We start from the raw sequence: 57,671 nt of genomic DNA on the forward strand, positions 1-57,671 counted from the left end.
GCACCCGGATGTTTTCCAGTTCCGATCACGACATTCACTGCCTGCACGATATTCTGGGCGATATTCCCACGGCAGGCTTTTTTGCCCAGGGAGAAATTGGGCCCGTCGGCCAGCAGAACTTTTTGCATGGCTTCACCGCCAGCGTGGCCCTGTTTGACGGCTAGGATAGAATGCAGAGTTGACTCTCTTTGCGGCGCGAGTCTGACTATGCCGGCCACCAGCCAAATTCTGGAACAAAATTTCTTCGCTCGGCCGGCACTGGTCGTGGCTCGGGAAATGCTGGGCAAGCACCTCGTTCGCCGTTGGCGAAACCGCGAGCAAGCGGTGATGATTCACGAAGTGGAAGCTTACGTTGGCCCGCACGATTTAGCCTGCCACGGCCGTTTTGGCCGCACGCCGCGCACGGAGGTGATGTTTGGTCCGGCCGGGCATTGGTACGTTTACTTGTGCTACGGCATGCACTGGATGCTGAACGTAGTGACCGACGGAGAAGATTGGCCCGCGGCCGTGTTGTTTCGCGGCGCGGGAGATTTCACCGGCCCGGGAAAATTGACGAAAGCGCTGCGCATCGATCGGCGGTTGAACGCACTGGCGGCCCAAGAAGAAGCCGGGCTATGGCTGGAAAATCGCGGCCCCAAGGTGCGGCGTTCGCAAATTGCCCTCACGCCCCGCATCGGCGTCGATTACGCGGGCATTTGGATGCACAAGCCATACCGATTTGTGCTAAAGCCGTAGCCAGCGGGCGCATCACAACAAGCGCGGCCCATCAGCGCAAAGTTTTTCTTTGCCATCCCTGCGCTGCAACTAATTTGCCGCGACAACACCCTGTTCCTGTGAAGGTGCGGTCAGAGATTTGAGAAACTCCACTAATTGGGCCCGCTCTTCCGGTTTGAGCATGAAGAACTGCTTGGCCGAGTTGCTGGCTTCGCCCCCGTGGAAGGCAATGGCCTGCTCCAGGGTCTCCGCCCGGCCGTCGTGCAGGTAGGGGCCGGAATCGCGCACGCCCCATAGCGGCGGAGTGCGCCACTCCTGGCGCAGTGCGCCGAAAGTTTTTTCACGGTCCGCTTTCGTCAGATGCTGCGGGCCGCCATTGGGCATATTGAATTGGGCCTGCAAGCTGGGAATGGGTTCTTCCTGTTGTTCTTCCTCCGGCGTATCGGGCACAAACACGCCGTAATTGCCGGAATCGCCCAATTCGGACCCCATGTCATGCAACAGCAAGTCGCTGTAAATGCCGACGACGTTGCCCAATTTTTCCGCGTGGCAGTTGGCACATCCGACGGCGGCAAATTGTTTTTCGCCGACGGAGAGTATTTTGGCCTCCGCGGCGCTGGCAGGTTGATGCCGTACCGGCGCCGGCAAGTTGCCTAAGTAACTGACTAGTGCCACGCACTCCGCCTCGTCCATGTCGTGCCCCTGAGGCTTGTATTTGGGATCCGACGGCAGGCCGGCCTGGGGATGATCGGGCACATCCAACCCCAACTCGACGGCGCAGGCGGTCATGGCAAATTCGTACAGCGATGCTTTTTGGTCTTTCCAACCGAAGCGGCCAATTTTGCCATCCTTCATTTTGGCCACGCGGCCCTGAATTTCGGGGAAGCCCTTGAATTCCTTTTTCGCCTGGTCGATCAGCACTTGATCGGGAATTTGGTCGATGAGCCCCACGCCAAACAGGGCCGTGGGATTGCGCCGCGAGCGAATGAAGGAGAAATCGCCCACCTGCCCCTGCAAGCCTTGGGCCTGGGTCATTTGCGCCTGCATTTTGAGTTGCTGCATTTTTTGTTCGGCATCCACGCTGCTGACCACTTTGATTTGAACGACGGGGGCAGGTGTGGTCGCTTGGTTGGCAGGCGCTAAAGCCGCGGTGTCCTGTGGGTCGGTGAAGGACGAATCATCAATTGCCATCACATTCGCATTGATACCGAACTGTCCCAGCCCCAGCATTTGCACGCGCCAGGCATCGTATTTTTCGTCCGTGGAAAAGCGATGTAACACCACGCTGCGGGCCGACAAAAAGCCGGGATGAATTTTGGCGAGTTCTGCTTTTTGGCGTTTGATTTCCGCGAGTTTTTCCTCGGGGCCAGGTTGGGCGGCAGGCTGCGCCGCGGGCGCCGCCGCTCCAGTTGGTTGGGCGGCAGGCGTGGGTACAGCGGCGGTTTGCTCGGTGGCAGGTGCAATTGCGGGAGTACTTGGAGCAGCCGGCGTGGCCGGGGAAGCAGCGACAGGCGGTGTTGCGTTGACCGCGGCCGGCTGAGCGGCATCGCTCGGCGCTGGCTGGCCGTCGCCGACGACCGTTACCTGGATATTGCCGGACGGTGGATTCGCCGTGGCGGCAGGTAGTGTATTGCTGTTTTGCGGCGCTTGATTGCGGGTGGTAAGCGTCAATGTTCCGCTACTTACTGTCACCGTGCCTGGAGTTGCCGGTTGACGGTTTTCGCCTTGGCTCAGGCTGTCGACAAAGACATTCAAAATCATGCCGGGCAACGTTTGCACGGCGGGCTGTTCCATTTGAGCGGCCTGCTGTTGCCGCACAGGATTGCTGAAGGCAGTGATGATGTCGACGTTTTTGCTCGCCGGTCCACCGCCGCCGGAGCCGCCTTGGTTATGGCAGGCCACGCAGGAGCTATCGTTAAAGACTGGTCCCAAGCCATCGCCGCCGTGAGAGCGCGGATCGTTGGGAAGCCATTCGCGCTGGAACAACTCTTTGCCATCGGGTTTTGAAGCGCTAACCGCAACGTTATCCGGCGCCGCACCTGGCTCAGCCTGTGCGATCAATGCCAGGCCGATAACCGCCAAACCGCTCGCCGCCACCACGCAATAGAATTTAGATGTCGTGGCCATAATTCGCTTCTCCAGAAGAGCTTGGAAGCCGCGCAGAATAAAGCCTCACGATAGCACCCGCATTATAGGAAGTACCCAGCCTCCAGAGCAACAGTTTCGTTTGTAACAACCTTGTCAAATGTTCCGACGGCTGTATTCCCTCTGTAAACTTATCGGGCGTCGGCGGGTGGCAACCCGGCGATGAAACGCTGTAAATCGGGTATGATTGCAGATTGGAAGCCCCGCATTGCTATCGCCGTCCTCCATGTCAATAAAATCTCAAACCGGACGCACCGAAAATCTGCCCGTCAATGGCGAAGTTCTGGCTCGGTTTGTCGGCAAAACGGCCGTCATTACCGGAGCTAGCGATCAGGGAATTGGCGGGGCCGTAGCCGAACGGCTGGCGCGGGAAGGGGCATCGGTTGTGTTGCTATCGCGCAGCGAGCCCAAGCGGCTGGTTAAGCGATTGCATCGCATGGAACGCGGCGTGCTATTCGTGGAGTGCGATGTAACTCGCTCCCGCGACGTGCAGCGGTCGGTGGAAAAAGCCGTGGCTCAATTCGGCCAGCTCGATGTGCTGGTGAACAACGCCGGCGTGGAATGCGCACGGCCGTTTGAAAGCTTTACCGACGATCAGTGGCAGGGACTGCTGGAAGTGAATTTGCACGGGGCGATCCGGCTTTGTCGGGCCGTGCTGCCGCACATTCCTGCCAGTGGCGGCGCGATTGTCAATGTGGCTTCTGCACTGGCTTTGGGCGGCTGCCCGAGCTTCTCGATTTACAGCGCCGGCAAGGCGGGCTTGATTGGGCTAACTCAATCGCTGGCCTGGGAATTGGCGCCCCGAAAAATTCGTGTGCTGGCGATTGCCCCGGCGCTGGTCGCCACGCCCATGACCATGAAGCACATGCAGCACTTAACGCCGGAAGTGCGAAAGCAATTGGAAGCCATACATCCGCTGGGAGTAGGCATGCCGCATGATGTGGCCGGCGCCGTGGCGTTTTTGGCTTCCGAGGACGCCGCCTGGATTACCGGCGCAACGCTGCCGCTGGGCTGGGCCCCGCATTATGCTTTGCCCGTCGCGCATTTTATGACGCCGGTGGAGGAGGCCGTACCACCCGCTTCAGCTTCCGCAAAACCGCGGTGATGGGAAGATCCATCTCTAGCGGCCCGTAACCAGCGTTTTCGCAAAGAATTGGTCCGTGGGCATTTGCTGGGTAATTCGCTGACTGCGTCATTCGATTCGAAAAGTGCGCGGCAGAATTTGCCATTGCTCTGTGTGGCTGCCGTAGGCCAGCGTGCGCTCGGCGTACATTTGCACGACGGTCGACTTGCTCTCGCCGATTTGTGGACTGCGAATTCGAAGTCGGACGAGCACTTCGTCGCGGAGATCATCGCCGCCAATGTAAGTCGTGGAAAGGGGCTCAATTTTTGATTCTGCGCCGGCCGCCAGCAGTTGTTTGACGGGCTCCAGCTTTAAAAATTCGTCGTATGGCTTCTTGGCGTCGGCTGATTTATCTTTCGGCTCCGTCTGTCCGCCTTGGACGACTGTGCGTTTGGCCGCCGGCAGAGTGAATTGAAAAGCGGCCAGGGGTTCGTTTTGCACAAGCAGTTCCATAAATTTTTCGGTGAAGTGCGTTGCGCGGGCTTCCAGCATATATTGCCTGCTGAGGGTGCGCACCGGGCCGGCCGCGCCAAAAAATACCGCCAAGAGCAAACCCAACAGCGCCAAGTGCCAGCCCGAAAGTTGCCGATCGGACGCGGTGATGCGCTGCATGGCGACAATGGAAATTACGCCGGCCAGGATGGGAATGAACCACAAAATGGGTCCAATAATGGCCGCGGCCGACAGCAAGCCGAATAAAACGGCGGCCAAAGCCCAACCGCTGATGCGGCCATACTCTATGATGTCGCGGTCCGCGGAACTTAACGGGGCGCTGGGCTGAGACATAACCAAAAGTTACGATCCGACGTAAATGCTCGTTGTCTTTTCAAACTCTTTCCGCCGCTGACCATATCTTAGAATGAAATCGCCGTTGGGATCAAACACGTGGGCATTGGGATCGCCCGGCGGTGGAGTGCGAGACAAAGCGCCGCCATTGCTCAACTGGTGCATGAAGGCCAGCCAATTTCGATCGGGCGCCAGCCCAAAAAACATGCGAGTTTCCGGCCGTTCTTGAAAACCAAGGAAATTCCGCTCCAGCGGCGCCAGGTGCATGGTAAACAACATAAATTGCACCATGAGCCACCCCAGAGCGACGGCAAATACCACGCCCCCGATGATATCGACCATCTTTTTGAAGCGCATTCGGTGGCGCGATAGCAAATCGGTGGCCACGCGGAAAATGGTAAAGAACACGCAGAAGCAAATCCAGACGGCGATAAAATCGCAGAAGTAACCAATGCTATGCCACATTCCTTCCAGCCAATTGGCCACCGGCTCGAACAAGTTTGTGGCCAATACCGCCGCCATCAGCGCATTGCAAAACAGCAGGCCAGCGCCCCACAGGCCTTCGTTGAATACGAAAGCGACACACACGGCGAACACAACCGCAATGATTAAATTCAGCATGGCAAGCTATTCATTGAGCATCAAATTCTCAAATTATCCTTTGAGCACTCGTTGCAATTCCAAAAGCGACGTGACCCCTTTGACCACTAATACCAGGCCCTCTTCCTGAAACGTCTTCATGCCGCCGCGGCGAGCAGCCGCACGCACTAAATCGAGCTTGGGGCTTTTCATCAACACTTCGCGCACACCGTCCTCAATCACCAACAGCTCGAACAGTCCGGTGCGTCCTTTATAACCAATGCCCTGACATTCCGGGCAAGGCTTCTTGGGATCGGCCTGCGACGGGGTGCGATATAACTGCTGCACCTTGCCGGGCGGGATGCCAAACTGCTGCAGAATTTCGGCTGGAGCGGGATAGGCTTCCTTGCAGGCATCGCACAGCTTGCGGATTAATCGCTCGCAAATGACGCCGCTGACCGCGTTCACAAAATCCTTGGGCGGCACCTTCAATAGCAACACGCGCAACAATGTCTCCGGCGCATCTTTGGAGCGCAGGCCAGTCAAAATCAGCCGATCTTCCGCGACCTGCTCGCACAGCAGCTTAGCGGTGGCGGCATCGGTTAAGGTGCGCACAACCAAAGCATTCGGGTAGGTGCGGATGATTTTTTCCAAGGCTGGCACCGGCGTTTCGCCGGCTGCGGCATTGTAGGTGGTAACCTGCAAGTTTTCGATTTCGTGCTCGCGGTTGTTGACATCTTCCACCGCGGCAAAATCGCGCACATACCGATCACAAGCCTTCAGCGCCGCATCGAACAAATTGCTCAAGCCGCCGTTGGGCATCGAGCTAAAAATCACAAACCCCGCACTTCGGCCTAGCAATTCCTTCAACTGCTCCTGCGTTTTGGCGCGGAGGCCCAATTCTTCCAGCGAATGAACCGGGGCCTTCGTAGGATGGAATTGGGCAACCACCCGCTCGCCGTTTTCCACGCCCACACTTTGCACTTTGCAGCCATAATGAGTTTGCTTGTAATTCGCCGACAAGGTTCCCGATTGGCGCTTCGCGCGTTCGTTGGCATCCAATCCGGCCATGGTTTTCAATACGGCGACAACCATGTTGCCGGATTCACGATCGCGGGGATCGACGTTGTGCCAGACGCCGTCAATTTGAAAGCGCACCGCGACGTTGGCAGCGGTGCATTCCAGCATGATGGCGTCGCCGCGTCGGTCGAGCATGTCTGCGACCATGTCTTTGGTCAGCACGTAGCCGGGCGAGCGCCGGGCGAGCATTAAATTGGCTTCGCCATCTCGGCCGCCACCGGAAGTGGCTTTAAATTTGACCGGCGCTCCTTTTTCATGATCTTGCTGCCGTTCCGTGGCAACCTTCACGCCAAATTTTCCGGCGACTTCGGCAAATACCTGCCGCAAGTGATCGATGGTCATTACCCGTTGGTGCGATTCTACCGCCTTGTTGCGAACAACAATGTAAACGCCCACGGGAACCAAATACGTCACGGCCATCAACGGGTAAGCTACCTCGAACCACGGCAATAGCCACAGGAGCAAAAAGGTAGCGATAAACGGACCGAACATGACGCCGTTCCAAATCATGTAGCTCATGTTCAGCCGCAAGCAATCCTGGCTAACCCAGTCGGCGGTTTTCACCCACAGCAAAAACAAAATCCACACCAAGAAGAATCGCGACAAGCTGAGGTAATACCCGTGGCCGCGCCCGATATCCGGTTCTTTGCCAAATTGTGTGACCGGTGGCAGCGGATAGGTCGGCCAGCCATTGGTTTCCTCCGACTGGGCAACTCCCGGAGTACTCGGCGGCTGAGCGGGCGCGCGCGAGGGCTGCCACAACAGAATGGCCCCGGCCAGGCATACAAAAATCAGCGCTGCCCAGCGTGACATCAAATCATTCCCGAGGACTTGACTTCGATGCCCTTGAGGGCCATTTTCAACGCCTCCACATTGGGCGCCACTTCCAACGCCACGGTGCGGTCGATCAATTCGCGATCGACCAATTCTTTCAGACTCATGGTGAAGTCTTGCATGCCGTCCTTGGCAGAAATTCGAATGAGGTCCGCCAATTTTTCGTCGCGCTCTTCCAAAATTAGTTTGCGCGCCATGGCGTTGAACGTCATAATTTCGACCGTCGGCACGCGGCCCACGCCTTCCTTGATGGAAGGCAACAATTTTTGAGCCACGATGCCGCGCATGTTGAAGGCAATGGCGCTGCGCAAAGCGGTGTGCATTTCGCGGGGGAATAAGTCCAAAATACGGCTGATGGTGCTGGGGGCACTGGAGGCGTGAATGGTGCCGAACACCAAGTGCCCCGTTTCGGCTGCGTGAATAGCCGTCATAAACGTTTCCTGATCGCGCATTTCGCCCACCAGCATGACGTCGGGATCCTCACGCACGGCGTGCTTCATGCCGATCGAAAAATCCTTTACGTCGGTGCCGACTTCGCGCTGGTTGATCAGGCACTTGTCTTCCGTGAACGTGAATTCAATGGGGTCTTCCAGCGTGAGAATATGCTTGCGGTAATGATGATTGATGTAGTTCAGCATCGACGCAATTGTCGTGCTTTTGCCAGAGCCTGTGACTCCGGCCAGCAGAACCATGCCCTGGTCGAATTTGCACAAATCTTCCATGACGGGGGGCAAGTTGAGTCCCTCGAAATCGGGAATCCAGTTGTTCACGCGGCGGGCCACCATGCCGACGTGCCCGAGCTGCTGCAGCACGTTTACGCGGAACCGCCACTTGGTGCCATCCACATCGACCACGTGGGCAAAGTCCGAGCCGCCGGTTTCCTCAAAAATCTTTTGCCGCCGCTCATCGAACATGCCGAAGATGAGGCGGACCATTTCTTCATCTTCAATGGGGCCGCGGCTCAAAGGGCGCAGCGAACCCTTGACGCGCACATACGGGGGGCGCCCCACCTTTAAATGCAAATCGCTCCCCTCGAGTTTGACCAGGGCGCGAAACAGCTTGTCGATTTCCAACTCCTCGTGCTTGACCAAAAACCGATCGACGGGGCTCTTCGCTTTGAAGTGATGATTGTTATTGTTTTCGCCGTGAGACATGGCTGTGTGAATGTCGAAGGACTATTTGATGATTGTCTAAATTGCAAATTCCGGACGTTTTAATTCGTTATAACCGCACTGGTATTCCGCGCTGCCGCATGGCTTCTTTGGCCTGCCGGATGGTGTACTGGCCGAAGTGGAAAATGCCGGCCGCCAAAGCGGCGTCGGCGTGACCCACGAGAATTGCTTCCGCCAGATGTTCCGGATGCCCCGCTCCGCCGCTGGCCACCACGGGAATGGCAACGGCCTGGCTGACGGCAGCGGTCATTTCTAAATCATAACCATTTTGCGTGCCGTCCGCATCCATGCAGGTGAGCACAATTTCGCCAGCCCCCAGCCGCTCCACCTCCTCCGCCCAGGGGACCGCTTGTTTACCCGTCGGCACTCGGCCGCCGTTGATGTGCACTTCCCACGATTCTGACCCGTTTTTCTGGGTCCGCTTGGGGTCAATATTCACCACAATGCATTGGCTGCCAAATTTACGGGCCGCCTCACGCACAAACTCCGGATTCTTGCAGGCTGCTGAATTAATCGAGACCTTATCGCATCCGGCGTTCAACAAAGCACGAATATCATCCAACGTGCGGATTCCACCCCCCACAGTCAGCGGCATGAACACCACTTCGGCGGTGCGCTTCACCACGTCGATCATCGTGGCCCGACCCTCGTGGCTGGCCGTGATGTCGAGAAACACCAATTCATCGGCCCCCTCGGCCTCGTATCGGGCAGCCACTTCCACTGGATCGCCGGCATCGCGCAAGTGGAGGAACTTGGTGCCTTTTACCACTCGCCCGCGGTCGACATCTAAACACGGTATGACGCGCTTGGCAAGCATGGATGCCGCACACAGGAGGTTAAAGACTACTGGGACTGTGCTGGAGTCAGCACCCAGGCCCGGCTTCTACTGGCAGACCGAACTCGTCACTGTAAATACAGGCCACTCGTCGGTCAATTGCCCTATCGGTCAGGAAATCGTAAGGGAAACTATGGCACGGGTTTTCCGTCGTAGACCGGGGCGGGCTTATTCGACTGCGGCGGTAGCAACGGCAGGGGAGCCGGTATGTCCAATGTCGCCTTTGTGGTCGACGGTCCGTTCGACGAACTTCCAGGAACTGTCGGCAAAGGCGCCGGCGGAACTGCCAAATTCTCGGACGTTGTGCCAGTGCCGTATTTCTTGAACAGCTCGGCCGCTAAGCGATCGTTGGGAGCAAGTTTCACCGCCTCGCCGAGCTCCTTGGTCGCCTGGGGGTTGAAGCCCGTCATCAAGTATTGATACGCCAACAAGAAATGCCCTTCCGGAGCGGAGGGGTTCTCTTTCACAAACTTTTCCAACGCGCGGAGATGTTCGGTGTAGCGATCTTTGTCGTTGTAGTAACTAAAGACTTCGGCCCAATCGCCAGGCGGGCCCAATGCCAATGCCACGTGCGCTTGGGCCGCGGCATCACGATACTGCCCGATTGCAAACAGAGCCAACGACATTAATTCCGGTGCTTTTGGATTCTGGGGCGATTCAACGGCCGCATGATTTGCCAACCGCAAAGCATCGCGGTACTTGCCAGCCTGAAAGGCGTCGCCCGCCTGGCCGTAAAATTCCGCGCCGGCTTGCGATGTGGTTCCGGAATCGGCATTATTCTGCGGCAACGGCGTTTCCGGCGGCAACTGATTGGCATCAACAGCATTGGGATTGCTGCCGGCATAGGCCACCGTCTCGTCGATCGGCACACCATATCCCACGGGTTGATAGTACGCGGTGTCGTAACAATAAGGCGCGCCGTAGCCATAGTAACCAAAGCCATAAAAGCAATCGCCAAATCCGCCAAACCACCACGGGAACCAAAATGGCGCCACCACGAAGCAGTTATGGAAATGATTGAAGTTACTGAAGTGATCGAAATGGTTGAAGTTGTCGAAGTGGTTGAAGTTATTGAAGTGGTTGAAATTGCCGTCGTGGGCAAATTGACCGTTATGAAATTGATTGCCATTTAGCTGGCTAAAATGTTCGCCTTGACTCCAGTTGTGGTTGAAGGCACCGTTCAATGACGAGCTATGGGAGAAGTTGGAGAGATTGCTGTGCGAAAGGTTCGACATCGAGGAAAAGTTTCTCGCTGCTGCGCTGCCGCTGAAATTCGCCGAACCGGGGAAGCCGCTGTGCGACATGCCGGAAAACTCGTGCCCGGAGACTTGGTTACCGAAGTTGCTGAAGTTTCGTGCGCTGCCAGAGAAGTTTGAACCCGCGCCCATGCCGCCAAAACTTGATCCGCCTCCGAAGCTGTGCATACTCATGCCGCTACCCATACTTGTGCCGCCGCCGAACCCACCACCAAACCCGCCGCCCCCCATGTGTCCGCCTCCCATGCCTCCACCGATTGCTCCGCCTCCACCTCCGCCACCGCCTCCGCCGCCACCATGGGCAAACGCCGGATTGGAATCGGCCGGCAGCATGAGGATCGCGAATGCCGACACCAAGACTGCGAAAAAGGTTTGTTTGGTCTTCGACATAAGTCACCGTCCCGTAATTTAAGAGTTCGCCGCTGACGGATACACCTTCCACAACGCCGATCGACTTTTGCCGCTTTGACGTCGGTTGCATCCGGCTCTAAGCAGCAATCCGCGTGGCCCAGTAATCGCGGAGTTGGGCTCCCACTTAAAAATTATACCCGTTAAATCGCCGACAGCACGCAAAAAGTAGAAACTGCCCTGCAAACCCTGTAAACGACACCTCTTGGCCGGCTATCCACTTTCCTGCTTTGCACAATTGGATTGGAAATGATTAAAGTCCAGTGGCTTGCTTCAGGCTTCGCGGCGGCAGGATACGATGCTCGGCATGCTGCTGATGGAGGGGTTCTCCGAGGAATCCGTTGCGCGAGTCAGGCTTGAGTCTCGTTCTTCTGCGGGGCTCATGCCGGCCAGAAAATCGGCTTCACGATGAAGCACAACGCAATAAACATGAGCGCACTGCCGCCGGCGAGCAGCAGCGAAATCTTTTCCGAGCTGGAGGGCGTGCGGCCTTCTTCAAAAATGATGCACCGATCGAAGTTAATCGTCGGATAAGAATGAGACAGAATGTCTTTCTCTTTGGAATTCAACGATTGAATTTGGTTGGTAACCATGCCGGGCAGTTGCGGCACGGCCAACTTCGCAATCAATTCTTGTTGGTTTGGAGTGTGCGTCGAATAAATGAGTGCCTGCACATTCGTGGCCTGATTGGCGATGCCTGGGGCGCCCGCGGCCGGATCGGCCGCGACAATCGGCACCCAGACTGCAGTCCAATCTCCTTTGGGCGCTCCTGCGTCCATTTTAGCCTGGTACGCAAAGTTGCTGCACAATTGAAAATTAGAGAGAATCAAGTTCGGATTTCCCTCGGGTCCGCGCTGAATGAGTTGCGCGAGCGATATTTTTTCCGGCTGTTGGCTGGCAGCGTCGGCCAGCTTTTTTTCTCGCAAGCCGTAGGCTAGCAGCGCCACGCCGCCTACCGCACACGCAATCACAATGCGCAGTGTATTGCGGCTGAAGCGCGGCCGAGACAATCCGCGGCCGGACGGTTTCGAACCTGCTTTCGCAGTTGCTGGATCGCCGCCGGGGGCTCCGGTTAGCCCAGCAACGGTGGCACCGGTTTTGCGGTTATATCCGCAAGCAACGCATAACACTGCTTGAGCGGGCATCGGCTTGCCGCATTTGGGACAAGGTTGCTCCGGCTCGGATTTCAGTCCATATGCGTCGGCTTCGGTTTCGTTCCAAATGGTTTTATTGCCCGCGGACGGGGGCAGCGGCTTTGCTGTTTTCGCAGCCGGAGCGGGTTTACTTTTGCCTTTCAGAACCGGCGTATTGGCGCCTTTGACCACCATGGAAGAACTTTCGTTGGCCGCGAGGGACATGTCGTCCAATGGCGCCATGGATAAATCGTCTTCCAAGTCAGGTATTTTGGTCTGCGCCGCTTGTGGCGCTGGTTGAGGCGCCGACTTTGGTTCCGGCGACACAAACTTGGGTGATTGCTCCGGCGGCGAGGGAACTTGCACTACTTGTCCGCAGTTGGGGCATTTCGCCTTCTTGCCTGCCGCCGCGGAATCAGCCAACAGAATTTTGCCGCAGGGGCATTTGAATTTGATCTTCATATTTAAGGGGGCAATCTCAGATGACTGGCGCAAAACAACTCGCCAAAGTAATCGACGGACTCAAACTTGACGGTCGTAATCTAGTTCATTATGAGCCGGCATCGAGCAGTTGGCCAGAGCGGAGTCTGGGAAACGCCCAAGCTCGATGCGAAAACGCGCAACGCCCCTTGCTGGCACTGCGGGTTAAGCTAAACGAACTCCGGAAAATTTTTCGACCACCACGCGGCAATCGGGAAGCGAGCCCAGAAACGTTTTTCCATACGGCTTGGTGCGCAGCCGCGGATCGAGGATCACCACCATTCCCGTGTCGGTTTTCGTCCGAATGAGCCGGCCGAAGCCTTGCTTCAATTTGAGCACGGCCTCCGGCAGTTGATAATCGACAAACGGATTGCCCCCGGCCGAGCGGATGGCCTCCAGCCGCGCTTCCAACAGCGGACGGTCGGGCACGCTGAAGGGGAGCTTGGTGATGATGACGTTTTGCAGCGCGTCTCCGGGCACGTCCACCCCTTGCCAGAAACTATCGGTGCCCAACAGCACGCTGCGGGGATTTTTTTTGAACTGTGCCAGCAATTGGCTGCGTGGCGCGCCGTCGGCTTGTGATAACAGCGACAAATTATGCTCGGCTAGCCAGGGCGTGAGGGCGGCGGCCGTGCGACGAAGCATTTCATAGCTGGTGAACAGCACAAACGCATGGCCATCGGTGCGGGACACGTAGCGGCGAATCATTTCCTCGCACGCCTGCTGATACGCCTGCGCATCGCTGGGATCGGGCAGGCCCTCGGGCAGAATCAATTGCACCTGTCGTTGGTAATCGAAGGGACTGCCCAAGCGAAGGCAGGCCGATTGGGTGAGGCCAATGCGGGTTTTGAAGTAATCGAAAGCGGGATCGGGACCGCCGACATTCTTTCCAGGCTTAGTGCTCCGCGCCGCAGACTCCGCGTCGCGGCTAAACGGCTTTGATCCACTGACCGTAAGCGTGGCGCTGGTCATAATGACGCTGGGCACCACGTCGAATAGTTGTTCCCGCAGGGCGGGGCCAACATCGATGGGTGCTGCGCACAGCGCGAACCGTTTGTGGCCGCGGCGCGATTTGGTCCGCTCGATCCAATAGACGGCCTCGGGCAAATCTTGCTTGATCCAGGTTTCGATTTCGGCGGCGATGCCCCGCAAACGCTCGGCGACGGAATTGAAATCGAAGCGCTCTTTGTCATCCTTGAATTTTTCGCCGTGCTGGCGGACCAGACGCGAAAGTTTATCGAGCGCCGGGCTGAGCAAGTTGGGCACGATGTCGGGCTTGGTTACGCGGCCGTTGGCGCCGTCGTCGAGCCACTGGTCAACGTCGTGGAAGAAATCGTCGGCCCGTACTCGGCAGCGTTCTACTTCCTGCTGGGCGTCGCCCAATTTGTAATGCACCAGCAGGCCGCGATTACTGCGGTCGTTGTAAAGCTTGTTGAGCGTGTACTCAATGGCTCTGGAGGAAATGCCCAGGCCTAAATGATCGCCGGCCACGCCTTCGACGGTGTGGGCTTCGTCGAGAATGGCGACATCGTAATTGGGCAAAATACTGGCGCCCGCGCGGCGAAGAGCCAGATCGCTGAAAAATAGGGCGTGATTGACGACCAAAATTTGTGCGTGGCTGGCGCGGCGACGGGCTTGGTAATAAAAGCAATCGGCATAGGTCGGGCAGTTGCGGCCCATGCAGTTGCCGCTGTCGCTGGTAATTTCGTCCCAGACACTGTCGATGGGGCGGAAGGAAAGATCGGCCAGCGAGCCATCGGGAGATTGTTGCGACCAGCGGCCGAGTTCGCCCAGTTGCTCCAGTTCTTCATCGACCAGGAACAAATTCCGGGCCCGATCTTGCGCCGCGTTCAGTCGCCGCCGACTGAGATAATTGTGCCGGCCTTTCACCAGCACCGCCGTGAATTCCTGCGGCATGACGGAGCGGAGCAGAGGAATATCTTTTTGGACAAGCTGCTCCTGTAGCGCAATGGTATGCGTGGAAACCACAATGCGGCGGATGGGACGCGGTTGGCTGCCGTCCGGTGCGCTCGCTCCGCTGCGCGGACTCCGCGTCGCGGCTAAACGAGGAGAACCGGCGGTTGAATCGGCATGACGGGCATCGGGTTCTTCGTCTTCGTCATTCGTGGGCGGCGGTTCAGCGGTGACAGCGAGAATGGCCGGTACCAAATACGCAAAGCTTTTGCCGACGCCAGTGCCGGCTTCGACCATGAGATGCCGGCGACCTTCGATCGCCGCGGCCACAGCCTGCGCCATTTCCAATTGTTGGGGCCGCTGTTCGTAACCGGTTAGCCGCGCCGCAATGCGCCCCTGCGGACCGAGAATTTCAACAGGATCGATCATGTTGAATGACCAATGACCAAACCTCAATGACCAAAATGCCTTGCTTCCACATTGGTCATTGGTGCTTGGTTATTGGTGATTTTGATTTAGCGCGGTTTGGGTGCGATGGTGCCGGTTTCGGGACTGCTGGCCGTGGCGTACAGCTTTTTGGGAATACGCCCCGCCAGGTATGCTAAACGGCCGGCGGTGCAGGCCGCTTGCATGGCCTGGGCCATGGCCAGTGGATTTTTTGCGTGGGCGATGCCCGTGTTTAGCAGCACGCCATCCACGCCCAGCTCCATGGCAATGGCCACGTCGCTGGCGGTACCCACACCGGCATCGACAATGACCGGATAGTTAGGATTGCCATCCTTCAAATATTCCAAGCAGATGCGAATGTTGTTGGGATTCAAAATGCCTTGGCCGGAACCGATGGGGCTGCCGGCCGGCATGACGCTGGTGGCGCCGGCTTCTTTGAGCCGCCGAGCGGTCATAGGATCGTCGGTGGTGTAGCAGAGCACTCGGAAGCCTTCGGCAACCAACCGCTCCGTGGCTTGCAGCGTGGCGATGGGATCGGGCAGCAACGTTTTGGTATCGCCCAGCACTTCCAGCTTGACCCAATCGGCGCCGGGGTTTTCCAGGCCGAGCAAAATTTCGCGACCCAGTCGGGCAACTCGGACCGCATCGTCGGCTGTGAAGCAGCCGGCCGTGTTGGGAAGCAAAATGTAGCGCTGGGTGTCGATGTGATCCAGCAGGTTGTGCCCTTGGGCATCGATCAATCGCTCGCGGCGCACGGCCACGGTAATGCAATCGGTTCCGGAAGCGGCCAGCGAATGCGCCATTAATTCGTAATTGGCATATTTGCCGGTGCCAACAATCAGCCGGCTGCGGAGCGTGTGGCGGCCAAGCTGGAACGAATCAGCGGAAGAATCTTCGGCAGGCGCGGCAGATTTTTGGACGGTAGTGTGCATCGCAATGCAAGCAGCAGGGGTGATTGAGAATGGAGGCGGCAATTGCCTACCCAAAATCCTACATCCTCCATTATGAATTCAACATCCCCTAGCCGCCGCCGACCAAAGTGACGACCTCCAGGCGGTCTCCCTCGGCCAGCCTATGCTGAGCGTGTTGAGCGCGCGGCACCAACTCCAAATTGATTTCGACAGCCACGTGCCGAGCTGCCACTTCTAGCTGGGACAGCAATTGCGCCAGCGTGGTTCCCTCGGGAACCGTGCGAGTTTGGCCATTCACAAAAATCTGCATTGCCATTCCGCGGACAAGAACTTTGTGGCAGATCAATTCAAAGCGTTTCGATGCTGCAAATTTTATCGTCCCAGCGATAAATTGGCTACCAGCCCTGTGTACACGGACACCCAAGGCACTGGGCGGGTTAACAAAGGCCCCCCATGCATTACGGGGGCCTTACCGCGGCTGTGCGCAGAGAGATTTTTTGCAGCAACACAAACCGCGTTTGCTGCACCCAGCCCGTAGCAGTGGTCGAGCGGCCAATGTTCCACTGCACGCCATAAGCGGCCAGCGTGCCGCTGTTGAGCTCCAAAATGTAAACGAGCGCTAAGCCAGGCTGAAATTGCGACGGCCCACGCTTTAACTCGGCCAGTCCAGTCACCATCAAAAATTTTGGACTTTTGCTGGGGTCAAGCTGCAAATCAGTCATGACGTTGGTTTCAAACACCGTCGAAAACTGGTAGCTGAACACGTTCATGGCGGCGCCTTTCAGCACACCGGTCAACTGATCGAGAAAATACACGCCTTCTACCGTGTTATCTAATAGCCCCGTGGCCAGTTGAAAGCCATCTTGCCCACTAGTGGCTACCGCGTGCAGCGGTTGCGCGGGCATGAACACCGTCAGCAAAAAGCCGACTAGTACCCCGAGCAAAATCCATCCCCAGCGTTGGCGATTAACAGCGGTCGACATAACACACTCCGTGGTGCGATGCCCGGCTTGCGAACTCAGGCCGGGCATCTGACTGCAATGATAGCCCCTTGCCGAATTTGCCGCCATACAGATGACCGGCCAATTTTCTCCGGATTTTGTACGGTCCGCTAGCATCCGGCGGCGCATCTGGTACAAACTTTGACGAGGGATGCCGACGCCCATTGTCGATGCTGGGCCCGATTGGGACGGCTTCACTTTCCGGTCAAACTGCGAACATCACGGAGCAAACATTATGGCCACCAACGGTGCGCTGAATCGCAAATTGCGAATGGCGTTAATCGGCGGCGGGCAAGGGGCCTTCATCGGTCGCGTGCATGCCACGGCGGCGGTGCTCGATAACCGAGCGGTGCTGGTGGCCGGCGCGCTTTCCAGCGATTTGCAGCGTGCCAAAGCATCGGCGGCTGATTACGACATTCCCGCCGATCGGGCTTATGGTTCCTACCAGGAACTCATCGACAAAGAAAAATCGCTCCCTGCCGATCAGCGAATTGATTTTGTTTCCATCGCCACGCCCAACCATACGCATTTTGAAATTGCCCGGGCGGCTGCGGAGGCGGGCTTCAATGTCATTTGTGACAAACCGTTGACATTGGATTTGGCGCAGGCCGAGCAGTTGGCCGACGTAGTGGATCGCACCGGCGTGGTGTTTGCCGTCACGCATAATTACACCGGCTATCCACTGGTGCGGCAGGCGCGGCAAATGATTTTGGGGGGCGAGCTAGGCGAAATCAACGCGATTCGTTCGTTCTACTTACAAGGCTGGCTGCGGACGCGGCTGGAATTGCAAAACCAAAAGCAGGCTACATGGCGGTCCGATCCCAAAAAAAGCGGCGCCGCCGGCTGCTGGGGTGATATTGGCACGCACGCCTTCAACTTGGCGCGTTACACCACCGGTCTAATGCCGGAAAAAATTAGCGGCCACTTAAAAGTGTTTGAGCCCGGCCGGACGTTGGACGATTACGGCACGGTGGTGGTGCGGTTTGAAAACGGCGCGCTGGGAACGGTGACCGCGTCGCAGATCAGCCACGGCCGAGAAAACGATTTGTGGATTGAAATCGACGGCACCAAGGGCTCGCTGGAATGGCGTCAGGAGGAGCCCAATAAAATGTGGCTCAAGCGCAACGGCCAGCCACACGCTTTGTACACGCGCGATCCAAACGCTCCCTTCATGAACGAGGCCGGCAAGGCCGCTTGCCGCTTGCCGAGCGGACATCCGGAGGCATTTTTTGAAGCGTTTGCCAACATTTACCGCGCAGCTTACGACAGCATGATTCTACGCGCGGCCGGCCAAAAATTTCCCACGGTTGATACGATTTATCCCAACGTGAACGACGGCGTGGAGGGCATGTACTTCATTCAGCAGAGCGTTGCCTCGACCAAAGAAAACGGCGCCTGGTTGCCGCTGCGGCACAAACGAGCGCGCAAATAGCCGCCCACCGTTGCAATTCAAATAGACAGCAAACGGTCAGACTGCCGGTAGAATGACGCCCTGGTGCCAAAAGCGTTTCAGTTCGCGCACCACGTCCAAAAACTTGGCCAGATTCACCGGCTTCACCAAATAGCTTTCGACTTGCAACAGTTGCGTGTGGGCCATGTCGGCTTCATCGGTCGAGCCGGTCAGCACCACCACGGGAATCTCAAGGAGTTCTTCGTCTGCGCGAATCTCGGACAGCACTTCGCGGCCGTTTTTTTTCGGGAGCTCTAAATCGAGCAAAATTAAATCGGGCCGCGGGGCGCGGGCAAAAATGCCGCGCCGCTGCAAGTAATCCATGGCTTCTGCGCCATCGACTACCAGCGTGCAACGGTGTTTGAAATTGGCCTTCTCCAAGGCACGAATGGCGAAGTGGGCATCCATGCGATTATCTTCCACCAGCAGCACTTCCATCGGTCGTCCAACCGTATCGTTTCGCATAGCTACCTCTAAGGACCCCTGAACGCGTCAACCACACCCCCTCCATCGCTTCCAATTATTTTACTCTGCGGCCACAATGGTTGGTACAAATTCGCAAAAGATTTTTCGCCCACCGCGAGTAGGAATTTCCTTACACAAAACAAATTTTTCCGGGCGCTGGAACGTCAGCTCCCGCCTAGGAGATACTTTTATGTTCAATAACTCTGCGCGATTCCCCGTGCTTACGCCTGTTCTAATCGCTCTCGGCACGATATTTTCTCAGGCCGGCGTCACCGCCTGGGCCCAATCGCCGCGAAATAACGATGCACAAAAATCATTGCCGCCGGCAGGAATTGAAGTGCCAGTTGCGGAACGGGCCGACTTGGAACGCGGCTTGTTGAACCTGCAGGCGGCGTTAATGGATCTGGCCGCCAGTAAAGACCATCACGTGCAGTCCTTGTTCCCCGATGTTCAAATTTACGAGCGAGCTGTCGCCAGCGCCCTGGCCAATCATGAATTTTTCGACGCCAGCGACCTGGGCAAAGCCAAGGAATTGCTGCAAGCCGGCCTGGCCCGCGCGGAGCAACTGCAAAAAGGGGAATCGCCCTGGACCAGGGCCACGGGTTTGGTCGTGCGCGGTTACATTTCAAAAATCGACGGCTCCGTGCAGCCGTATGGCTTGGTGGTGCCGATTTCGTGCCGGCCCGAAAGCGCTCATAAATTTCGCATGGACATCTGGCTGCACGGCCGCAACGAAAAGCTGAGCGAAGTCAACTTTCTGGACGAACGCAGCAAAAAGTCCGGCGAGTTCACGCCGCAAGATACCATCGTGCTGCATCCCTACGGCCGGTATTGCAATGCCTTCAAATTCGCGGGAGAAATCGACGTGCTGGAGGCCATTGAAGCGGTCAAACAACAGTATCGTATTGACGAAGATCGCATTGCCATGCGCGGGTTTTCGATGGGCGGGGCCGGCTGCTGGCACCTGGCCGTGCACTATGCTGATCATTGGGTGGCCGCCGCGCCCGGCGCCGGCTTCGCCGAGACCGAACAGTATTTGAAAATGTCGGATGCTACTCTCGACGCACTGCCGGATTGGCAGCGCAAATTGTTTTTCTGGTACGACTGCCTGCCGTACGCGGCCAATTTGTATCAGTGCCCCACGATTGCCTACAACGGCGAGGACGATCCGCAAAAACAGTCCGCCGACGTGATGGAAAAGGCGCTGCAGGAGGAAGGTATTGCATTGCGGCGCGTCATCGGCCCGCACACCAAGCACGCTTACGAGCCCGGCGCTAAAAAAATTGTGGCTGCCGCCGTCGATAACCTGGCGGAAATTGGCCGCGAACGGGTGCCGACCGAAATTCACTTCGTCACCTACACGCTCCGCTATAACCGCATGGATTGGGTCCAAGTAGAAGGCCTGGCAGAACATTGGGCCGAGTCCACCGTGAACGCCGTGCTTTCGACCACTGAAGAAGACGAATCGCTCCTGTCGCTCGAAACCAAAAACATTACCGACCTGGCGTTGTCGTTTGCGTCGGGGTTGGCACCGTTCGACCTGGCCAAACCAGTGAAAATCGAAATCGACGATGACAAGCTCGATGGGCCGCGCGTGTTTTCCGACCACTCCTGGGAATGCAAACTGCACAAAAACCAGCAAGGAGCGTGGGTCGTGGGTCCGCGAGAAATGGACCCGCACGATTTATTCAAGCGTCCCGGCCTGCAAGGGCCGATCGACGATGCGTTTATGGATTCTTTCCTGATTGTGCGGCCCACGGGCAAAAGCTCCCGCAGCACGGTCAGCCGCTGGGCCCAAGCCGAAATGGATCGCGCCATCATGCAGTGGCGCAGCCAATTCCGCGGCGAGGCCCGAGTGAAAGACGACACGGCCGTGACGGATGAGGATATTGCCTCGAGCAATTTGATTTTGTGGGGCGACGAGCAAAGCAATGCGGTGATCAAGCGCATTAACGACAAGCTGCCGATCCATTGGCAAAACGACAATGTGGTGGCCGATCAAAAGAAATATTCAGCGACCGAACGCGTGCCGGTGTTGATTTATCCCAATCCGTTGAATCCCCAGCGCTATGTGGTGCTGAACAGCGGGTTCACTTTTCGCGAGGCGGATTATTCCAGCAACGCCAAGCAAGTGCCGCGCCTGCCCGATTGGGCCATCATCGACATCCGTACCCCGCCCGACGCCACGCAGCCGGGGAAAATCGAAGCGGCGGGATTTTTTGGCGAGCGGTGGGAATTAAATCCGACCGCCGCCAAGCCCAACCGCAACAAAACCGCGATGAATTGATAGGGTATCCAATTTGGAACCGATTCGGACATGTTTCAGGCACTGCTCGATAAGCTTAAGCCGTTCTCACCCCTGCCATTGGCAGACCTGGATCAAACCTGCTCTTGAATTTGCCAGACGGTCGACCACGGTGTATACAATGGTATAACAACTCTTTAGAGACTTTCGGTGCCGCGATGATTAAAAAATTGAGTAAACATGGTAACAGCCTGGCCCTGGTGATTGATCGGTCGATTTTGGAATTGCTGGGGATCGACGAGCGCACTTCGTTGGAAGTTTCCACCGATGGACAGTCGCTGCTGGTAGCACCGTTGCGAGACAAAAAGCGGCGTCAACAGTTTGAGCAAGCGCTGACCGCCAGCAATAAGCGGTACGGCAAAGCGCTCAAGCGGTTGGCGGAGTGAACTTAAAACCGCTATTTTTGACGCTGGACGAAGTCGTGGCCATTCACAGCGACCAAATTCAACGCTACGGCGGTTCGGCTGGTGTACGCGATTGGAATTTACTGCGCTCGGCCCTAGCCATGCCCGCCGCAAGTTTTGGCGGACAGTATTTGCAGGCAGATTTGTGCGAGATGGCGGCCGCATATTTGTTTCATCTGGTGAAAAATCATGCGTTTGTCGACGGCAACAAGCGCGTCGGCGCCGTGGCTGCGGATATTTTTTTAGCATTCAATGGCTTGCATCTTATTGCCGATCAGGACGATTACACTGATTTGGTGATTGCTGTCGCTAGCGGCAAAACATCTAAATCCGCAGTGGCGGAATTCTACCGGAAGAATGCTAAGACAGCTTAACATGCGCTATGCAACCACGGTTGTCGCTTGGTTGACCTTGTTGACGCTCAGCAGGGCATTTGTTAATTTTCACGGGCGGTTTTCGCACGATTTTTTTCGGGGGAGTGAGGGCGACGGCGCGCAATTGAAAAACTGAAAGTAGAACAATCATGGCACACGATGTTACGTTAATCATGGGTGATGGCACCGGGCCGGAACTGGCCGAAGCGGCCCGCAAGTGCATCGACGCCACGGGCGTCAAAATCAATTGGGACGTGCAAGAAGCGGGCGTCGACGTGATGGCCCGCACCGGCACGCCGCTGCCGGAAGCCACGATGGAAAGCGTCAAGCGGACCAAGTGTGCGCTGAAGGCCCCCATCACCACGCCGGTGGGCACGGGCTTTCGTAGCATCAACGTGTATTTGCGGCAGGCGCTGGGCTTATACGCCTGCGTGCGGCCCTGCAAGCAATACAAAGGCGTGCGCAGTTTTTTCGAAAGCGTGCCAGTCGATTTGGTCATTGTCCGCGAAAACACCGAAGACCTGTATGCCGGCGTCGAATTTGAAAAAGGCAAGTCGGAAACCGCCGATCTGATTAAGTTCATCAACGAAAAATCGACCGGCAACAAAATTAAAACCGGACCGCAAGAAACGGGCGTTTCCATCAAGCCGATCAGCATTTCCGGCACCGAGCGAATTGTGAAGTATGCGTTTGAATACGCCCGCAAGTATGGCCGCAAGAAGGTGACCAGCGTTCACAAAGCCAACATCATGAAGTACAGCGACGGGCTGTGGCTGGAGGTGTCGCGGCAGGTAGCGGCCAAGTATCCGGACATCGAATTTGAAGACCGGATTGTCGACAACATGTGCATGCAGTTGGTGCAAAAGCCGGAATTGTACGACGTGCTGGTGCTGCCGAACTTATACGGCGACGTGCTCAGCGATTTGTGCGCCGGGCTGGTCGGCGGTTTGGGCGTGGCGCCAGGAGCGAACATCGGCCCGGATGGCGCTGTGTTCGAAGCCACGCATGGCAGCGCGCCCAAGTACAAAGGCAAAAACAAAGTGAATCCGACGGCCGTGATTCTGTCGGGCATGCTGATGCTGGAACACTTGGGCGAAATCGATGCCGGCAAGCGCCTGGAAAAAGCCGTGGCCGACGTCATCGTCGAAGGCAAAAGCGTCACGTACGACTTGAAGCCGAACCGGGATGATCCTACCGCCGTGGGCACGCGCGAAATGGCGGATGCGATTGTGGCGAAATTAAAAGCTGGCCGATAGCCAAGCAATTCGGCGTTGGCCGTGACAATTTGAATGAGTCACTTCGAAGACGAAGCGGCGGGGGTTTTCGCACCCTCGTTAGCATGCGCCGTGGACGAGTCTGCCTTTTTGTCATCTCCCGCTGCGCCTTTTCCTTGTGTTTTCTCTAAATAAAATTGGCGAGCGCGTTCCCATTCTTCGACGCTGCGGGACTGCGGCATCTGATGAATTAGTAAGAGCGCCGCTGCTGCCACAACCCAACCGATAGCCACTACCACCCAAAACCATTTGGGACGACTGCGGAGCCAATCGCCCAGGTTTTTTGGTTCGGCTTCAATTTCGGAAACTGCTTCGTCAGCTGCAGGAAAAAACTGCGATGAATTTTTCTTGGCGGGCCAGCGTGTTTTATCTACCGGAGGCAACAGTTCCGCTTCAGGAATTTCTTGTTCCCACTCCGTTTTTACTTCTGGCGAAGCATCCTCCAGGATTGGAGCCGCGCTCGACCAATCGCTGGTCGCTGTATTGTCGATTATCTCTTCTGGGGAAGCGGCGGTGGCACGTGGCTCGTCAACCTGATCTTCGTGAAACGCGTCTTCGGCCAAGGCGTCAGCAATGATTTGATCTTCAAACGAATTGGAATCTGCAGCCGAAGCGGGCAAGTTCGGCTCGATTTCCGGAGTTGGAACTGCTGCCAACGGAACCTCGGGCGAGGGCTTTGCTATGACCGAGGGTGCCGACTCAGCGGGAATTGGTTGCGACGGCGGTATCAACTCAACGGCAGAGACTGGCGGCGCGGCGCGGGGTGGTTCCGCAGGCGAGACAACGGGCGCTTGCAGCGCAACGGACTCCAGCGTTTCGGGCACAACTTCCATCGGCGGCTTGAGCGTTACCGTGGCCAATGCTTTCGCCACCGGCGCTGCAGAAGTTTTGGCTGGAGCAGGCACGGCAGTAAATGGCGCCGCATCCAGCGATGTGGGCGTAGAAGCCGGCGTGGGAACGGATGGCTTGGGAGCGATCGGTGTGGGGGCCTTGGCAAATGGTACGACCGGCGCGGCAGGTTGAGGTGAAACGGCGGCCGCAGGCTTGGGGGCCATCGGTTTTTGAACAATCGGCTTGGCAACGCTTGGCCGTGGAGCTGCTGGTATGGGCGATGTGGGGACAGGCACAGCGGTCTTGGGCGGCACAGGCTTGAGGGCAACCGGCGCAGGAGCAACTGGAGCTTTGGGCGCTGCGGGAAATGCCGCAGGGAGCACTGGAACTTTCGGCGCTCCTGGAACAGGTGGTTTGGCTGCGGGTGCTGCAGGAGGCACCGGAGGAACTGGAATTTTAGGTGGGATTGCCCCTGGCAATTTAGGGGCGGCGGGCGCGGGTGTTTTGGGCGGCGCTTTTCCAGGAGCGGGCCCAAAAGCTCCCAGTGGAGCATTCTTGTCTGGATTTTTTCGCAGAAATGCCATGCGGTTCACGTGCCCCATTTTGGATCGGCATCCCCCGTGCCAACCGATAGATCACACCTTTAGCTAAATTTAGCTGCGCCAATGGCTAATGCAAGCATTTGGCCCACCCTTGGCCGATCGGTAATTGCCCTCGGGAAGCCAGCGGTGAGCCGTTAAAATTCGAATCCTAATGGTGGTTTTCCGATCTTCCATTTTCCGGGACACTTTGCCTTGCTAAGTGCGGCCTATTTTCGCGAATTAGTCAGTGGCCAGCGGCAGGGACCGGCCGCCCACATGCTACGCGGCCTGCTGCGGTTGGCGGAGCTTCCATATGCCTGGGCAGTGAAACGGCGAAATTGGGCCTTCGATTTGGGCCAAAAGGAACGTCTAGGGGTAGGCATTCCGGTAATCAGCGTGGGGAACCTGACGCTGGGGGGCACGGGCAAAACGCCTTTTGTGGAATGGCTAACGCGGTGGTTTATGCACCGCGGTGTAAACATTGCACTGGTCAGCCGCGGATACAAAGCGGCCCAAGGCGCGCCAAACGACGAGGCCCAGGAATTGGCGCAAAAACTGCCTGGCGTGCCGCACTTGCAAAATGCAGATCGTGTGGCGGCGGCGCGCTTGGCCGTGCAAAAATTTCAGGCCGAGCTAGTCATTTTGGACGATGGCTTCCAGCATAGACGCCTGGAACGCAATTTGGATGTAGTGCTGCTTGATGCGCTGGAGCCGTTCGGCTTTGGCCATCTGTTTCCGCGGGGCATGTTGCGCGAACCACTTTCCAGCTTGGGCCGTGCTCAGGTGGCGGTGCTGACGCGCGCTGACATGGTGAACGATGCGGAGCGGGCGCGCATTCGTAGCGTGGTGTTACATTATGCGCCGCACATTGCTTGGGCCGAGTGCCGGCACGCCCCGCACAGTTTGCTGTTGTCAGATGGTCAGCAAGAGCCGTTGGAGGCGATTCGTAATCGGCGGGTCGTCGCTTTTTGCGGGCTGGGAAATCCGGCCGGTTTTCGGCACACGCTGGCCGAGTGCGGCTGCAATGTGGTCGCCTGGCGAGAGTTTCCCGACCATTTTGTTTACAATCAGAACAGCATCCAAGAATTGTCGCTGTGGGCGGCCTCGCATGATGTCGAGGCTGTCCTGTGCACGCATAAAGACTTGGTCAAGCTTGCCGTAAATGATTTGGGAAATCGGCCGTTGCGGGCCGTACTGGTGGGGTTGGAGTTTTTGCGTGGGCAGGAAGAATTAGAAACGAATTTGGAAACACTGCTGACTCTGTGTCCGAACGTAAAATGACGAATCCTGCGGCAATCTCCAGCGCCAGCCCAGCGTCCGGTTGGTCCACGGTTCTGGTCGCCGGCAAACGATGCGACGTGTTTCAGCCCGCCACGCTTCATCCGGATGGGTATGCGATAATTTATTTACACGGCGTGCACCAAAATCGGCTGGTTGACCAACCGGTGTTTACCGCCGAGTTCGCCAGGCATGGCTTGCGTGTGATCGCTCCGCTAACGGGTCGCAGTTGGTGGGCGGACCGAATCTGTCCGGATTTTGACGCGCATGTTACTGCCTATCGGCATGTCATCGACAACATTGTGCCCTACGTAGCCCAGCAGTGGCAGGTAGCTCCCACGCAATTTGCTTTGCTGGGCACCAGCATGGGCGGCCAGGGAGCGCTGCGGTTGGCGTTCAAGCAGCCGTCCACCTTTCCGGTAACAGTGGCGATTTCCCCGGCCATCGATTATCAAATTCGATGGAAAGAAGGAGACCAGGCGCTAGCGCTAATGTATCCCGATCAGGAATCGATACGGCAAGATACGGCCACGTTGCACGTGCATCCGCTGAATTGGCCGCGCCATTTGTGGTTTTGCTGTGATCCGGCCGACCACCGCTGGTACGAAAGCGCCGAGCGCTTGCACTCCAAGCTGGTGGCCCTGGGCATTCCGCACGATTACGATTTGGAAACGACCGGCGGCGGGCACAGATTCCCATACTACAACCTTATGGCGCCGACGGCGATGCAGTTTATCGTGGATCGATTGGAACGGGAACGATTGCGAGTTGTGTAACGGACTCCGAGCCGGCGAGAACGTGCTGTAGTTTTTCATTCGGGGGATATTTCTACGATGCGTCTTTGCTGGCTGACGGATATTCATTTGAACTTTTTGACCGGCAGCGAAACCGATCATTTTTTATCCGCAGTACGGGCCACGGAGGCCGACGCCATCTTGCTCACCGGCGATATCGGGGAAGCCCGCAGCGTGGCGCCGTTGCTTACGCGGCTGGACGAAGCCTGGCAGAGACCTTTTTATTTTGTGCTGGGCAATCACGATTTTTATGGCGGATCGATCGCCGGCGTACGGAAGGAAGTTACGGCACTGGCGCGAAGCCGGCCTCGTTTAGTGTATTTAACTGCCGCCGGAGTCGTACATTTAACCGACCATGTCGGTTTGGTTGGCGACGACGGTTGGGCCGATGCTCGCCTGGGGAACTATGTGCAATCGCTGGTCATGATGAATGATTATCGGTTGATTGCTGAATTGGCCCCGTTAACGAAGGAGTTTCGCTGGCCGAAGTTGAAAGAATTGGGCGACCAGGCGGCCGAGCACATTCGCCGGGTACTGCCGCCGGCGCTGGCGAAATATCGAGAAGTCATTTTGGCCACGCACCTGCCGCCGCTCCGCGACGCCTGCTGGCACGAAGGGCAAATTTCCGATGACGAATGGCTGCCGCATTTCACGTGTAAAGCACTGGGGGACGCCATTTTAGAAATTATGCGTGCCACCCCGCAGCGCAAGCTCACGGTATATTGTGGTCATACCCACAGCTCAGGAATTTGCACGCCGCTGCCGAATGTGACAATCCATACCGGCAGCGCACAATACGGACTGCCTAGCGTGCAGCAAGTGATCGAAATGGAATAGAATCTTCGTCCGCGGATTGCAAATCATTTACCGCTGCGTTTTTCTCGACATGGCCGATTTTCTGCCCACTGCCCCGCTGGCCAATCTTCAATTACGGGCGGAATTGTTGGCCCGGACTCGGCAGTTTTTTGCCGCACGTGGATTCTGGGAAGTGGAAACGCCGATCTTGTCCGCCGATGTAACCGTCGACCGGCATCTCGATCCGCTGTCGACGGTGTTGGCTGACGATCCGCGAACCCCCAGCGCGGGCCGACGCCTGTGGCTGCAAACTTCGCCGGAATTCGGCATGAAGCGCCTGCTAGCTGCCGGCGCGATGGCCATTTATCAAATTACTCGCGCCTTTCGCAATAGCGAAATCGGACGCTTACACAATCCGGAATTTACCATCGTGGAATGGTACCGTGTGGGAGACAACATGGCGGCCGGCATGACGCTTTTGGACGATTTATGCCAAATCTTACTCGGCACGCCGCCAGCGGAACGGCTGAGTTATGCAGCGGCATTTCAACAGCACGTCGGAATCAATCCGCATGTGACCAGCACGGCCGAATTGGCGGCAGCGGCAAAACGATGCGGCGTTCAGGTTCCGGCAGGTTTGGGCACTGATCAGGACGCTTGGCGGAATGTATTGCTGGCCGAATGCGTGGAATCGCACTTGGGCCGAGAGCGGCCGACAATTTTATATGATTATCCGGCCAGTCAAGCGGCGCTGGCGAAAGTTCGCATGGACGAATCGCTGCCGGAAAATCCAAGCAACTTTTCTGTTACCCAAGTGGCGGAGCGGTTTGAATTATATGTGCGAGGCATTGAGCTCGCCAACGGTTACCACGAATTGCTTGATGCTATGGAATTGCGCCGCCGCAATGCCGCGGCCAATGCTGCCCGTGTGGCACTGGGAAAGCCCGCGCTGCCGGAAGAAAATCGCTTGCTGTCAGCGATGGATTCCGGACTGCCAGCGTGTACCGGCGTGGCACTGGGCTTCGATCGTTTGGTGATGCTGGCGGCTGGCGCGAAATCGTTGGCCGAAGTACTGACCTTTCCCATCGATCGTGCATAAATCGACTGCCGCCGACGCAGCGCGCGGCAACCGCGGAACCTATGGCCGGTTATCGGGCTATAAGGCAGGAATGGAGAAACGGGGTTGGTGCGGAATTTTCGTTGCCCAAATGTCCGTTGATCGCAATTTTCCCCACCGGCGAACTTCGCATGGCGTCGGCGGCGGCTACACGTAATAATCAAAAGGGTCGATTGCCGGTCCGAGATTTTTGCCTCAATTACCAACGGAGTGCCCTATGTCGTTCCGATTCGCCCTTGCTCGTTCGGGTTGCTGGACTGCTGCCTTCCTGGGCGTGACCTTGTTTTGCGTGTGTGTGGCCCGGGCTGAAAATGAAGGCCAGGATGAATTGGATAAGGCCAGTGATAAAAAGCTGGCCGCCGACAGCGTGGAAGATTTGGGCCAGGTCATTGATTTGTGCGAAAGCGCTTTGAAAAAGGGACTCGACGCCGGCAATTCGCAATTCGCCAACAATTTGCTGACGGGCACGTTGCTGGAGCGAGCCAACGTGTTGTTGAAAAACATTGTGCAGCAAAAGCCGGCGGGCTGGCAGCAATTGCGTATTCTGGCCCTGGCCGATTTAGGCAAGGCGCTGAAAATCAGCCCACAAATGGCGCCTGCCCAATTGATGATCGCCAGGTTACAGCAACTTCCGGGAGGCGATCGCGCGGCGGCGCAAAAGGCAGCTGAAGCCGCGCTCGATTTATCCAAGGATAAGCAGGAAGATCGCGTGGCCGCCTTGGTGCTCTTGGCCGACCTGACCGACGAGCCGGAGAAAAAGCTCGATTACTACGCTCAGGCTCTCAAAATTGCCCCCAACAATCAGGAAGCGTTACGGCGGCGCGGAATGTTCCTGCTTACTTCCGGAAAAATGCAGGAAGCAGCCGCTGATTTAGACGCTGCCGCCAAGGCCGATCCGGAAGACCCCGTGCTGCAAGAAGTGCGCGGTCTGGCGTGGTTCGCGCTCAAGAATAATGACGAAGCCATCGCAGCGTTCAGCGATGAAATTAAATTGCGGCCCGAATCCGGATTGCCTTATTTGCATCGGGCACAAGTTTACGCGGTCGCCAAAAAAACAAAGGAAGCGCTGAACGACATCGATCAAGCCCTGAAGCTGGAGCCCGATAAAATTCAGCAAGTCGCCCAAGCGCTGCTGTTGAAATCGCAAATTCATCAGGAAGCCGATGACCGCAAGGCCGCACGCGCCGATTTGGACGAAGCCCTTAAAGACGTGCCAGGCTGGGCACCGGCGCTGGAAGCTCGGGCCGTGTTGTCCGCGGCGGAGGAAGATTACGGCCAAGCGATTCGCGATTCGCAAGAGCTGCTGAAGGCATCTCCACGCAATGCGCAGTTGCTGGACCAATTGGGCATGTTGTACCAGGCCAATAAGCAGCCACGCAAGGCAATTGCCACGTACAGCGACGTATTAACCGCCAATCCTGAAAGTATGTCGGCATTGATCGGCCGAGCCGATGCTTACCTGAACCTTGGCAAACATACTGACGCCGTGGCCGATTACGAAGCAGCATTGAAGATCAAGCCCGACGATTTGGGCGTGCTGAACAATTTAGCTTGGGTGTTGGCCACGTCGCCGGACGATAAGGTGCGCAATAGCAAGCGATCTATCGAATTGAGCACACAGGCCGCCAAGCAAAGCGATTACAAACAGGCCTACATTCTCAGCACGCTGGCGGCAGGTTATGCAGAGTCGGGCGATTTCGACACGGCCAAGCAATGGTCGCAAAAAGCGGTCGATTTGGGAAGCGACAAGCCCGATGTCAATGTCCAACTCAAAAAGGAGTTAAGCAGCTACGAAAACAAAAAGCCGTGGCGCGAAAAGCAAGTGATTGAAGAAAAAGACGATTCCCGCAGCGCCTCGCAACCGGATGCCAAATCGTCCGCTAAAAAACTGCCGGGTCCGCCCCCGGTTGGTGGCGACAATTCCGCAGCCAATGAAGCGCCGACAAAAAAAGAGTAACGCTCATTGATCCCGCCTTAGAGGCCCTGCAGGCGTATTCAGGCCGTGGCGGTTTGAGCGGTGTATTGGTCGGTCCAAGCCCGCAAATCGTCGGCGCCTTTACGATGGCAAAAATCGCCAAAGGTTTCCTCCGGCTGTCGATCGTGCTTGAAATAAACAAAAAGCGGCACCAAGGTCGGTACGACTTCTTCGGCCGAAACTAAATCTTTGTAGATGAAATTCATCCGATCGCCCAACAATCGCCCGCCGACAAACACGGTGTATTTACCTACCGTCTTGCCGACCAACCCGATGTCGCAATTGTAGGGTCGGGCGCAGCCATTGGGGCAACCGGTCATGCGAAGGGTGAAGTTTTCTTTCGCCAGGCCGAGCTTGGAAAGTTCGACTTCCAATAAGTCAATCATTCCAGGCAGGGCCCGTTCGCTTTCCGTAACGGCTAGGCCGCAGGTGGGATACGCCACGCAGGCCATCGACCATCGCCGCACGTTGGAAATTTCTTCCGACAGCGGCACGTGATGTCGCCGTAGAATTTCCTCCAACTGCCCGCGCACTTCCGGCGCCAAATCGCAAAACAAAATGCTTTGGTGTGCAGTCAGCCGAAAGCTGGGCCGCAACGTGTCGCACACTTCTCGCAGTGCGGTTTTCAGTTGTATGTTTTCGTCGTCTTTGATGCGGCCGTTTTCGATGTTCAAGCCGTAAAACATCCGGCCGTCACCCTGCTCGTGCCAGCCCATGTGATCGTTGAAGCCCCACACATCTTCCGGATCCAGCGGCTTGAGTTTGTGTCCGTAATACTCCTCGACCTTGGCTTGGAACCAGTCTAGGCCTTGATTGGCGAGTAAGTATTTTAAGCGGGCCACTTTGCGGTCAACGCGATTGCCATAGTCGCGCTGGACTTTCACAATCGCGGTGCACACGTCGATGACCTCGTGCGGCTCGACAAAGGCCATCCGCTTAGCAATGGCGGGAAAAGTTTTGGTGGCACTGGGGGTGCAACCCATGCTGCCGCCCACCAACACGTTGTAACCCACGATTTTCCAATCGTGGCAAATGGCCATTAAGCCCACGTCGTTGGCGTATAAATCGACGCAGTTATCGCCGGGCAAACCTACGGCGAACTTGAATTTGCGCGGCAAATACGTGGGGCCATAAATCGGCTCCACTTCAGTCTGGCCATTGCCGGAATGTGCGCCGGCGTGATGATGGCCGTTTGTTTCGCTGCCTCCCAAATATTGTTCTTCACCCGTGGCTGTATCGCGCAGCCAAATTTCGTGATAGGCGCGTGTCTTGGGCGTGAACTGTTCCACCAATCGGTCGGCCAGCGCTTGCAATTCGGCATGCACCGGGTCGCTGTAATGTGGCGCCGGGCAGCACATGACGTTGCGCTTTACGTCGCCGCAAGCGGCCAACGTGGAAAGTTTGATTTGATTAATCCGTTGAATGGTTTCATGCAGGTTGCGTTTGGGAACGCCGTGCAGTTGTAATCCTTGCCGACTGGTAATGCGCAAAGTGCCATTGCCCAACTCATCGCATAAAGCCAATTCACCCAGTAATTGATCGGCCGTCAATCTGCCACCCGGCACCGCCGAGCGGACCATAAAAATATATTGCCGCAGGCTTTTGCCCCCCTCCTGCTTCACCCGGTGTTCGCGGTCGTCTTGCTGGTACGTGCCGTGAAATTTGAGCAGAGCCGAATTGTCCTTGTTGAATTTATCGCTGGGCTCGGCCAGTTCCTGGGCAATCGTGCCGCGCAGATAGTGGCTGTTCAGCTTGACGCTTTCGGCTGCAGAAAGCTTTTCGGAAATCGGGGTGTGTTCGGCCATGGAGGCGAAAGATGGTTAAAAAGTGCGGACTGGAGAAATTGTACTTTGCAGCCGGCTGTCCGAATATAAATCAATTGTTATTTTAAGCGACGGATAAGTTGCCGGACGGCAGCAAAAGTGCGAGTACTTTTACACGTATCGGCGAATGTTTAGTAAGATTATGACAATTATTACCATTTAGCACTTTCGGTCAAGCGATGATAACCTTACTTCCACCCAACCGCGAGAGCAAATCGACGTAAATCATCCCATGAATCAGGCATCGGAAACCTCAGTTTCTGCGCCCATTGATCCGGCCGCCTGGCGGCACCCGGCGGTCATTTTGGCCACAGGTTTATGGATGGGCCGAATGCCTGTCGCACCCGGAACGTTTGGCACGTTGTTGGGATTGCCGTTGGCGTGGGGAATTAGTTGGATTTCCAGCGCGGCCCTGCAAAGTGTGGTTGTGGTTGTCACTTGCATTTTAGGCATTCCCATTTGCACTGCCGCGGCGCGGCGATTGGGTGGACTGAAAGACCCACAGCAAATTGTGCTGGATGAAATTGCCGCGGTGCCAATTACATTCTTTCTTGTTGCGCATGACACTTTGTCGCGGCCGTTGATTCTGTTAGCCGGCTTCATTCTGTTTCGCGTGTTCGACATCACCAAACCCCCGCCCGTCCGACAGTTGGAAAGCTTGCCAACCGGTCTGGGCATCATGGCCGACGACTGGGCCGCCGGGGTCTACTCCTGCTTAGCACTACACGCCATACTTTGGGCTGGCTGGCTGTAAGTCGTATTTCACCGCAGAGACGCGGAGACACAGAGGATGACGGCTAAACTGCTCGATGGCAAAGCGCTGGCCGCGAAATTGCAGATCAACCTGCAAGCCCAGGTGGCACAGTTCCAAGCGCAATCGGGCATCACGCCCTGCTTAGCCGCAGTGTTGGTTGGCGAAAATCAGGCCAGCGAAGTTTACGTGCGCAACAAGCGACAAGCTTGCGAGCGCGTGGGCATGGCCAGCCAATTGCATCGTCTGCCGGCCAGTGCTTCGCAACAAGAATTGTTGAGCTTGGTCGACCGGTTGAATGCTGCGCCGGCTAACGAACCGGTCCACGGCATTCTGGTGCAATTGCCATTGCCCAAACAAATCGATGAGAAAGCGATTCTGGACGCCGTCCATCCGCTCAAAGATGTCGACGCATTTCACCCGGAAAACGTGGGATTGCTTGTACAAGGCCGGCCGCGATTTTTGCCCTGCACCCCACACGGCATTCAAAAGCTGTTGATGCACAACAGCGTAGAAACCGCGGGCCAACATGTCGTCGTGCTGGGCCGAAGCGAGATTGTCGGCAAACCCATTTCGCTCATGCTAGTGCAGCGCGGGCCTGGGGCCGATGCTACGGTCACTATGTGCCACAGCCGCACACAAAATTTGGCAAAAATCACGCGCCAGGCCGATATTTTGATCGCCGCCATTGGCCAACCGCGGTTTGTGAAGGCGGAAATGATTCGGCCGGGGGCTGTGGTCATCGACGTGGGGGTTAACCGCGTGGAGGGCAAACTGTGCGGTGACGTGGATTTTGACGCCGTGCGTGAAGTGGCAGGAGCCATCACGCCCGTTCCAGGTGGCGTGGGCCCGCTAACGATTGCCATGCTGCTGGAAAACACGCTGAAAGCGGCGCGACTGCAGGCGTCGGCAAATTGAACTACTCGTTCGTGCCGTGGCTGCGCCGTTCAATGCCACCGATTCGTAAGCACATTATCGGCTTGTCGAACGTTGGCGTAACGCTTCATAAAACAATACTGCGGCAGTGGCCGAAACATTCAGGCTGTCGACCGCGCCCCGCATCGGAAGGCGAATAGCAGTCATGTCGTCGCCGGTTGCAGAATTATTGCGCCACGTGTCAGATAATCCTTCCGCTTCGCTCCCCAGCACCAAGGCACATGAGTCGGTGAAATTGCAGGCGGCGTAATCAACCGCGGCATCGACCCGGGCTGCGAAAATTTTTAATTTTTGCGCTCGTAGCCAAGCTATGGTTTCGTCGCTGCTAGCCGCCAGTACGGGAAGCGTAAAAATGGCGCCCAAACTGGCGCGGATGGCATTGGGGTTGTAAAGATCCACGTCGGCCTCGGCGACAATCACAGCGGAAATACCTGCGCCGTCGGCACTGCGCAACACCGCTCCCAAATTGCCCGGCTTTTCTACACCTTCCAGAACCGCCACTAGCGGATTGCGCGGCAAACTTAGCTCGGCCAAACTGCGCTGGGGAATTTCGGCCACGGCCAGCACTCCCTCGGCTCGGCTGCCGTATGCCAAGACAGAAAATACTGCGGACGAAACTTCGAATTGAGGAGCGTTTGCGTTTTCCAAGCGCCGCAGAAGCTGTTCGCACTCCGAACCCGTGCACTCCTCGCGGCAAATGTACAGTTCTTGCAATGTGAATCGGCCATCAAGGGCACGGCCGATTTCACGCACACCGTTAATCATAAAGCGACCTTGCTGGACCCGCTGACGCGGATTGCGTAGCTTGGCAGCGGCTTTTACGCGCGGATTGGCAGTGCTCGTGATTTTCATGCGGGTTACCGTGCGCAACAAAAAAGGATGCCCAGGGGGCATCCTTTGATGATACTTTAATTTGCTAAGCTGCAAGCGGATGGGTGACGAACAAGTAGCCTGTTCTGGGAACTTAATTCGCTTCCACCACGTTGACGCGGCGGCCGTCGCGGTCGAATTTCACCACGCCGGGAACCAGGGCGAACAAGGTGAAATCTTTACCTTGGCCGACGCCTTTGCCGGGGTGAAATGTATTGCCCACCTGACGAATAATAATGTTGCCCGCAATGACCGATTCGCCGGCATAGCGTTTGACACCGCGGCGTTGGCCGGCGGAATCACGCCCATTGCGGCTGGAGCCTTGACCCTTCTTATGTGCCATGAAAATGAGTGGTGTTGGGAGGATGGCACCGGGCCAGCGGCTCGACGCCAAATTCAGGTAAACCTTGAAAGTTACCGGAAAACCCACTCGTGGTCAACCTGTCCGGGCGTACCGAAGTAGATATCTTCCTTATCCGGTTCGTGTTCATCGCCGGGACGCCAGAAGTTCAGCTTCAGTGTTTTTTGATAGTAGTGCCGGCCGGTTCCGGGGGGATCGCCCAGTTTGTAGGCTCCCTGCTGGTCTTCAAATCGGTAGGCGTTGGAAAGGCCCTGCACGTAAATGTTGAAGAAATCGATGCGCGGATCAACATATTCCCAGGTGGCCACGCCCCAGACGCTGTGATCGTCGTCAGCGGTGCTCAGGGGAATGGGCTGCTTGCCCATTTGCACGGTGTCTAACAGTTTGCGATGCGAATCATCGCGCTGCTCAATTGCTTCCTCAGCCAAAGGCAACACCCGATCGAGATATGCTTTTTTAAACTGCGGGCTTTCCAACACAAACTGCGGATGGAAATAAACGGGTTGGGTGCTGGGCTGATTCGCTGCCAGGCTTTGATTCTTTCCCTCTTTCGCTTCGGCTTCCAAATGCTGGCCCAAGTTTTTCACACGGTACACCATGTACCACACCATGCGGCGATCCATATGGCCATCGGCCAGTGGCATATCGACATTGATTATTCGCAGCGGCTTAAAGCTGAATTCCAAATACCACACGCCATGGCGGAACGGAATATCTTTGGTTAGCGCTTGCAGGGTGGTGCTGGCGCTTTGCGTTTCCGGTTTCCAATCGAGCTGCTGACCGGCCGATTGAATTTCGACAATGTCATGGGTGGTAACGGTATCTTGCGGATTGGGCTGGGCCGCAATAGTGGTTTCCACGCCCGGGCCGAGTTTGCGATACCCTTTGGGCGGATCGGAAGCGAAGGCCTGCAGCGCGCCGGCCAGCGCCCAAAGGAACGTGGCGACAGAAACGCTGGAAATTACTCGATTGAGCATAATTGCGGTAGCCGTCCGATGGATAAGAAATGCCCGGAAAATTGACCTATTCCAGTATAATTACCGGTTTTACGTGTGGTCAAATCAGCGCTTTTTGGCGCGAAAACTAGGAAATTCAAGAGGCCCTTAGGGATTCGATTGATCTAAGGCTTTCTGCCAAGCCTGCATGTACTTGTCGTTAAGCTCCTTTATCTGCTGATTCAGCGGCGCGAATTTTTTGTTGATTTCGAGCATTTTTTGTGGGTCACCGCCATCCGCTTCAACCGCGGCCTGATACTGGGCGTCACGTTGATCTCGCAGTTTCAAATAATCTGCCAATACTTGGTCTGCAACATTTCTTAGCTCCAAAAGCTTCTCGCTCGGCACAGTTGGGCGATTCCATGAGTTCAACAATATTGCAACGCCCGCCGCAACCAAAATGAGTGTTGCAGAAATCCACCACAGATGACGTCGAACTTGCAGTGCCCTTAACGCCGGCGGTGTTGTTGATATCGCCGGCTGGCGTCGGCGAGGAATTGGCGTTCTTCGGCCGTCAGGCTGCTTTCGCCCGTCTGGCTGATTTTTTCCAGCAATTGATCAACGCGCTGTTGAACGCGGCCGGTCGTGAGGTAATCGTCGGGTGGTTCTTCCACTTCGTCCGGCTCGCTGTGGACGCGCAATTTAGGACCGCTGCCTGGCAGACGGATCGAGGGGACAGACCAACCCCGCGGCCAGAGCCGGAACAAATTCCAACCGGTACGATAGTACACGAATCCGAACGCCGCTCCTCCCAAATGCGCGGTGTGAGCGGTTAAATCGCTTTGATCAAACGAACCTAAGAAATCGAGCGCGATGAACACGATGACCAACATGAACGCCGGCACTGGCAGCACTCCCCAAATGTAAAGCATTCGACGTGGAAAGTGGCAGGCGAAAATGACAGCCACGCCCATAATACCTCCCGATGCACCCTCCACGGGAGATTTGCCCTTGGTTGCCGCGGCAATCACCACGTACACCAACCCAGCCAGAATCACCAGGCTGATGTAAAGTTTTAAAAACTCGCGCTTACCATAAATGCGTTCCACGTCGCCACCGAAAACATACAAAGCGATCATGTTGAATAGAATGTGCGTAAATCCGGAGGAATCATGCACAAATCCGTAGCTCAGTAGCTGCCAGAACTTCCACGGATGCTGAAATAAATTCGGCTCTAGCGCCAGGTGCTGTTCGATCCACGTCGATCCACCGCGCATTTGACCCTGGGTGAAGATTTCGACCAAATACACGGCCACGTTGATCGCAATCAGCGTAGTTACAGCCGACCAATGAGCCGCCGCGGGCAGCCGCAAGCCGGGGCGATCTTCACGGTAGTAATCGCGGTCGTAAAGGCCCATGGAAGGATGCGGTATGTGTGAGGGGATAGAGAGCAGGCCAGAGCGGGTAATCCGGCGTAGTAATAGAAACAGAAATCAGGCCCATAAACAGCGGACGGCACGTATAGTATCGCTCAAAGATTGTACGTGGCAATGTCTCTGGTAGTGCGGCAGTAATAAAAAGCCGGCAATTTGCGGGACAAGCAGGACGTTAGTAGTGCATGCTTTGGACCGGAAATGCTCTGCCCTGAAATTCGCTGGGAGTCTACAATTTCTGTAGCGGGAGGGAATTGCTCAGGTGCGATTGACGACAACGCGATCCATCGAACGATTTTTATCCTCTGACTGCGGTCAGGAAGCCGCGTCCACGAGATTTTCATGGATGAACAGGAGCCGGAAATGATGACCCACTTCACCTCAAATTTTGCGGCCGAGCCCGCCGCCTGCGATAATTTGCAATCGATTTTGATTAAGCGACCACAATCTCCTCGCCGCCTGATTTTAACCCTTAGCTGTTTGTCGTTCGCGGCCGTTGGCGCATTAGTGATGCTAGCCGGCTGCAACAGTAATCCGTCATTGGAAGGTTCCAATTCACCGCCTAAATTGAGCATGGCAGCCGACCAGGAAAGCGGCGATTCGGGCACATCGAGCAATTTGTCCGCCCCCACGGTGATAAAATTCGAAGATCCGTCGGCCAAAAACAGCACCAACGGCGATGACGACGAAGCTCAATTTGAAGCGCTCATCAAAGAGTTGCGGCAAACCTTTCGAGAAGCCGATGCTGGAAAGCAAGTCGATTTCGGTCCCGTGGCCGCCAAAGTCTGCGCTCGCGTGGAAACGCATATCAACGGAGATAATTTGGATTTGGCATCGCAGGTGGCACACGAATTTGTCGCGCATGGCGCCAACGATGCCGCCCGACTGGTGTTCAATAGCCTGCACAAAATTGCGGAGAATATTGCGCCAGGCATGTTTCAGCAGTTTGCACAAGAAATCAGCACTGCCGGGCTACGGCAGTTAGATTCCTTAGGGACCAAGCCGGAGATCTCTGGACAGCTGGTAGGCGGCGGGAAGTTCGATTGGAACCAATATCGAGGTAAGGTGGTGCTGCTCGACTTCTGGGCCACATGGTGTCCAAATTGCATTGCGGAAATGCCCGAGCTGCAAAAAATTTACACAAAGTACCGCGACCAGGGCGTGGAAGTGGTTGGCCTCAGCTTGGACAACAATCGGAAAGACGTAACCGACTTTTTGGAGCACAAAACGCTGCCGTGGCCTATTTTGTTCGACGGCGAACCAACCCTTGGACAATGGGATAATCCGTATGCTAAGCAATTTGGCGTTATGGCAATTCCGGTTACCATGTTGGTCGATCGGACGGGGAAAATTATTTCGATTTACACGCCAGTCGACGAGCTACCGCAGATGTTGGACAAACTGCTGGCCCAACATTAAACGTCCATAGGGTCGAAGCGGCACCGCAATGTACACGCCGCGTTCTGGAACTGAGGCACAGCATCATGGCAACGGACAACAGCAGCCCGGCCGATCGCTCAGGAATGACAATGCCCAAACCGCACGCTTAGCGTTTGTCGTTGTATGACTTTAGCGCCGGGCGACTCGTGATGTTGCCGCCAGGCGGCTGATTCAAGTACGTGAACAAGTTGGCGATATCATCCAACGTGAGCGTATTCAGCAAACCCTCGGGCATGACAGAAATTTTGCACGGCAAGACTTGATCAATATCGCCGGCAGCAATGGTGGCTTTCTGACCGTTGGATTGCAACACCACCAACGAGCCATCGGCCTGCTTCGCCGCCAAGCCGGTAATACTGCGGCCGTCTGTCGTGAGTACTGTTTTGCTTGCGTACTGATCGGAAATTACCAGCGATGGGAATAAAATCGATTCGAGAATTTCTTTCTTTTGGAAACGGCGGCTGACGGTGGTGAGATCCGGCCCTACGCCATCGCCACGATCGCCAAAGCGGTGGCAGTTGATGCACTGCGATTTGGCAAACACTTTGGCGCCCAATTCGACATTGCCGTGCGCGCCTTCGGTGCCGGTCAGGAACGTGTACAGCTCTTCGTAGGTCCATTTGTTTTCGGCAGATTCAACCGGTAGCTTGGCTTCCGGCTCGTTGGGATATGTTTCGGCAAACCATTTCTGCCAGGCGGCCAGCGCCGTCTCGGCCTTGTCTTCTGGTGTACTCAGCTGTGTGCCGGTCCAACGTTCCAGCACCTTCACCGCATTTAAGCCGCCGTTTTCGCCTAATTTCAAGCCCCGCAAAATCACTTGCCGATACGGCTCTGGGTTATCAGGAGTTTGTTCGATGTGCGCCAGAGTAATTAGCACTTGCTGAGCGAATGCTCCTTCCACCACCGGCAACGATTGCACCAGCAGCGGCCAGTTTTCGGCGCTTGGAGTTTGCGTGATGGCCATGGCAATTTGACCGCGCCGCTCGGGGAACTTGTCGAATGTCTCGTGCAAGTAAGTGCTGGCCTGCGGATCGTGCGAACGGCCCAGCACTGCCACAATTCCAATACCCAATTTATGGGCTGCGTCTCCATCCATGACCGCAATTTGTTTATCGAGGGCAATAATTTGAGCGATGGTTTCTGGTGGCACGTCTTCAGGCAATTTCGCCAACAATGCCAATGCGGAAGCAGGCCATTTGGCGCCGTCGGCCAATACCAGGGCCCGTTCTTCCGGTGTGAAGTCGACGAAAAAATCGCGGGAAACGCTATCGATGTAACCATCGAAGCTATGTCCGCCTGAGAGCGCGCGAGCGCTTTCATAATACTTCAGCAGTTCCAGCTTTTGCCCTGTGCTCCAGCCGTGTAAGAACCTGGCGTACAACGCCACTTGCAATTTGTCGGCCGAGGGGCTGTCGGCAGCCAGTTGTTCCAGCATCCGCTGAGCGGCTGATTTACCTTGCAAAAACACGACCAACCGCACTAGTTCGCGGTTCAATTGAGCGTTGCGGGTGGGATACTCCTTAGCGATTTTCTCCGACAGCTCCGGCACATCCGATGGCTGCAGATTGCCCCGGGCCAGTGATAATTGCATGACTCGCAGTATGTCGAGAAAATCGGGATCATTGACGAACCCGTCCATAACGGTTTCGCAGCGACGTAAAATGGCCAAGCAATTATCGTGAGTGGGATCCATCACCAACATGGCCCGCGCGCCTTGCACGAACGTGCGGGTTTTATCGGTACTGAGAATCGCCGCACGATATTCATCTGTGGGCAAGGTTTCCAGCAGCCGAGTGGCAGCATAGGCAATGTAACGGTGGGTGCTGCTCAACAGCGGAGCTAGTTCTTCATACTTCGGCTTTTGTCCAGCCCGAACCATCGATTCACATGCCACTCGTTGCACCACCGGATCGCGATCGCGCAGCAATTGCGCCAGCTTGACGGCTGTATCGGCATCGGGATGCAAACCCATCAAGCTGGCTACTTTGGCGCGAATTGCGGCATCCGGGTCGCTTGCCAAGCGAGACAGCTGCGCCCCGGTAGGAAACGGGCCGAATAAATGCATGAGATCCAACGCCCGGCAGCGGTCTAAACTGGCCCCCAACGGATTCTCGGCAAGGGTATTGAGTTGCTCGTCCCACGTTTTGCCTAACTGCTGCTTAAGCAGGGCGATTTTTTGTCGGGCGAAGGCGCTATTCAGTTGCGGCTGATGCAAGGCTTGATCTATGCCCTGGCCTAAAGCTACCGCATCAGCCGGCACCTTGCCGCGCCAAACAATGCGGTACACGCCTCCTTCCGTGCCGCGGCCGCCGGTGCAGAAATACAGCCCGCCATCAGGGCCCACATCCAAGCCTGTAACATTCAGCGGCTTGCCGGCGGCGAAGGTTTCCATTTCGGTTTGATACGTGCCATCTTTGGATTTCGGGTAAATCGCCAAAATTCGCCCGCGTGACCAATCTCCTATAAACAACGCATCATGATAACGCCGCGGGAACATCACGTGATTGTAAACTACTACGCCAGTCGGCGATCCGCGCCCCGTATCGGTCATCGTGGGCAGGCTATCAAAGTTGTAATCGGGCCACACGCTCCATCCGCTGCGCGAGCCGAACTCGCCGCCGGGAGTTACGTGCAAGCTCCGAGTGGGACGATACCAGGGAAGGCCCTCGTCCCATTCCATGTCTGAATCGGCCGTGAACAATTCGCCGGCGCGATTAAATGCCAAGCTGTAGCAATTGCGAAATCCGCCGGCAAACAATTCGGCAAAGCTGCCGTTAACATCGGTGCGTACTACCGTGCCCCCCGGCGCCTTAATGCCGGCAGCATAACCATGCGGATCTTCGTATTTAGGAGTTATTAAATCGCCTTCGTAATAATCGTGCAGCGGGCTGGTCGATGCCGGCTGCTTGTCAACTTGAGTGTGGTTGCCAAGGATAACATACAGCAGACCGTCCGGCCCAAGCGTGACGCCATGCGGCCCATGCTCAACCGAATCGCCCGTGAACTTCAGCAGCGTGTCGCACTTGGCAGCGTGGCGGTCGCCATCGGTATCAGTAAGCCGATAAAGCCCTAACCCATCGGGGCCTTTCCCCACGGCGAACACTTGCCCGTTCAGCGCCAAAATTCCTTGGCAATTGGTAACTTGATCAGAAAAGACTTCCGGCTTGTCGAACTTGCCTTCGTGGTTAGGATCGCGGAATAAGAGAATTCCGGAACCTTCCTTGGAGGCTAAGATTTCGCCGAACTCGTCGAAGGCCAGGGTTAAGAGCGAGCCGGTATCTTCGGGCGCTAAAACCGTTTCTACGCGAAACTCGGGCAACGTTTCAAAACGACCGGCAGGAGCGCCCCCCGCCATTTGTACATCGTCCAACCACGGTACCGCGGTTCCCAAGGGTCCTACCACGCGGGCCGGAAGCCATTGGGTATCGTTGTAGGAATGCTTGGACCATTGTGGAAATTCCTGCAAGCTGGTGCGCCAGGTATCGTCAGTGTTATAAGCCACATAAGTGCCGCCGACATCTTTGACCAACACACGCGCCACCAAGCCGGCGCTGCCCTCAGCTTTTACCGTGGCTTTTACGGCAACCGTATTCCGGCCAGCGGAAAGATATTTGGTAATATCGTGCGACTTCATTACTCGCCAATTGTCTCCCTCTCCTGCCGGACGACCGTTTACATACAGTTCGTAGGCATTGTCGCAGGAAATTTGCACCTCGCCGCTTTCGGGCTGACCCAACGGAAACGACTTGCGAAAGTAGCATACGCCGGGCGGAATTTTTTTCTCGACGGTTTGCGCCGGCGACCAAATCCATTTCATCTCTTGTTGCTGTTTATCTGGCTTTAAGTCAGTTTTGGCATTAGGGTTGGCGTCGACTTTGGGATCGGCTTTGCTTTGTGCGCCAGCTGGCTGCGCGGCCTGAATGAGCAGCAGGCCTATACCCAATGCCAAAGCCAGAAGAATGCCTTCAGACAACATTCGGAGTCTGTTTACAAAGTTCTTCGGTGCATTAGCTAATTGCATAACAATTCCCCGTCCGCCTAAATGGAGAGATTCAATAGCTTTGCGAAATGATGACGATGTTCGTGCAGAATCCCCGTCGGGAATGAACTTGCGTGGGGAAACGCACCGCGCTTTCTGTTGGGCTGCACTGCTGCCACCCAAGCGGCGGAACATTAACGGGTTTTGGCAGCCCAAGCAACACGGATTCTGCCGCTAGCACACCGCCCAGTAGTCTGCTTGACCGCCTCCCAAGCCACGGTTTAGCATGCGGTTAAGCACTGGACGTAAAATTGGCTTCGGTGCATAGTGGGCGGTTTATGTGGCCCTAGCTGGCATTGCCCAATCTGGAAGAGAACAACCCATGACGGAACGAAGTTGGCTCGCCGCATTGCTAACAGTTGCCGGATGCGTATTCATTTGCGGCGATTTTAGTCCGCTGGCATATTCCGCCACGACCGGCGATAGTTCCGCTGCGGCCGCCAAGCCAGACGCTGCTTCTAATCCCCCGGCCACTCTGGCCGAATTGGATAAATCGGTAGAGTGGGTCGACAAGCCGGTCTACGATTCTTTGAAGCTATTGGCCGACGATTTGGTCCAACACCCCCCGCTCGTCAGCGCGGCTGAAGCGCTCAAGCTGAAAAACGACAGCCCGCAGAACAACGAAAAAATCATCAGCGCATTGGGCCGCTTGCCCGCCGGCGGCGAAAAGCCCGACGATCACGCCCGCATCATGCGGTACTTAATTGGCGACATCAACAGCGCCAATCCCGTCATGGAAGACACTATTTATGAAGCAACCGTACTGGCGCAGAGCAAGTTCGGCCTGATGATCTACAACTGGAAAATGCAGCCCAATTATTGCGATGCCGATACCACCGTTCGCTGGCAGCAAAGCAAAGACCATTTAATCGACAAAGTAACCATGCGGCGCGATTGCTTTTGGTCCGACGGCAAGCCGATCACCGCGCACGACATTGCCTTTTCGTTCCACGCCATCATGAACGAAAAAATTCCCGTTCCCGCTATGCGTACCGACACTAGCAAGCTGCGCGACGTCGTCGCCTACGACGATTACACCGTCGTCTATTTCCACAAGCAAGCGCTGGCCACGGGTGACGGGTACTTGAACTTCGGGATTATTCCCGAGCACATTTTTAAGCTGCTGTACGACAAGCTCAACCGTGGCATGACGTTCGACGAGTTGCTACAGACCCCCGAATATCAACAGACGGAGCTGCATCCTGTTTCCGGCAATGCCTATGTCATGACCAACCGCATTCGCAACCAGGAAATTGTCTTTAAGCGCCGCGACGATTGGTACCTGCAAAACGGCAGGCAGGTGCGGCAAAAACCATTCTTCGAGGAAATTCGCTTTGCCATTAAGGAAGATCCCAACACCGCGCTCTTGGATTTGAAGCGCGGCACCCTGGACGATTACGAAATTCAGCAGGCGCAATGGGCCAATCAAACCAATGATGCCGAGTTCTACCGCAAAAACACGAAAGCCTACGGCAGCGAATGGACCTATTTTTTCTTCGGTTGGAATAACGATTCCGATTCGGCCCCGTTCTTCCGCGACCGCCGTGTCCGCGAAGCCATGTCGTACGCCTTTGATTATCGCGAATTAATCGACAAAACTTTGTACGGCCTATGCCAGCAATGCACTGGCATTACCAATCCGGAAGCCTGGTACGCGCCGAAAACGCCGCTGAAGCCGTACGTGCAGGATCTCGACAAAGCGGAAAAACTGCTCGACGAAGCTGGTTGGGTCGACAGTGACGGCGACGGCATCCGCGACAAAATGGTCAACGGCCAACGCGTCAAATTCGAATTCAGCATGACCGTGAAAAACGATCCGGAACGGATCAAAATATGCGAAATCATGCAATTCAACCTGCAGCAACTGGGCATCACCTGCAACATCAAGCCCATGGAAGGCACACGCTTGTTCGAAAAGCTGTTGAAGCGCGAATTCGAAGCGGAATTCAGCGGCTGGGGCACCGGGACCGATCCGGCCGAAGACGAAAACGTTTGGGCCTCCACTGAAATACCCGACGAGGGCCGCAATTATTTGGCGTACAGAAATCTCGAGGTCGATAAACTGTTCCAACAGGGAATCGAGGAATTCGAACCCGCCAAACGCGCGGAAATTTACGCCAAAATTGACGAGTTGATTTATCACGATCAGCCATGCACGTTTCTTTACTGGCGCAGCGCCTTCTACGGCTTTAACAAGCAATTGCGCGGGTACAAGTTCAGCCCGCGCGGACCGTACGATTACTCTCCTGGGTTCAGCAGCATTTGGATGACTGCCCAATAGTTCGTTTTCCTGTGCGATTCCTTGTTCATCCGGCGTTAACCGTTCATGTGGAATTATTTGGTCCGGCGACTGATTTTGGGAATTTTCACCCTCTGGGCGGTCACGTTTTTGGTGTACATGCTCATTCGCTGGATGCCGGGCGATCCGCTCTTGGCCCGCATGGAACAAATGTCGGCCGGGAAAAAAATTCGCGCCGAAGACCGGGAGCAGATGAAGAAAATCTATGGGCTCGATAAGCCTGCCGCTGTCGCCTACTTCGCCTGGCTGGGCAATGTGCTGCAATTGAATTTGGGAAATAGCTTTTCGCGCTATCAGCCGGTCACGCAAGTCATTGGCGAACGGATTGGCCCCACGCTGCTCCTCTCTGGCACGTCGCTGCTGCTGGGGTATTTGCTGGCCGTGCCAATGGGCTTGTATGCCACGGCTCGCGGCGGCAAGCTCGACGAGCGCGCACTCAGCGTCAGTTTATACATGCTGTACTCGCTTCCAGCATTTGTGGCGGCGTTGTATTTGCAGATGATTTTTGCTGTTAAGCTGCAAGGCACGTGGCTGGAATTGCCGCTGGACGGCATGACCGGCGGAGGTTTTGATGGTTTTTCCATGTGGGGAAAAGCCTGGGATTTATTTCAGCACGCCTTGCTTCCCACAATTTGCATGACCTACGGCACGCTAGCCTACGACACGCGCTTCATTCAGGCCAACATGCAGGAAGTGCTCCGGCAAGATTACATTCGCACCGCGCGCGCCAAAGGCGTGTCGCGCACCAGGGTTATCGTGCATCATGCCTTCCGCAACACGCTGATTCCGTTCGTCACCATGCTAGGACTGGAGTTACCTTTAGTGCTAAGTGGGGCAATCATCCTGGAGCAAATTTTCACCTGGCCGGGCATGGGTCGGCTGTTTTTCGAAGCCATCCGCGAATACGACTATCCCACGATCATGGGCCTAGTGTTGTTGTTTTCTGTCCTGACATTGCTGGGGCAACTGTTGGCCGACATTTTATACGCCGTGGTCGATCCGCGCGTAACCTATTCATAATCCAAAACAAATTCAAACTGCCTATACACGCAGGCGCGCCGTGGAAAGAACGAAGCCGAATCTTTTCCTGTCTTTCTCTGTGTCTGCGCTTCTCTGCAGTTAAAAATATGTCCACCGTTCCCACCGTTCCGCCGCTCGTCGATGAAAACATGCAGGCCGTACCGGCCAAATCGCGCGGTTTTTGGGGCGAAGCATGGCGGCGCTTTCGACGGCGAAAACTGGCGATGGCGGCGTTGGTGTTTGTCGGCTTTTTGTCGCTGGTTGGAATTTTTGCACCGGCCATTGTCGGCACCAAGCCGCTCATTTGTAAATACAAAGGCAAAATCTATTTTCCCGCGCTCGGATATTTGAACAGCGATTGGGAAGATCAAGCGCTGGCGATTAAAGAAATGCGCTTGATGTACGCCACGAATTTGAAAAAGAAAGACCCCGACAGTTGGGCGATTTGGCCGCTTATTTATCAGGACCCATTCCGCCGTGTCCGCGACGACGAATGGGACAACCGCCCCGGCAATCCCTCAGGTGCCGACGGCATCCCCAACCGATTCAATTTATTTGGGACCACCGACAATGGCTACGACGTGTTCGCCATCATGGTGCACGGCACCCGCACCGCAATGCTGGTCGGTTTTGTGTCGATGGGCATTGCGGCACTCATCGGCATTGTGTTGGGTTCGCTGGCCGGATATTTTCGGGGTCCGATCGACTCCGCCATTAGCCGGCTGATTGAAGTGGTGTTGTGCATTCCCACGCTGGTGTTGATTTTGGCTTTGGTCAGTCTGCTGGAAAAGCCAACCATTTGGGACACCATGGCGATCATCGGCTGCACGCAGTGGACTAGCATCGCCCGGTTGGCAAGGGCCGAATTTTTGAAGCTGCGCGAAAGTGAATTTGTGATGTCTGCCCGGGCACTGGGTGTGCGTCCGGGGCGTATTATTTTCCGTCACGTCCTGCCCAACGCGCTTGCACCAGTGCTCGTGCCCATTACATTCGGCATTGCCGGAGCAATCTTGATTGAAAGCGCGCTAAGTTATCTGGGTTTTGGCCCGCCGCCGCCCAATCCCGATTGGGGCGATTTGCTGTCGCAAGGACGTGCCAACATGCAAATGTGGTGGCTGATTTTGTTCCCTGGTCTAGCTATTTTCTTTACCGTGCTAGCTTACAACCTGATTGGCGAAGGCCTGCAAGAAGCGACCGATCCCCGCCTGCGCGAAGCAGGAAAATAAACAATCATGCGATCCTCTGCGTCCCTTGTGGTAAATCAAACCTTTACTATGCCTCCTCTGGTGCAAATCGAAAACCTCCGCACGTGGTTTTACACCGACGAGGGCGTGGTCCGCGCGGTGGACGATGTTTCGTTAACCATTCCCCGCGGCAAAACTTTGGGCGTGGTGGGCGAAAGCGGTTGTGGCAAAAGCGTTACGGCCCTGTCCATCATGCGGCTGGTATCATCGCCGGGTCACATTGCCGGCGGGCGAATTGTTTTGCACGACAATGGTCAACCGCTGGTGCTGTCTGAATTAACCGACCGGGAAATGCGGCGCATTCGCGGCGGAAAAATCTCCATGATTTTTCAAGAGCCCATGACGTCGCTCAATCCAGTGTTCACCATCGGTGCACAAATTGCCGAGGCCGTGCGGCTGCATCAAAAAGCCAGCGCCGCCGAAGCGCGCCGCCGCGCAATCGACATGCTCCGCAAAGTCGATATTCCCGCGCCGGAAAAGCGGGTCGATGAATACCCGCACCAGTTTTCCGGCGGTATGCGGCAACGGGCGATGATTGCCATGGCCCTCTCGTGTAATCCACAACTGTTGATTGCCGACGAGCCAACCACCGCCCTGGACGTCACGATTCAAGCCCAAATTCTCGATCTGTTGCGCTCCTTGCAGCGAGAATTTGGTATGTCGATTTTGATGATCACGCATGATCTGGGCATTGTGGCCGAAATGGCGGACGACGTGGCGGTGATGTATGCCTCCAAGGTTGTGGAATACGCTCCTGTGCAGGAGCTGTTTGCTCATCCACTGCATCCGTACACCGTGGGACTATTCCAATCGCGGCCCGAAGCTGGCAAGACAAACTCCCCTACTATTCCACGCAATGGACAACGATTGCGAACCATTCCCGGCATGGTGCCTAGCCCATTGTATTTTCCCAGTGGTTGCAAATTTCATCCACGTTGCCCGTTCAATGATGGCCAGCGTTGTACGGCAGAAGAGCCCGAACTCCGCGAAATTACTCCGGGCCACTTTGCCCGCTGCCACTTTGCGGGTCAGTTGGATTTTTCCAAAGGAGGCTGGAAATAATCGTGGCGGGTCCCTTGCTACAAGTCGAAAACCTGCAGCAGCACTTTCCAGTGCGCAAAGGAGTATTGCGAACGGTGGCAGGGTATGTCCGGGCGGTCGACGGAATCTCGTTTGAAATTGCCGAGGGAGAAACGCTGGGACTGGTGGGCGAAAGCGGCTGCGGAAAAACCACGGCCGGCCGAACATTGCTGAAATTGCTGAAGCCCACCAACGGGCGTATCCACTTTGCCGGCCGCGACATTACCCGGTTGCACGGGGCCGGTTTGCGCAGCCTTCGGCGCGACATGCAAATTGTGTTTCAAGATCCGTACGGCTCGCTCAATCCGCGCATGACAGTCCGTAGCATTGTCGAAGAAGGCTTGGTCGTGCACGGCCTGGGGAATCGGCGGCAACGGCTGAACCGAGTAATTGAATCACTAGAAGAAACGGGGCTCGATCGCCGCTACCTGAACCGGTATCCCCACGAGTTTTCCGGGGGGCAGCGGCAGCGGATTAGCATTGCCCGGGCGTTGGCCTTGAAGCCGCGGTTTGTGGTGTTGGACGAACCGATTTCAGCGCTCGATGTTTCGATTCAATCGCAGATTATCAATCTGCTGGTGCAGTTACGTGAAGAGTTAAAGCTGACGTACTTATTCATTTCGCACGATTTGTCGGTGGTGGAATACATCAGCGACCGAGTAGCGGTAATGTACTTGGGCGAAATTGTGGAGTTGGCCGGCAGCTACGAACTGTATCGGAATCCGTTGCATCCCTATACTCACTCGCTGCTGTCCAGTATCCCGTCGATGGATCCCGGACGCCGGCGGAAACGAATTTTACTGCAGGGAGACGTGCCCAGTCCGATCAATCCGCCGTCAGGCTGCCGGTTTCATCCTCGATGTCCCTTGGCCATGGACGTATGCCGCACGACTCCGCCGCGGGAGCTGAAGTTGGCAACTGCCGCCGTCGCTGAACCGAATTCATCCAGGGCAACAAATGGTTTGGATCACGTGCACCTGGTGCGCTGCCATGCCGTGGAACAGGAACTGGAGCGGGGCCAAACGGATACAGCTCAAATCAGCCGAACGATTCGTGAACAAATGGCTAACAAGCAACCGGCGACAAATTGAATTACACCCGGTCAATTAGCGATCATCACTGGGCATGTGCCATGTTCGTTTGGGCAGTGCGATTTTTCGAGAAAACTGTGCCGCGGATGCCTTGGGTGGGGAATCGGCGGCCAGCAGTTGATCGACCATCGCCTGAGTATCGGTCGCCACGGCAGATAGTCGTAGATTCCAAAGCGAGTGATATACTCCTGTCGAATCGAACAAGTATCCCGGAAAACATATCAAAATGGCGCCGGCGATGCTGTTGTTCAAATCGGTATTTGGCGTAACGCCGCGCAAATGTGCATCGAACGTGGCGCGAAGCGAAGTCGCAATCAAATGCCAAGCTCGTGCCCGCACTTGTGGTTGATGGGAACGATCAAAATCTCGGGAAAATTCCTCTGTTCGAGCAGCATCGTGGGCAAATGATGCCGCATGGATTAGCGAACCCAAACTACCCAACAGCAAATCGGTCCATCGTTCGGTCAGACGGCGCAAATGGTTTAGGCCGCCTCCATTTTCCGCGTTTTGCGGATTATATGAGATCAGGTTGAGCACGCGGTTCGAAGCTTCCAAATGTCCTGCCATCACGCTGGCCGCCACCGGTTGCGCTTCGCTGCTGCCCGCAACATAATCCATCGCTGTCAAGATGCTCGACCACACGCGCGTAAGCATTTCGCTGACGAGAATTTCTGCACACACCGCTTGCAAATTACGGACACCGACAGTTTCTTCCGTACAGCTCGCCGACGGCGGTTGCACTTCACGCAGTGTTCGGTTCCAGCGGTCTAACCGGCATTTGGAGACGGTCCAGTATTGAGCTAGCGCAGCAGTGGGAACTTGCCGTACGCTACCAATTAGTACGGGCCCTTGTGAGGCAACAAACACGGCTAGGTCGATCAGCTCGCGGGCGTGCATGCAATGGAAAGCATTTTGGAGATTGAAGTTGGAACGGCAAGAGCTTTCCTTCTCTGCGGGCGATGGAAAAGAGCCCGAGGGGACAAGAGCTCTTAACCACCGCCGCAAGAGAAGTGGATCGGGGGGGATCCATAAGGAGGTGATGGGTCCCTAATGCACGTGTAGTGCCAAATGGCCCGGAACGCATCTAAGGGGGAATGCGATCGCGCCGAAACACCGCTTCTGCAAGAGTTTATCACTCGGCGTGGCCAAGATTCCGCGAAGACCTCGGCGTAAAGTTGTTGCCGCAGTCCACCATTCATGGGGCCGCGGCGTTGTCGCCAAGCAACATTGGATTGTTACTTGGACGGAATCGGCAGCGGCGCCGGGCCAATTACCGTGTCGTCAGGGCCTCGACCCGGCCCCACTTCTTGATCGGCGTTGGTGTAGATGTTGTCACCGCTTGGCAGAGTGGGCGTGGTTAAATAGCCCGTGTGTAAATCGTCGAACAACACATTTTGCCCGCTGCCGCCGTGATTGGGGCTGTTCGTTCCGTTCATTCCAGGCCGGTCGCCAAATACGCCAACATTCGGCCGCTCCTGCTTGCGCTGCAGCTTATATTTGCCGTCTTGCATATAACCCACCGGGCCGCCGTAACTGCCGCTCAATTGGGGCAGCATTTGAGACAAAAGCGCGGCATCCATTGCTTCCACTTGTTCGACCGTCGGCACGCGGAATTTGGAGCTATCCGCATCGGAAGAAGAAGGGCAAATCAGCGTCCGGGCCGATTGCGGCAAATAACCCTCCAACTTCGGCGCCCACATGCCCACGGCGTTCACCTGGTCGCCGGGTCGCACGGCCGGATAATAACCGCCGTTGCGATTGCTAAAATCGGCGGCGGCATAGCCTATGTCTTTCAAATTCTTTTCGCAGGCCAGAACTTGCGAGTGCGCTTGGCTTTGATAAATCTGCGGCACGAAGAAAATCGCCACCGAAGCGGCAATCGCGCCGGCCACGCCTAGTTCCAGCCATGTCCACCGCCGCGAAATCCTGGGCGACGTGCCGCCAGCCGGCGGCGATAACGCCGCCGGCATGATTTCCGTGCGCGAATACACAAAATCACAGCAGCGCGCGGCCAAGCCCACAGGTGGCTCGTGATCCAAACGGCCTTCCGCTAGCGGGGCCAAGCTTCCTCGCAGCAATTCCAATTCCCGCCGGGCAACTTCATCCTGCGCTAGGTGCTGTTCCACCAGCGCTCGCTCCTCGGGCTCAATGGCGCCCACTAGGTAGCCCAGCAAATGCTCGCGGATGGAATTGCTCATGATCGCTTACTCATCATCGCTCGGATGTTTGTTCGTCCACGCTTCGTTCAATTTCAAAATGGCCGCATGCATCCGGCTTTTCACGGTGCCGACGGGAATATCCAGCACCTCGGCGGCCTCGCGATACTTCATTCCTTGGTAATACACCAATAACACGGCTTCGCGCAACGCTTCGGGCAACTCGGCAATGGCTTGTTGCACCCATTGGCGGCGCTCATCTGTTTCTAAGTTATCGACTGCCAGCGGCTCTTTGCTGGTGAGCAAATCGAGCAGCGAACCGACATCGTCTTGCGTATCGTGGTGATGACCGCGGCGATCCAAGCTGACCATTTTGTGCCGCCGGTTGCGACGCTGGGCATCAATCGCCTGGTTGGTGGCGATGGTGTACAGCCACGGACGCACTTTGCGTCCCTCTTCAAACTGGTCGGCCTTCAAATACAACTGCAGGAACGTCGCTTGGAACACGTCTTCTGCCATCGTGGCATCGCTCAGATAGCGACGCAAATAGCTGTAAAGTTCGCGTTCGTAGCGTTGCACCAGCAACTCAAAAGCCCGACGACCCCCACGCAACCGATGCTCCATTAACAGCTCTTCGTCGGTTTTCCGAGCCAAAGCTTCGGGAGTGTCGGTTTGCGATTGTATGTCGATGGCACTACTCATCTTTATACGCCCCGGCTGGGAAGCGGTTCGCGGTGGGGGCCCATTGCCGGGGCAAAGTTTCGCCCAAATTCCCCCTGGCAAAGCACGAGCATTATACATGGCATTTTTCCTTCTGTCCGACTCATTGCCGGCGAGCGCACACGATGAGAAGAATGAAGGAAAATGACTGCGCGTCGCAGGGGTCGAACGGGTTCGCACCCTACATTCGCAAGTGCCGTGCCTGCCAACCATTTGCAACCATTCACCGCAGATATCGGCGGCAGGCTGCAAAACCCTCTCGCCACAAACCCTTAGCGAACAGGCGCTTTCGTCACCATATTGGAACATAGCCCATTTCGGGCGACCGCGAACAACCGGCGGGCAAATCGCTGGAAACCCGCTTTTTCTCGGCTCATGCCGAAACGGCAGTCTCGAATTGAGACGCCCTTGGCAATTGCGGCCATTCGCACGGACGAAAGTTGCCGCCGGCTTTTGTCCCCGATTATTATTTTCCGGACAGAACTGGAATGTTTTGTCGCAGGCTCGCTGCTGCCGGCAGGGAAAATTCGCGGATTTGCCAAGTGTTGTGCGTGACATAATCAGGCCAGTTTGCGTCGCAAAAGATGTATTGTTGGTGAATTGTTGCTCGTCAGGTCAGTGATCGGTGGTCGGTAAAAATTAGCCCCGGCTCTGCCGGGGGGCCGCAGCGGAAAACGGTCGCATCATCCCGCCGCATGGCACAAATTTTAAAAGCCGCGACCGTCTGTCGCGCTTGCCCATGGGAACCCGTCGCACTGGCCCATGGGCGGCTGCCGACGAGTAATACCAGTGATACATCAGGTTTACCAGTGTTACGGTACAGACGTACACTATAGCAGAACAGTGGCCCAAAAGTTAGCCAAAAAATTTTCCGGCTGCGAATTTTTTTACCCCAGAGGACGCAGGGGAACACAGAGGCAGTGAAGGCTTAATATGGGACTTCAAACCGTATTTAAGAGCTGCGCGCGTCAGCAAGCGGCTAGGACAGCAGCGACAATTGCTACAACTGCTATGGGACATTTCGCCAAACTACGCCAGAATGGTTGCGTTTCGAGTTCATCGTTTATATACAAGTGTATAGGAGACATCGACCGTGAGCGATAATTCGAAAATCGAATGGACCGACGCCATCGTGGAACCCCGTGCGCGGCTGCGTAAAAATCAGCCCCGGCTGCACGCATTGTTATGCTGCCACCTTCGCCGAGCGTTTCCGCGGCGTGCCAGGGCATCCGTATGAGGGCGGGGAGAATGTTTTACTTCACCCACAGGTGGGAATGCTTACTTCAAATCCACCGTCCAGTAGGCGTTGTCGACGAAGGTTTTTCGGAGGCAGGTTGCATGCCGCGGGGCCCGGTGGGTGAGCCGCGGGGCCGTGGAGATTAAAACAGCGGCACCCCTGCGTGGCCGCAGAGGCTAAGCGGGATCGGCAGGGCGCGGCGGCGAAGGGGTGAATGGCTGCTGCGCGAACTAAGCCGGATTACGCCACTGTGAAATCCCAGCCGGAAAGAACCAGGCTGGGCAGCAATTCGGGATTGTGGCTGACGAGCTTGATTTCGATCGACCGCGGGCCGGCGGGAATTTTCAATTCCGCTTCGTAGGTGGCGCACCACTGCGTTTCGTCTTCGAACGGCTCCTCGGCCTGGTCGCGAGGAATGTAATCGTCGTCCACAAAGACCAACTCCTCAACCAGCTTGGCGGGCACCCAATCGGCGTGCGATTGCACATCGTCCTGATCGGTCGGGTTGTTGGGGTCGCCTATCCGCACGAAAATTTCCGCTTCGTCGAACGGGCCGTAAGAATTGGAATGCGTAATGCGGACCGTGGTGGGCCCGGCGGCGGTGGGCTGTTCCGGAATGGTGATGCCCTGTATTTCGGATTCGGCCGGCAGCTCCCAAAAGTTGGGCGAATCAGAAACCATTTTGTGCGTGGCGGCATTGGGGCTCATACGCGGTCCTCGCTGGTCAGTAAATGAGATGAGAATTTGAGACAGGACGCGAAGGCGAACGCCGGCTGTTATCGCGCGCGGCGAAGCCAGATGCAAGTGTTGTGGGACCGGGGAAATTAAAACAGATTAAAACGGCAGGACCCCGCGTGGCCGCGGGGGCTAAGCGAATGAGTGGCGGGGGCTAAGCGGGTTCGGGGCAAAGCGGTATGATATGGGCCGCGAGGGCCAAGCGGGAGGATGGAGTGGCGAGGGGCAAAAAAATGAGGCGGTTGGAAATTCATGGTTAGCCCGGTCGGCCACGACCGGTGGAGCATTCGCAATGTCGCGACCGGTAATTGGTTACCATTCGATTTTCGGCGCGTATGGATTTTGGCTTCCGAATGATCCCCGCGGGTCATGGTCAGAGGTTGTGAAAGCCGAGCACTTGAAACCCTTTGGGGAACCGATTCATCCTGGCACGCGACACTCGGTTGCAAATCGAAAACACGATTCAGCCCTGCGGCTTGCGGCGAAACAACATCTGCTGCGGAAGAATGTCACATTCCGCGACGACCAAATTGAATGTCTGGCTGGCGGTTTTGGTGAATTGATCCGGCAAATAAAACTCGTCGTGTTTGCATTGGCGATCATGCCGGACCATGTGCACTTGGTTTATCCTCGACCCGAATGCGATGCGGAGGAATTTGTGGGCATGCTGAAGCGCGCGGGATCCAGGGCGCTGCGGAAAGCGGGGCTGCATCCGTTTGGCAAGGTCGATGATACCCGCGCGAAAGGTGAAAGCAGAACCGCTTGCGTGGACGCGGGTGAAGCGGACGAAGAAATATCCCGCGTGGACGCGGGGGCTAAGCGGGAGAGGCGGTTGCCCACACCATGGGCCGAGAAAGCCTGGCACGTTTATTTACACGACAAGCAGGAAATACGGCACAGGATTGGATACGTAGTGCAGAATCCCATCCAAGCGGGCAGGCCCGCGCAGCATTGGGATTTCGTGACGGCGTTTCACGATACGCCGCGTGGTTGCGGGTAAGGAAATAACCCCGCGTGGCCGCATGCGATTAATTCCCCGCGTGGCCGCGGGGGCTAAGCGGGATGACAGGTTGCGGGGGCTAAGCTATTTCAAATCGACGGTCCAGTAGGCGCTGTCGACGAAGGTTTTCCAGCTTTCGTACTTGGGGTTATCGAGCTTCACGGACAATAGCGGGCTGCGCTTCGGCTTAATTGGCGGGCGGACCAATTTCATGTGCGCTTCGTGCGGCGTGCGGCCCCCTTTGCGCACGTTGCAGTTGACGCAGGCGCACACCACGTTTTCCCAACTGGTTTCGCCGCCGCGGCTGCGGGGCATGATGTGATCTAAGCTCAATTCGCTGGTTGGGAACACTTTGCCGCAATATTGGCAATGGTTGCCGTCGCGGGCAAACAGATTGCGGCGGTTGAAGCGCAGCGTTTGCCGCGGCACTTTATCGTAAGAGAGCAGCCGGATGACGCGCGGGGCTTGCAGCTCGAAATTGACAGCGCGAATCCAATCTTCGTGCTGCTGCTTGCAGGCGGCCCGCATGGTGCTGATTTCCAACCAGGTTTCGAAGTTGTAGTTGGCGTATTGGCCTTCTTCGAAATGAATGACTTCGGCCAGCTCGCGGAACAACAGTCCCAAGGCCCGGCGGACGTTGATGACGTGCACCGCCATGTAAAACCGGTTGAGCACCAACACGCTGGAACTAAGCCCGCCTTGAGCAAATGCCGTCATGCAAAAGCCTCCGCCGCTTGATCAATCAACAAAATCTTCCAAGCAAGGTCGGCTTTGACCGGTCAGTACGGGCCCAAAACGCTTTTTGCGGCAAGCCGTACACGGTCTAATTTACAGCCAACCCGCCATTGAATTTGCGTCGCTATTTATTGTAACTGGCGAGGGTGTAACAAACCAGTCTTGTTTGGGGTGCCCGAAGCGAGTATGGAGAAAGCGGTAGGCGGTAGGCGGCGGGCAGTAGGCAGCAGGCAGTGGGGAAAGTGGATGGTTATAAAGCCGCGACCGGTGGTCGCGCTACGGGCGAAGCCAGCCATGGCCACAGCAAGCATTGGCAAATTGCTTGGTAAAAATCGAATTCTAATTGGTTCGTCACCAGCAGATTGCAGGGATGATAGCGGATTGCTGGATCGCGCCGGCTGCATGGTTTCATGACCGGCGGCGCCGGAGGCGGGTTCGCGCTGCGGTGCATTTGTTCACATCCGTGACGCACTTCCATTGCACTTACAACACGCCGGGTGCAGACATGCGGGGCAGGTTGTGTCAATAGGTTTTCAAATTATTTTGGAATCATCTTTTCGCGTGCAAAAAAATTTGGGAGTTTCCCTTGCGGCGCGCAACGAAGCGGCAGTAGGATTGAAGTTAATAAGAATACACGTCGAAATGGAAATGACGGCTACCTTTTTTCAATCGTGGGGTGCGTGCGATGATTCAGCATATGTGTGATCTGTGCAAGCGTTTGATCGACACGGAGCAGGATGTGCGCTACGTGGTCAAAATGGAAGTGTACGCTGCGTTGGATCCGGCACTGGACGAAACCGACGATGACCGCGATGGCTTGCAGGAAGTTCAGGAAATGCTGCAACGCATGGAGGAAACCGGCACCGAAGGCGTGGCCGAGGAAGAAGTGTATCAGCAGATGCGCTTCGATTTGTGCCCGGAATGCCGCAAGAAGTTTTTGAAGCAGCCGCTGGGTCGCGAAGCGATCAAGCACTTTGATTTCAGTCAGAACTAACTGGGATTCCAGCCAGTACTAACTGGGATTCAGCCAGAAGTGATTTTTTTGAAACTGCTGGCGCTAAGCAGTTGGCGGTAGGCGGCCGCCGGCTGGCTCGGTTGAAGCGCTGCGAATGAATTGGTCCACGGCTGTGGCTGTTGGGCATCTCTAGGCAATTGGCATGCGCGAGGCGCCGCTGCTTGTGAGCGCCGGGGCGTGCCGCTAAAATTGCGACTTGCGCGGCGGTGATTTTTTCACGCTCCGCTTGCGCATCGCGGCTAAACCGCAAGCGGATAGATGCCAACGTGTCGAATCGTCTCTTGATTCTC

General features: G+C 56.2%; 49 protein-coding genes. 23 read left to right on the forward strand and 26 right to left on the reverse strand.

Annotated features, from left to right (window positions below):
- The first annotated feature begins 207 nt into the window (after positions 1 to 207).
- Positions 208 to 735, forward strand: coding sequence for a DNA-3-methyladenine glycosylase (locus VFE46_09065; protein HZZ28140.1), 528 nt, complete (start codon positions 208 to 210; stop codon positions 733 to 735).
- 69 nt (positions 736 to 804) lie between these two features.
- Here the strand turns inward: VFE46_09065 and VFE46_09070 are convergent, their stop codons facing one another.
- Positions 805 to 2,841 carry a di-heme oxidoredictase family protein gene (locus VFE46_09070; GenBank protein HZZ28141.1) on the reverse strand — a complete coding sequence of 679 codons (2,037 nt, stop codon included), beginning with the start codon at positions 2,839 to 2,841 and terminating at the stop codon, positions 805 to 807.
- 244 nt (positions 2,842 to 3,085) lie between these two features.
- Between VFE46_09070 and VFE46_09075 the strand changes: the two genes are divergently transcribed.
- On the forward strand, positions 3,086 to 3,964 hold the full coding sequence (locus VFE46_09075; protein HZZ28142.1) for an SDR family oxidoreductase: 879 nt from the start codon (positions 3,086 to 3,088) through the stop codon (positions 3,962 to 3,964).
- An 87-nt stretch (positions 3,965 to 4,051) separates the two neighbouring features.
- Here VFE46_09075 and VFE46_09080 read toward each other — a convergent pair whose 3' ends face one another.
- From VFE46_09080 to VFE46_09130, 11 genes are all read right to left on the reverse strand, one after another.
- Positions 4,052 to 4,768: a hypothetical protein gene (locus VFE46_09080; protein ID HZZ28143.1), complete on the reverse strand. Its 717-nt coding sequence runs from the start codon at positions 4,766 to 4,768 to the stop codon at positions 4,052 to 4,054.
- Between the two features lie 9 nt (positions 4,769 to 4,777).
- Positions 4,778 to 5,389 (reverse strand): CvpA family protein, encoded by a 612-nt coding sequence (locus VFE46_09085; protein HZZ28144.1) that lies wholly within the window; start codon positions 5,387 to 5,389, stop codon positions 4,778 to 4,780.
- 33 nt (positions 5,390 to 5,422) lie between these two features.
- Positions 5,423 to 7,240 carry an ATPase, T2SS/T4P/T4SS family gene (locus VFE46_09090; GenBank protein HZZ28145.1) on the reverse strand — a complete coding sequence of 606 codons (1,818 nt, stop codon included), beginning with the start codon at positions 7,238 to 7,240 and terminating at the stop codon, positions 5,423 to 5,425.
- Positions 7,240 to 8,415, reverse strand: coding sequence for a PilT/PilU family type 4a pilus ATPase (locus VFE46_09095; GenBank protein ID HZZ28146.1), 1,176 nt, complete (start codon positions 8,413 to 8,415; stop codon positions 7,240 to 7,242). The genes VFE46_09090 and VFE46_09095 overlap by 1 nt, the downstream gene beginning before the upstream one ends.
- A gap of 67 nt (positions 8,416 to 8,482) precedes the next feature.
- Entirely contained in the window at positions 8,483 to 9,250 is a 768-nt protein-coding gene (hisF, locus tag VFE46_09100; protein HZZ28147.1) for an imidazole glycerol phosphate synthase subunit HisF, read from the reverse strand.
- Between the two features lie 149 nt (positions 9,251 to 9,399).
- A complete protein-coding gene (locus tag VFE46_09105) occupies positions 9,400 to 10,914 on the reverse strand; it encodes a hypothetical protein (GenBank protein HZZ28148.1) in 1,515 nt (504 codons plus the stop codon).
- 398 nt (positions 10,915 to 11,312) lie between these two features.
- Positions 11,313 to 12,527 carry a hypothetical protein gene (locus VFE46_09110; GenBank protein HZZ28149.1) on the reverse strand — a complete coding sequence of 405 codons (1,215 nt, stop codon included), beginning with the start codon at positions 12,525 to 12,527 and terminating at the stop codon, positions 11,313 to 11,315.
- Between the two features lie 183 nt (positions 12,528 to 12,710).
- Positions 12,711 to 14,888, reverse strand: coding sequence for a helicase C-terminal domain-containing protein (locus tag VFE46_09115; protein ID HZZ28150.1), 2,178 nt, complete (start codon positions 14,886 to 14,888; stop codon positions 12,711 to 12,713).
- 86 nt (positions 14,889 to 14,974) lie between these two features.
- Positions 14,975 to 15,838 (reverse strand): thiazole synthase, encoded by an 864-nt coding sequence (locus VFE46_09120; protein HZZ28151.1) that lies wholly within the window; start codon positions 15,836 to 15,838, stop codon positions 14,975 to 14,977.
- An 88-nt stretch (positions 15,839 to 15,926) separates the two neighbouring features.
- Positions 15,927 to 16,127, reverse strand: a complete 201-nt coding sequence (gene thiS, locus VFE46_09125; GenBank protein HZZ28152.1) for a sulfur carrier protein ThiS — start codon at positions 16,125 to 16,127, stop codon at positions 15,927 to 15,929.
- Positions 16,128 to 16,275: 148 nt separating this feature from the next.
- A complete protein-coding gene (locus VFE46_09130) occupies positions 16,276 to 16,800 on the reverse strand; it encodes a hypothetical protein (GenBank protein HZZ28153.1) in 525 nt (174 codons plus the stop codon).
- Positions 16,801 to 17,053: 253 nt separating this feature from the next.
- On the opposite strand from VFE46_09130, the gene VFE46_09135 reads away from it, so the two are divergent.
- Positions 17,054 to 18,250, forward strand: a complete 1,197-nt coding sequence (locus VFE46_09135) for a Gfo/Idh/MocA family oxidoreductase (protein HZZ28154.1) — start codon at positions 17,054 to 17,056, stop codon at positions 18,248 to 18,250.
- A 36-nt stretch (positions 18,251 to 18,286) separates the two neighbouring features.
- On the opposite strand, the gene VFE46_09140 is transcribed toward VFE46_09135, so the two are convergent.
- A complete protein-coding gene (locus tag VFE46_09140) occupies positions 18,287 to 18,733 on the reverse strand; it encodes a response regulator (GenBank protein HZZ28155.1) in 447 nt (148 codons plus the stop codon).
- A gap of 190 nt (positions 18,734 to 18,923) precedes the next feature.
- On the opposite strand from VFE46_09140, the gene VFE46_09145 reads away from it, so the two are divergent.
- The 4 genes from VFE46_09145 to VFE46_09160 all read left to right on the forward strand — a co-directional run bounded on the left by VFE46_09145 (position 18,924) and on the right by VFE46_09160 (position 23,072).
- On the forward strand, positions 18,924 to 21,020 hold the full coding sequence (locus VFE46_09145; GenBank protein HZZ28156.1) for a prolyl oligopeptidase family serine peptidase: 2,097 nt from the start codon (positions 18,924 to 18,926) through the stop codon (positions 21,018 to 21,020).
- A gap of 176 nt (positions 21,021 to 21,196) precedes the next feature.
- Positions 21,197 to 21,424: a hypothetical protein gene (locus VFE46_09150; GenBank protein ID HZZ28157.1), complete on the forward strand. Its 228-nt coding sequence runs from the start codon at positions 21,197 to 21,199 to the stop codon at positions 21,422 to 21,424.
- Positions 21,421 to 21,816, forward strand: a complete 396-nt coding sequence (locus VFE46_09155) for a type II toxin-antitoxin system death-on-curing family toxin (GenBank protein HZZ28158.1) — start codon at positions 21,421 to 21,423, stop codon at positions 21,814 to 21,816. The genes VFE46_09150 and VFE46_09155 overlap by 4 nt, the downstream gene beginning before the upstream one ends.
- Positions 21,817 to 21,965: 149 nt before the next feature.
- Positions 21,966 to 23,072 carry an isocitrate/isopropylmalate dehydrogenase family protein gene (locus VFE46_09160; protein ID HZZ28159.1) on the forward strand — a complete coding sequence of 369 codons (1,107 nt, stop codon included), beginning with the start codon at positions 21,966 to 21,968 and terminating at the stop codon, positions 23,070 to 23,072.
- A gap of 38 nt (positions 23,073 to 23,110) precedes the next feature.
- Here the strand turns inward: VFE46_09160 and VFE46_09165 are convergent, their stop codons facing one another.
- Positions 23,111 to 23,746 (reverse strand): hypothetical protein, encoded by a 636-nt coding sequence (locus VFE46_09165; GenBank protein HZZ28160.1) that lies wholly within the window; start codon positions 23,744 to 23,746, stop codon positions 23,111 to 23,113.
- 25 nt (positions 23,747 to 23,771) lie between these two features.
- Here VFE46_09165 and VFE46_09170 point away from each other — a divergent pair, with 25 nt between their 5' ends.
- The 6 genes from VFE46_09170 to VFE46_09195 all read left to right on the forward strand — a co-directional run bounded on the left by VFE46_09170 (position 23,772) and on the right by VFE46_09195 (position 30,443).
- The gene (locus tag VFE46_09170; protein HZZ28161.1) at positions 23,772 to 24,113 is read left to right on the forward strand and encodes a hypothetical protein; all 342 of its coding nucleotides are present in this window, start codon (positions 23,772 to 23,774) and stop codon (positions 24,111 to 24,113) included.
- A gap of 602 nt (positions 24,114 to 24,715) precedes the next feature.
- Positions 24,716 to 25,783, forward strand: coding sequence for a tetraacyldisaccharide 4'-kinase (lpxK, locus tag VFE46_09175; GenBank protein ID HZZ28162.1), 1,068 nt, complete (start codon positions 24,716 to 24,718; stop codon positions 25,781 to 25,783).
- On the forward strand, positions 25,765 to 26,556 hold the full coding sequence (locus VFE46_09180) for an alpha/beta hydrolase-fold protein (protein HZZ28163.1): 792 nt from the start codon (positions 25,765 to 25,767) through the stop codon (positions 26,554 to 26,556). The genes lpxK and VFE46_09180 overlap by 19 nt, the downstream gene beginning before the upstream one ends.
- Positions 26,557 to 26,613: 57 nt before the next feature.
- On the forward strand, positions 26,614 to 27,411 hold the full coding sequence (locus VFE46_09185; GenBank protein ID HZZ28164.1) for a metallophosphoesterase: 798 nt from the start codon (positions 26,614 to 26,616) through the stop codon (positions 27,409 to 27,411).
- A 49-nt stretch (positions 27,412 to 27,460) separates the two neighbouring features.
- On the forward strand, positions 27,461 to 28,468 hold the full coding sequence (epmA, locus tag VFE46_09190; protein ID HZZ28165.1) for an EF-P lysine aminoacylase EpmA: 1,008 nt from the start codon (positions 27,461 to 27,463) through the stop codon (positions 28,466 to 28,468).
- 235 nt (positions 28,469 to 28,703) lie between these two features.
- A complete protein-coding gene (locus tag VFE46_09195; protein HZZ28166.1) occupies positions 28,704 to 30,443 on the forward strand; it encodes a tetratricopeptide repeat protein in 1,740 nt (579 codons plus the stop codon).
- Between the two features lie 38 nt (positions 30,444 to 30,481).
- On the opposite strand, the gene VFE46_09200 is transcribed toward VFE46_09195, so the two are convergent.
- Positions 30,482 to 32,266, reverse strand: coding sequence for an NADPH-dependent assimilatory sulfite reductase hemoprotein subunit (locus VFE46_09200; GenBank protein ID HZZ28167.1), 1,785 nt, complete (start codon positions 32,264 to 32,266; stop codon positions 30,482 to 30,484).
- 250 nt (positions 32,267 to 32,516) lie between these two features.
- Here VFE46_09200 and VFE46_09205 point away from each other — a divergent pair, with 250 nt between their 5' ends.
- Together VFE46_09205 and folD are read left to right on the forward strand one after the other, a co-directional pair.
- Positions 32,517 to 33,038 carry a phosphatidylglycerophosphatase A gene (locus tag VFE46_09205; protein ID HZZ28168.1) on the forward strand — a complete coding sequence of 174 codons (522 nt, stop codon included), beginning with the start codon at positions 32,517 to 32,519 and terminating at the stop codon, positions 33,036 to 33,038.
- A gap of 36 nt (positions 33,039 to 33,074) precedes the next feature.
- Positions 33,075 to 33,953 carry a bifunctional methylenetetrahydrofolate dehydrogenase/methenyltetrahydrofolate cyclohydrolase FolD gene (gene folD / locus VFE46_09210; GenBank protein ID HZZ28169.1) on the forward strand — a complete coding sequence of 293 codons (879 nt, stop codon included), beginning with the start codon at positions 33,075 to 33,077 and terminating at the stop codon, positions 33,951 to 33,953.
- A gap of 54 nt (positions 33,954 to 34,007) precedes the next feature.
- On the opposite strand, the gene VFE46_09215 is transcribed toward folD, so the two are convergent.
- From VFE46_09215 to VFE46_09235, 5 genes are all read right to left on the reverse strand, one after another.
- Complete coding sequence (locus VFE46_09215; protein HZZ28170.1) at positions 34,008 to 34,823, reverse strand: RNA methyltransferase; 816 nt, start codon at positions 34,821 to 34,823, stop codon at positions 34,008 to 34,010.
- Between the two features lie 112 nt (positions 34,824 to 34,935).
- The gene (gene rpmA / locus VFE46_09220; protein HZZ28171.1) at positions 34,936 to 35,184 is read right to left on the reverse strand and encodes a 50S ribosomal protein L27; all 249 of its coding nucleotides are present in this window, start codon (positions 35,182 to 35,184) and stop codon (positions 34,936 to 34,938) included.
- A gap of 71 nt (positions 35,185 to 35,255) precedes the next feature.
- On the reverse strand, positions 35,256 to 36,179 hold the full coding sequence (locus VFE46_09225; protein ID HZZ28172.1) for a hypothetical protein: 924 nt from the start codon (positions 36,177 to 36,179) through the stop codon (positions 35,256 to 35,258).
- Between the two features lie 126 nt (positions 36,180 to 36,305).
- Positions 36,306 to 36,596 (reverse strand): hypothetical protein, encoded by a 291-nt coding sequence (locus VFE46_09230; GenBank protein HZZ28173.1) that lies wholly within the window; start codon positions 36,594 to 36,596, stop codon positions 36,306 to 36,308.
- A gap of 50 nt (positions 36,597 to 36,646) precedes the next feature.
- The gene (locus tag VFE46_09235) at positions 36,647 to 37,555 is read right to left on the reverse strand and encodes a rhomboid family intramembrane serine protease (protein HZZ28174.1); all 909 of its coding nucleotides are present in this window, start codon (positions 37,553 to 37,555) and stop codon (positions 36,647 to 36,649) included.
- 357 nt (positions 37,556 to 37,912) lie between these two features.
- Between VFE46_09235 and VFE46_09240 the strand changes: the two genes are divergently transcribed.
- Positions 37,913 to 38,989, forward strand: coding sequence for a TlpA disulfide reductase family protein (locus VFE46_09240; GenBank protein HZZ28175.1), 1,077 nt, complete (start codon positions 37,913 to 37,915; stop codon positions 38,987 to 38,989).
- Between the two features lie 127 nt (positions 38,990 to 39,116).
- On the opposite strand, the gene VFE46_09245 is transcribed toward VFE46_09240, so the two are convergent.
- Positions 39,117 to 42,986 carry a c-type cytochrome gene (locus VFE46_09245; protein HZZ28176.1) on the reverse strand — a complete coding sequence of 1,290 codons (3,870 nt, stop codon included), beginning with the start codon at positions 42,984 to 42,986 and terminating at the stop codon, positions 39,117 to 39,119.
- Positions 42,987 to 43,371: 385 nt separating this feature from the next.
- Here VFE46_09245 and VFE46_09250 point away from each other — a divergent pair, with 385 nt between their 5' ends.
- From VFE46_09250 to VFE46_09270, 5 genes are all read left to right on the forward strand, one after another.
- Entirely contained in the window at positions 43,372 to 45,330 is a 1,959-nt protein-coding gene (locus VFE46_09250; GenBank protein HZZ28177.1) for an ABC transporter substrate-binding protein, read from the forward strand.
- A gap of 45 nt (positions 45,331 to 45,375) precedes the next feature.
- A complete protein-coding gene (locus VFE46_09255) occupies positions 45,376 to 46,368 on the forward strand; it encodes an ABC transporter permease (GenBank protein ID HZZ28178.1) in 993 nt (330 codons plus the stop codon).
- 107 nt (positions 46,369 to 46,475) lie between these two features.
- Positions 46,476 to 47,594 (forward strand): ABC transporter permease, encoded by a 1,119-nt coding sequence (locus tag VFE46_09260; GenBank protein HZZ28179.1) that lies wholly within the window; start codon positions 46,476 to 46,478, stop codon positions 47,592 to 47,594.
- A gap of 6 nt (positions 47,595 to 47,600) precedes the next feature.
- The gene (locus VFE46_09265; protein HZZ28180.1) at positions 47,601 to 48,674 is read left to right on the forward strand and encodes an ABC transporter ATP-binding protein; all 1,074 of its coding nucleotides are present in this window, start codon (positions 47,601 to 47,603) and stop codon (positions 48,672 to 48,674) included.
- Between the two features lie 2 nt (positions 48,675 to 48,676).
- Positions 48,677 to 49,783 carry an oligopeptide/dipeptide ABC transporter ATP-binding protein gene (locus tag VFE46_09270; protein ID HZZ28181.1) on the forward strand — a complete coding sequence of 369 codons (1,107 nt, stop codon included), beginning with the start codon at positions 48,677 to 48,679 and terminating at the stop codon, positions 49,781 to 49,783.
- Between the two features lie 15 nt (positions 49,784 to 49,798).
- Here VFE46_09270 and VFE46_09275 read toward each other — a convergent pair whose 3' ends face one another.
- The 4 genes from VFE46_09275 to VFE46_09290 all read right to left on the reverse strand — a co-directional run bounded on the left by VFE46_09275 (position 49,799) and on the right by VFE46_09290 (position 54,604).
- The gene (locus VFE46_09275; GenBank protein HZZ28182.1) at positions 49,799 to 50,680 is read right to left on the reverse strand and encodes a hypothetical protein; all 882 of its coding nucleotides are present in this window, start codon (positions 50,678 to 50,680) and stop codon (positions 49,799 to 49,801) included.
- A 338-nt stretch (positions 50,681 to 51,018) separates the two neighbouring features.
- Complete coding sequence (locus tag VFE46_09280; GenBank protein HZZ28183.1) at positions 51,019 to 51,981, reverse strand: hypothetical protein; 963 nt, start codon at positions 51,979 to 51,981, stop codon at positions 51,019 to 51,021.
- 6 nt (positions 51,982 to 51,987) lie between these two features.
- Entirely contained in the window at positions 51,988 to 52,641 is a 654-nt protein-coding gene (locus tag VFE46_09285; GenBank protein ID HZZ28184.1) for a sigma-70 family RNA polymerase sigma factor, read from the reverse strand.
- A 1,495-nt stretch (positions 52,642 to 54,136) separates the two neighbouring features.
- Complete coding sequence (locus tag VFE46_09290) at positions 54,137 to 54,604, reverse strand: hypothetical protein (protein HZZ28185.1); 468 nt, start codon at positions 54,602 to 54,604, stop codon at positions 54,137 to 54,139.
- Between the two features lie 409 nt (positions 54,605 to 55,013).
- On the opposite strand from VFE46_09290, the gene VFE46_09295 reads away from it, so the two are divergent.
- A complete protein-coding gene (locus VFE46_09295; GenBank protein HZZ28186.1) occupies positions 55,014 to 55,631 on the forward strand; it encodes a transposase in 618 nt (205 codons plus the stop codon).
- Between the two features lie 84 nt (positions 55,632 to 55,715).
- Here the strand turns inward: VFE46_09295 and VFE46_09300 are convergent, their stop codons facing one another.
- On the reverse strand, positions 55,716 to 56,348 hold the full coding sequence (locus VFE46_09300; GenBank protein HZZ28187.1) for an HNH endonuclease: 633 nt from the start codon (positions 56,346 to 56,348) through the stop codon (positions 55,716 to 55,718).
- 703 nt (positions 56,349 to 57,051) lie between these two features.
- On the opposite strand from VFE46_09300, the gene VFE46_09305 reads away from it, so the two are divergent.
- Positions 57,052 to 57,360, forward strand: a complete 309-nt coding sequence (locus tag VFE46_09305) for a hypothetical protein (protein HZZ28188.1) — start codon at positions 57,052 to 57,054, stop codon at positions 57,358 to 57,360.
- Positions 57,361 to 57,671: the final 311 nt, after the last annotated feature.

Source organism: Pirellulales bacterium, from assembly GCA_035656635.1.
Lineage (GTDB): Bacteria > Planctomycetota > Planctomycetia > Pirellulales > JADZDJ01 > DATJYL01.

Excerpts from the sequence above, each read along its gene's own strand:
- VFE46_09285 (HZZ28184.1), bottom strand. The coding sequence starts at position 52,641 with ATGAGTAGTGCCATCGACATACAATCGCAAACCGACACTCCCGAAGCT.
- VFE46_09145 (HZZ28156.1), top strand. The coding sequence starts at position 18,924 with ATGTTCAATAACTCTGCGCGATTCCCCGTGCTTACGCCTGTTCTAATC.
- epmA (HZZ28165.1), top strand. The coding sequence starts at position 27,461 with ATGGCCGATTTTCTGCCCACTGCCCCGCTGGCCAATCTTCAATTACGG.
- VFE46_09250 (HZZ28177.1), top strand. The coding sequence starts at position 43,372 with ATGACGGAACGAAGTTGGCTCGCCGCATTGCTAACAGTTGCCGGATGC.
- VFE46_09255 (HZZ28178.1), top strand. The coding sequence starts at position 45,376 with ATGTGGAATTATTTGGTCCGGCGACTGATTTTGGGAATTTTCACCCTC.
- VFE46_09070 (HZZ28141.1), bottom strand. The coding sequence starts at position 2,841 with ATGGCCACGACATCTAAATTCTATTGCGTGGTGGCGGCGAGCGGTTTG.
- VFE46_09170 (HZZ28161.1), top strand. The coding sequence starts at position 23,772 with ATGACCGAGGGTGCCGACTCAGCGGGAATTGGTTGCGACGGCGGTATC.
- VFE46_09075 (HZZ28142.1), top strand. The coding sequence starts at position 3,086 with ATGTCAATAAAATCTCAAACCGGACGCACCGAAAATCTGCCCGTCAAT.
- hisF (HZZ28147.1), bottom strand. The coding sequence starts at position 9,250 with ATGCTTGCCAAGCGCGTCATACCGTGTTTAGATGTCGACCGCGGGCGA.
- VFE46_09260 (HZZ28179.1), top strand. The coding sequence starts at position 46,476 with ATGTCCACCGTTCCCACCGTTCCGCCGCTCGTCGATGAAAACATGCAG.
- VFE46_09185 (HZZ28164.1), top strand. The coding sequence starts at position 26,614 with ATGCGTCTTTGCTGGCTGACGGATATTCATTTGAACTTTTTGACCGGC.
- VFE46_09290 (HZZ28185.1), bottom strand. The coding sequence starts at position 54,604 with ATGAGCCCCAATGCCGCCACGCACAAAATGGTTTCTGATTCGCCCAAC.
- VFE46_09105 (HZZ28148.1), bottom strand. The coding sequence starts at position 10,914 with ATGTCGAAGACCAAACAAACCTTTTTCGCAGTCTTGGTGTCGGCATTC.
- VFE46_09215 (HZZ28170.1), bottom strand. The coding sequence starts at position 34,823 with ATGAAAATCACGAGCACTGCCAATCCGCGCGTAAAAGCCGCTGCCAAG.
- VFE46_09240 (HZZ28175.1), top strand. The coding sequence starts at position 37,913 with ATGGATGAACAGGAGCCGGAAATGATGACCCACTTCACCTCAAATTTT.
- VFE46_09135 (HZZ28154.1), top strand. The coding sequence starts at position 17,054 with ATGGCCACCAACGGTGCGCTGAATCGCAAATTGCGAATGGCGTTAATC.
- VFE46_09110 (HZZ28149.1), bottom strand. The coding sequence starts at position 12,527 with ATGAAGATCAAATTCAAATGCCCCTGCGGCAAAATTCTGTTGGCTGAT.
- VFE46_09275 (HZZ28182.1), bottom strand. The coding sequence starts at position 50,680 with ATGCACGCCCGCGAGCTGATCGACCTAGCCGTGTTTGTTGCCTCACAA.
- folD (HZZ28169.1), top strand. The coding sequence starts at position 33,075 with ATGACGGCTAAACTGCTCGATGGCAAAGCGCTGGCCGCGAAATTGCAG.
- VFE46_09280 (HZZ28183.1), bottom strand. The coding sequence starts at position 51,981 with ATGAGCAATTCCATCCGCGAGCATTTGCTGGGCTACCTAGTGGGCGCC.
- VFE46_09080 (HZZ28143.1), bottom strand. The coding sequence starts at position 4,768 with ATGTCTCAGCCCAGCGCCCCGTTAAGTTCCGCGGACCGCGACATCATA.
- rpmA (HZZ28171.1), bottom strand. The coding sequence starts at position 35,184 with ATGGCACATAAGAAGGGTCAAGGCTCCAGCCGCAATGGGCGTGATTCC.
- thiS (HZZ28152.1), bottom strand. The coding sequence starts at position 16,127 with ATGCAGATTTTTGTGAATGGCCAAACTCGCACGGTTCCCGAGGGAACC.
- VFE46_09300 (HZZ28187.1), bottom strand. The coding sequence starts at position 56,348 with ATGACGGCATTTGCTCAAGGCGGGCTTAGTTCCAGCGTGTTGGTGCTC.
- VFE46_09305 (HZZ28188.1), top strand. The coding sequence starts at position 57,052 with ATGATTCAGCATATGTGTGATCTGTGCAAGCGTTTGATCGACACGGAG.
- VFE46_09225 (HZZ28172.1), bottom strand. The coding sequence starts at position 36,179 with ATGCTCAATCGAGTAATTTCCAGCGTTTCTGTCGCCACGTTCCTTTGG.
- VFE46_09090 (HZZ28145.1), bottom strand. The coding sequence starts at position 7,240 with ATGTCACGCTGGGCAGCGCTGATTTTTGTATGCCTGGCCGGGGCCATT.
- VFE46_09140 (HZZ28155.1), bottom strand. The coding sequence starts at position 18,733 with ATGCGAAACGATACGGTTGGACGACCGATGGAAGTGCTGCTGGTGGAA.
- VFE46_09095 (HZZ28146.1), bottom strand. The coding sequence starts at position 8,415 with ATGTCTCACGGCGAAAACAATAACAATCATCACTTCAAAGCGAAGAGC.
- VFE46_09245 (HZZ28176.1), bottom strand. The coding sequence starts at position 42,986 with ATGTTGTCTGAAGGCATTCTTCTGGCTTTGGCATTGGGTATAGGCCTG.
- VFE46_09195 (HZZ28166.1), top strand. The coding sequence starts at position 28,704 with ATGTCGTTCCGATTCGCCCTTGCTCGTTCGGGTTGCTGGACTGCTGCC.
- VFE46_09120 (HZZ28151.1), bottom strand. The coding sequence starts at position 15,838 with ATGCACACTACCGTCCAAAAATCTGCCGCGCCTGCCGAAGATTCTTCC.
- VFE46_09065 (HZZ28140.1), top strand. The coding sequence starts at position 208 with ATGCCGGCCACCAGCCAAATTCTGGAACAAAATTTCTTCGCTCGGCCG.
- VFE46_09160 (HZZ28159.1), top strand. The coding sequence starts at position 21,966 with ATGGCACACGATGTTACGTTAATCATGGGTGATGGCACCGGGCCGGAA.
- VFE46_09205 (HZZ28168.1), top strand. The coding sequence starts at position 32,517 with ATGAATCAGGCATCGGAAACCTCAGTTTCTGCGCCCATTGATCCGGCC.
- VFE46_09200 (HZZ28167.1), bottom strand. The coding sequence starts at position 32,266 with ATGGCCGAACACACCCCGATTTCCGAAAAGCTTTCTGCAGCCGAAAGC.
- VFE46_09130 (HZZ28153.1), bottom strand. The coding sequence starts at position 16,800 with ATGTCGACCGCTGTTAATCGCCAACGCTGGGGATGGATTTTGCTCGGG.
- VFE46_09235 (HZZ28174.1), bottom strand. The coding sequence starts at position 37,555 with ATGGGCCTTTACGACCGCGATTACTACCGTGAAGATCGCCCCGGCTTG.
- VFE46_09115 (HZZ28150.1), bottom strand. The coding sequence starts at position 14,888 with ATGATCGATCCTGTTGAAATTCTCGGTCCGCAGGGGCGCATTGCGGCG.
- VFE46_09150 (HZZ28157.1), top strand. The coding sequence starts at position 21,197 with ATGATTAAAAAATTGAGTAAACATGGTAACAGCCTGGCCCTGGTGATT.
- VFE46_09085 (HZZ28144.1), bottom strand. The coding sequence starts at position 5,389 with ATGCTGAATTTAATCATTGCGGTTGTGTTCGCCGTGTGTGTCGCTTTC.
- VFE46_09265 (HZZ28180.1), top strand. The coding sequence starts at position 47,601 with ATGCGATCCTCTGCGTCCCTTGTGGTAAATCAAACCTTTACTATGCCT.